51 protein-coding genes and 1 tRNA gene (2 of these 52 cut by a window edge) are annotated in these 57,245 nt (G+C 72.5%); 23 read left to right on the top strand and 29 right to left on the bottom strand.

The features are described 5' to 3' along the window. The 7 genes from KBX06_RS00525 to KBX06_RS00495 form a co-directional block, all read left to right on the top strand. Positions 1–1,240: the 3' portion of a pitrilysin family protein gene (locus KBX06_RS00525; protein WP_210832150.1), read on the top strand. 53 nt of this gene lie to the left of the window's left edge; the window shows 1,240 of its 1,293 coding nt (coding positions 54–1,293); its start codon lies beyond the left edge, outside the window; its stop codon occupies positions 1,238–1,240. Next, positions 1,240–2,583 carry a pitrilysin family protein gene (locus KBX06_RS00520; RefSeq protein ID WP_210832148.1) on the top strand — a complete coding sequence of 448 codons (1,344 nt, stop codon included), beginning with the start codon at positions 1,240–1,242 and terminating at the stop codon, positions 2,581–2,583. The genes KBX06_RS00525 and KBX06_RS00520 overlap by 1 nt, the downstream gene beginning before the upstream one ends. Positions 2,584–2,841: 258 nt before the next feature. Next, entirely contained in the window at positions 2,842–3,867 is a 1,026-nt protein-coding gene (locus tag KBX06_RS00515; protein ID WP_210832146.1) for an aspartate-semialdehyde dehydrogenase, read from the top strand. Between the two features lie 232 nt (positions 3,868–4,099). Further along, positions 4,100–4,516 (top strand): CBS domain-containing protein, encoded by a 417-nt coding sequence (locus KBX06_RS00510; RefSeq protein ID WP_210832144.1) that lies wholly within the window; start codon positions 4,100–4,102, stop codon positions 4,514–4,516. A gap of 265 nt (positions 4,517–4,781) precedes the next feature. Further along, positions 4,782–5,159 (top strand): SCP2 sterol-binding domain-containing protein, encoded by a 378-nt coding sequence (locus KBX06_RS00505; RefSeq protein ID WP_210832142.1) that lies wholly within the window; start codon positions 4,782–4,784, stop codon positions 5,157–5,159. Then, positions 5,159–7,216, top strand: a complete 2,058-nt coding sequence (locus tag KBX06_RS00500; RefSeq protein ID WP_210832140.1) for an amylo-alpha-1,6-glucosidase — start codon at positions 5,159–5,161, stop codon at positions 7,214–7,216. The genes KBX06_RS00505 and KBX06_RS00500 overlap by 1 nt, the downstream gene beginning before the upstream one ends. A gap of 75 nt (positions 7,217–7,291) precedes the next feature. Further along, positions 7,292–8,050, top strand: a complete 759-nt coding sequence (locus KBX06_RS00495) for a 1-acyl-sn-glycerol-3-phosphate acyltransferase (RefSeq protein ID WP_210832136.1) — start codon at positions 7,292–7,294, stop codon at positions 8,048–8,050. Positions 8,051–8,082: 32 nt separating this feature from the next. Here KBX06_RS00495 and KBX06_RS00490 read toward each other — a convergent pair whose 3' ends face one another. From KBX06_RS00490 to KBX06_RS28200, 18 genes are all read right to left on the bottom strand, one after another. Next, complete coding sequence (locus tag KBX06_RS00490) at positions 8,083–8,805, bottom strand: hypothetical protein (protein WP_210832906.1); 723 nt, start codon at positions 8,803–8,805, stop codon at positions 8,083–8,085. 74 nt (positions 8,806–8,879) lie between these two features. Then, a complete protein-coding gene (locus KBX06_RS00485; protein WP_210832135.1) occupies positions 8,880–9,593 on the bottom strand; it encodes a response regulator transcription factor in 714 nt (237 codons plus the stop codon). Beyond that, on the bottom strand, positions 9,566–10,741 hold the full coding sequence (locus tag KBX06_RS00480; RefSeq protein WP_210832133.1) for a hypothetical protein: 1,176 nt from the start codon (positions 10,739–10,741) through the stop codon (positions 9,566–9,568). Before KBX06_RS00480 ends, KBX06_RS00485 begins: the two co-directional genes overlap by 28 nt. Beyond that, complete coding sequence (locus tag KBX06_RS00475; protein ID WP_210832131.1) at positions 10,731–11,909, bottom strand: sensor histidine kinase; 1,179 nt, start codon at positions 11,907–11,909, stop codon at positions 10,731–10,733. The genes KBX06_RS00480 and KBX06_RS00475 overlap by 11 nt, the downstream gene beginning before the upstream one ends. Positions 11,910–12,058: 149 nt before the next feature. Then, positions 12,059–12,952, bottom strand: coding sequence for a septum formation family protein (locus KBX06_RS00470; protein WP_210832130.1), 894 nt, complete (start codon positions 12,950–12,952; stop codon positions 12,059–12,061). A gap of 256 nt (positions 12,953–13,208) precedes the next feature. Next, positions 13,209–13,520 (bottom strand): hypothetical protein, encoded by a 312-nt coding sequence (locus tag KBX06_RS00465; protein ID WP_210832128.1) that lies wholly within the window; start codon positions 13,518–13,520, stop codon positions 13,209–13,211. Positions 13,521–14,196: 676 nt separating this feature from the next. After that, the gene (locus KBX06_RS00460; RefSeq protein WP_210832126.1) at positions 14,197–14,541 is read right to left on the bottom strand and encodes a hypothetical protein; all 345 of its coding nucleotides are present in this window, start codon (positions 14,539–14,541) and stop codon (positions 14,197–14,199) included. 527 nt (positions 14,542–15,068) lie between these two features. Further along, on the bottom strand, positions 15,069–16,463 hold the full coding sequence (locus KBX06_RS00455) for a HEPN domain-containing protein (RefSeq protein ID WP_210832125.1): 1,395 nt from the start codon (positions 16,461–16,463) through the stop codon (positions 15,069–15,071). A 473-nt stretch (positions 16,464–16,936) separates the two neighbouring features. After that, entirely contained in the window at positions 16,937–18,892 is a 1,956-nt protein-coding gene (locus KBX06_RS00450; RefSeq protein WP_210832123.1) for a DUF3987 domain-containing protein, read from the bottom strand. A 36-nt stretch (positions 18,893–18,928) separates the two neighbouring features. Next, complete coding sequence (locus tag KBX06_RS00445) at positions 18,929–19,231, bottom strand: hypothetical protein (RefSeq protein ID WP_210832121.1); 303 nt, start codon at positions 19,229–19,231, stop codon at positions 18,929–18,931. Continuing rightward, positions 19,228–19,467: a hypothetical protein gene (locus KBX06_RS00440; protein ID WP_210832119.1), complete on the bottom strand. Its 240-nt coding sequence runs from the start codon at positions 19,465–19,467 to the stop codon at positions 19,228–19,230. Before KBX06_RS00440 ends, KBX06_RS00445 begins: the two co-directional genes overlap by 4 nt. 147 nt (positions 19,468–19,614) lie before the next feature. Next, positions 19,615–21,792 carry a cell division protein FtsK gene (locus KBX06_RS00435; RefSeq protein ID WP_210832118.1) on the bottom strand — a complete coding sequence of 726 codons (2,178 nt, stop codon included), beginning with the start codon at positions 21,790–21,792 and terminating at the stop codon, positions 19,615–19,617. A gap of 94 nt (positions 21,793–21,886) precedes the next feature. Continuing rightward, a complete protein-coding gene (locus tag KBX06_RS00430; protein ID WP_210832117.1) occupies positions 21,887–22,054 on the bottom strand; it encodes a hypothetical protein in 168 nt (55 codons plus the stop codon). A 26-nt stretch (positions 22,055–22,080) separates the two neighbouring features. After that, positions 22,081–22,548, bottom strand: coding sequence for a DUF3307 domain-containing protein (locus KBX06_RS00425; protein ID WP_210832116.1), 468 nt, complete (start codon positions 22,546–22,548; stop codon positions 22,081–22,083). A gap of 92 nt (positions 22,549–22,640) precedes the next feature. Beyond that, positions 22,641–23,519: an ABC transporter permease gene (locus KBX06_RS00420; protein ID WP_210832115.1), complete on the bottom strand. Its 879-nt coding sequence runs from the start codon at positions 23,517–23,519 to the stop codon at positions 22,641–22,643. Between the two features lie 16 nt (positions 23,520–23,535). Next, complete coding sequence (locus KBX06_RS00415) at positions 23,536–24,204, bottom strand: NUDIX domain-containing protein (RefSeq protein ID WP_210832114.1); 669 nt, start codon at positions 24,202–24,204, stop codon at positions 23,536–23,538. A 63-nt stretch (positions 24,205–24,267) separates the two neighbouring features. After that, a complete protein-coding gene (locus KBX06_RS00410) occupies positions 24,268–24,510 on the bottom strand; it encodes a DUF6284 family protein (RefSeq protein WP_210832113.1) in 243 nt (80 codons plus the stop codon). 349 nt (positions 24,511–24,859) lie between these two features. Further along, entirely contained in the window at positions 24,860–25,102 is a 243-nt protein-coding gene (locus KBX06_RS28200; protein ID WP_117670852.1) for a helix-turn-helix domain-containing protein, read from the bottom strand. A gap of 200 nt (positions 25,103–25,302) precedes the next feature. On the opposite strand from KBX06_RS28200, the gene KBX06_RS00400 reads away from it, so the two are divergent. After that, positions 25,303–26,517, top strand: coding sequence for a hypothetical protein (locus KBX06_RS00400; RefSeq protein ID WP_247684957.1), 1,215 nt, complete (start codon positions 25,303–25,305; stop codon positions 26,515–26,517). Here KBX06_RS00400 and KBX06_RS00395 read toward each other — a convergent pair. The 4 genes from KBX06_RS00395 to KBX06_RS00385 form a co-directional block, all read right to left on the bottom strand. Further along, positions 26,497–27,531 (bottom strand): NAD-dependent epimerase/dehydratase family protein, encoded by a 1,035-nt coding sequence (locus KBX06_RS00395; protein WP_210832112.1) that lies wholly within the window; start codon positions 27,529–27,531, stop codon positions 26,497–26,499. The genes KBX06_RS00400 and KBX06_RS00395 overlap by 21 nt on opposite strands. Before the next feature lie 363 nt (positions 27,532–27,894). Continuing rightward, positions 27,895–28,275, bottom strand: a complete 381-nt coding sequence (locus KBX06_RS28620; RefSeq protein ID WP_374225565.1) for a peptidase inhibitor family I36 protein — start codon at positions 28,273–28,275, stop codon at positions 27,895–27,897. Between the two features lie 296 nt (positions 28,276–28,571). Next, positions 28,572–30,110 carry a tyrosine-type recombinase/integrase gene (locus tag KBX06_RS00390; protein WP_210832111.1) on the bottom strand — a complete coding sequence of 513 codons (1,539 nt, stop codon included), beginning with the start codon at positions 30,108–30,110 and terminating at the stop codon, positions 28,572–28,574. A 68-nt stretch (positions 30,111–30,178) separates the two neighbouring features. Beyond that, positions 30,179–30,251, bottom strand: a tRNA-Arg gene (locus tag KBX06_RS00385). A 163-nt stretch (positions 30,252–30,414) separates the two neighbouring features. Between KBX06_RS00385 and KBX06_RS00380 the strand changes: the two genes are divergently transcribed. Further along, positions 30,415–31,113 carry a hypothetical protein gene (locus tag KBX06_RS00380; RefSeq protein ID WP_210832109.1) on the top strand — a complete coding sequence of 233 codons (699 nt, stop codon included), beginning with the start codon at positions 30,415–30,417 and terminating at the stop codon, positions 31,111–31,113. A gap of 115 nt (positions 31,114–31,228) precedes the next feature. On the opposite strand, the gene KBX06_RS00375 is transcribed toward KBX06_RS00380, so the two are convergent. Next, positions 31,229–32,266, bottom strand: coding sequence for an alpha/beta hydrolase (locus tag KBX06_RS00375; protein WP_210832107.1), 1,038 nt, complete (start codon positions 32,264–32,266; stop codon positions 31,229–31,231). Positions 32,267–32,365: 99 nt separating this feature from the next. Next, complete coding sequence (locus tag KBX06_RS00370; protein ID WP_210832105.1) at positions 32,366–32,782, bottom strand: HPF/RaiA family ribosome-associated protein; 417 nt, start codon at positions 32,780–32,782, stop codon at positions 32,366–32,368. A gap of 376 nt (positions 32,783–33,158) precedes the next feature. Here KBX06_RS00370 and ssb point away from each other — a divergent pair, with 376 nt between their 5' ends. The 3 genes from ssb (at position 33,159) to KBX06_RS00355 (ending at position 37,020) form a co-directional block, all read left to right on the top strand. Further along, the gene (ssb, locus tag KBX06_RS00365) at positions 33,159–34,028 is read left to right on the top strand and encodes a single-stranded DNA-binding protein (RefSeq protein ID WP_210832103.1); all 870 of its coding nucleotides are present in this window, start codon (positions 33,159–33,161) and stop codon (positions 34,026–34,028) included. A gap of 434 nt (positions 34,029–34,462) precedes the next feature. Further along, positions 34,463–35,482 (top strand): cobalamin biosynthesis protein, encoded by a 1,020-nt coding sequence (locus KBX06_RS00360; RefSeq protein ID WP_210832101.1) that lies wholly within the window; start codon positions 34,463–34,465, stop codon positions 35,480–35,482. After that, the gene (locus KBX06_RS00355) at positions 35,479–37,020 is read left to right on the top strand and encodes a cobyric acid synthase (RefSeq protein ID WP_210832099.1); all 1,542 of its coding nucleotides are present in this window, start codon (positions 35,479–35,481) and stop codon (positions 37,018–37,020) included. The genes KBX06_RS00360 and KBX06_RS00355 overlap by 4 nt, the downstream gene beginning before the upstream one ends. Before the next feature lie 220 nt (positions 37,021–37,240). Here KBX06_RS00355 and KBX06_RS00350 read toward each other — a convergent pair whose 3' ends face one another. Then, positions 37,241–37,642: a rhodanese-like domain-containing protein gene (locus tag KBX06_RS00350; RefSeq protein WP_210832904.1), complete on the bottom strand. Its 402-nt coding sequence runs from the start codon at positions 37,640–37,642 to the stop codon at positions 37,241–37,243. A 185-nt stretch (positions 37,643–37,827) separates the two neighbouring features. Between KBX06_RS00350 and KBX06_RS00345 the strand changes: the two genes are divergently transcribed. The 4 genes from KBX06_RS00345 (at position 37,828) to KBX06_RS00330 (ending at position 42,102) form a co-directional block, all read left to right on the top strand. Next, positions 37,828–38,451, top strand: a complete 624-nt coding sequence (locus tag KBX06_RS00345; RefSeq protein ID WP_210832097.1) for a uridine kinase — start codon at positions 37,828–37,830, stop codon at positions 38,449–38,451. Between the two features lie 310 nt (positions 38,452–38,761). Then, positions 38,762–40,114, top strand: a complete 1,353-nt coding sequence (locus tag KBX06_RS00340; RefSeq protein ID WP_210832903.1) for a dipeptidase — start codon at positions 38,762–38,764, stop codon at positions 40,112–40,114. Positions 40,115–40,191: 77 nt separating this feature from the next. Then, positions 40,192–40,398, top strand: coding sequence for a hypothetical protein (locus KBX06_RS00335; protein WP_210832095.1), 207 nt, complete (start codon positions 40,192–40,194; stop codon positions 40,396–40,398). Positions 40,399–40,518: 120 nt separating this feature from the next. Further along, complete coding sequence (locus KBX06_RS00330; RefSeq protein WP_210832902.1) at positions 40,519–42,102, top strand: ATP-dependent DNA ligase; 1,584 nt, start codon at positions 40,519–40,521, stop codon at positions 42,100–42,102. A gap of 18 nt (positions 42,103–42,120) precedes the next feature. Here KBX06_RS00330 and KBX06_RS00325 read toward each other — a convergent pair whose 3' ends face one another. Next, positions 42,121–42,948 (bottom strand): SURF1 family protein, encoded by an 828-nt coding sequence (locus KBX06_RS00325; protein ID WP_210832093.1) that lies wholly within the window; start codon positions 42,946–42,948, stop codon positions 42,121–42,123. A 243-nt stretch (positions 42,949–43,191) separates the two neighbouring features. Between KBX06_RS00325 and KBX06_RS00320 the strand changes: the two genes are divergently transcribed. Beyond that, positions 43,192–44,586 carry a cobyrinate a,c-diamide synthase gene (locus KBX06_RS00320; RefSeq protein ID WP_210832091.1) on the top strand — a complete coding sequence of 465 codons (1,395 nt, stop codon included), beginning with the start codon at positions 43,192–43,194 and terminating at the stop codon, positions 44,584–44,586. Between the two features lie 88 nt (positions 44,587–44,674). On the opposite strand, the gene KBX06_RS00315 is transcribed toward KBX06_RS00320, so the two are convergent. Next, positions 44,675–46,807, bottom strand: coding sequence for a transglycosylase domain-containing protein (locus tag KBX06_RS00315; RefSeq protein ID WP_210832089.1), 2,133 nt, complete (start codon positions 46,805–46,807; stop codon positions 44,675–44,677). Positions 46,808–46,928: 121 nt separating this feature from the next. Here KBX06_RS00315 and cobC point away from each other — a divergent pair, with 121 nt between their 5' ends. The 3 genes from cobC (at position 46,929) to cobA (ending at position 50,432) form a co-directional block, all read left to right on the top strand. Beyond that, positions 46,929–48,023 (top strand): Rv2231c family pyridoxal phosphate-dependent protein CobC, encoded by a 1,095-nt coding sequence (cobC, locus tag KBX06_RS00310; protein ID WP_210832087.1) that lies wholly within the window; start codon positions 46,929–46,931, stop codon positions 48,021–48,023. Continuing rightward, positions 48,023–49,117 (top strand): nicotinate-nucleotide--dimethylbenzimidazole phosphoribosyltransferase, encoded by a 1,095-nt coding sequence (gene cobT / locus KBX06_RS00305; protein ID WP_210832085.1) that lies wholly within the window; start codon positions 48,023–48,025, stop codon positions 49,115–49,117. Before cobC ends, cobT begins: the two co-directional genes overlap by 1 nt. 70 nt (positions 49,118–49,187) lie before the next feature. Continuing rightward, a complete protein-coding gene (gene cobA / locus KBX06_RS00300; RefSeq protein WP_210832083.1) occupies positions 49,188–50,432 on the top strand; it encodes a uroporphyrinogen-III C-methyltransferase in 1,245 nt (414 codons plus the stop codon). 81 nt (positions 50,433–50,513) lie between these two features. Here cobA and otsB read toward each other — a convergent pair whose 3' ends face one another. Both otsB and KBX06_RS00290 read right to left on the bottom strand, forming a co-directional pair. Further along, positions 50,514–53,075 (bottom strand): trehalose-phosphatase, encoded by a 2,562-nt coding sequence (gene otsB / locus KBX06_RS00295; protein WP_247685022.1) that lies wholly within the window; start codon positions 53,073–53,075, stop codon positions 50,514–50,516. A 38-nt stretch (positions 53,076–53,113) separates the two neighbouring features. Next, on the bottom strand, positions 53,114–54,514 hold the full coding sequence (locus KBX06_RS00290) for a trehalose-6-phosphate synthase (protein WP_210832079.1): 1,401 nt from the start codon (positions 54,512–54,514) through the stop codon (positions 53,114–53,116). Between the two features lie 331 nt (positions 54,515–54,845). Here KBX06_RS00290 and ettA point away from each other — a divergent pair, with 331 nt between their 5' ends. The 3 genes in view from ettA to KBX06_RS00275 are tightly spaced (at most 1 nt apart) and all read left to right on the top strand, a layout consistent with a single transcriptional unit that may run on beyond the window. After that, positions 54,846–56,522, top strand: a complete 1,677-nt coding sequence (ettA, locus tag KBX06_RS00285; protein WP_210832077.1) for an energy-dependent translational throttle protein EttA — start codon at positions 54,846–54,848, stop codon at positions 56,520–56,522. Between the two features lies 1 nt (position 56,523). Next, the gene (locus tag KBX06_RS00280) at positions 56,524–56,970 is read left to right on the top strand and encodes a thioesterase family protein (RefSeq protein WP_210832075.1); all 447 of its coding nucleotides are present in this window, start codon (positions 56,524–56,526) and stop codon (positions 56,968–56,970) included. Beyond that, a protein-coding gene (locus KBX06_RS00275; protein WP_210832073.1) for a hypothetical protein crosses the window boundary here: on the top strand, positions 56,967–57,245 show its 5' portion. It continues 441 nt past the right edge of the window; 279 of the gene's 720 nt are visible here — the first part of the coding sequence; the start codon lies at positions 56,967–56,969; the stop codon falls past the right edge of the window. Before KBX06_RS00280 ends, KBX06_RS00275 begins: the two co-directional genes overlap by 4 nt.

The following is a 57,245-nucleotide window of genomic DNA, read 5'->3' as shown; positions in this document are numbered from 1 at the left end:
CCTGCGCGTGGTGGTGAGTGAGGACCGCACCGCCCCGGCGGTCGCCGTGAACCTCTGGTACGACGTCGGCTCCCGGCACGAGCCCGAAGGGCAGACCGGCTTCGCCCACCTCTTCGAACACCTGATGTTCGAGGGCTCGGTCAACGTGGCGAAGACCGAGCACATGAAGCTGGTGCAGGGCGCCGGCGGCTCGCTCAACGCCACCACCAACCCGGACCGCACCAACTACTTCGAGACCGTTCCCGCCGAGCACCTGGAACTGGCGCTGTGGCTGGAGGCCGACCGGATGGGCGGGCTGGTTCCCGCGCTGACCCAGGAGACGCTGGACAACCAGCGGGACGTGGTCAAGAACGAGCGGCGCCAGCGCTACGACAACGTGCCCTACGGCGACGCGTGGCTGCGGCTGCTGCCGCTGCTCTACCCGCCCGGGCACCCCTACCACCACGCCACGATCGGGTCGATGGCCGACCTCAACGCCGCCGACCTGGCCACCTTCCAGGCGTTCCACCAGACGTACTATGCGCCGAACAACGCGGTGCTCACCGTGGTGGGCGACGCCTCGGCCGCGGAGGTGTTCGCCCTGGCCGACAAGTACTTCGGCGCGATCCCGCCCCGCGCGCAGATCCCACCCGCGCCGGACGGCCGGACCGTCGCGGCCAGCGGCCGACCCACCACGCAGCTGGTCGTCACCGACGTGCCGGCGGCGCGCGTCTACGTCGCGCACCGCACCCACCCCTTCGGCAGCCCGGGCTACGACGTGCTGACGGTGCTGGCCACCGTACTGGGCAGCGGCCGGGGCAGCCGCCTGTACCAGCGCCTCGCCGACGGCGAGCGGATCGCCCAGCCCGACCTGGTCGGGGCGTACGGGGTGGACCTGGCGCACGCCCCCGCGCCGCTGATCGCCACCGCCACGGCCCGACCCGGGGTGAGCGCCGAGCGGCTGGCCGCCGGGCTGGCCGAGGTGGTCGACGAGTTGGCCACCGTCCCGGTCACCGCCACCGAGCTGGACCGGGCCAAGTCCCTGCTGAGCACCTCGTGGTGGCGGCAGATGTCCACCGTGGACGGCCGCGCGGACACGCTCGGGCGCTACGCCACCCAGTTCGGCGACCCGGCGAAGTGCGCGGAGCGGCTGCCGGCCTGGCTCGCGGTGACCGCCGAGCAGATCGCCGAGGCCGCCGCCGAGGTGCTCGCCGCCGACGACCGGGTGACCCTGACCTACCTGCCCGAGGAGAAGCCCTGATGACGCTGATCGCCGACCGTCCCGGGCCGGGTGCGGCCCGCCCGTACCGGTTCCCGCAGGTGGTCCGCCGCACCGTGGCCGGTGGTCAGGTGGTCGCCGCGCACCTGCCCGGGCAGAACCTGGCCGTGGCGCTGCTGCTGCTCGACGCGGGTGCCGGCCGCGAGCCGACCGGCAAGGAAGGGCTCGGCGCGGTGCTGGCCAAGGCCCTGGAGGAGGGGACGGCGCAGCGCGACGCGACCGCGTACGCGCTGGCGATCGAAGGGCTCGGCACCGAGCTGGTGATCGGGCTGGACTGGGACTCCTTCCAGGTCAGCGTGCAGGTGCCGGTGGAGCGGTTGAGCGCCGCCGTGGAGCTGCTCGCCGAGGCGGTGCGCACCCCGAAGCTGGACCCGGACGACGTCCGGCGGGTCCGCGACGACGAGGCGACCGCGCTGCGGATGGACTGGGCCAATCCCGGCCCGCGGGCCGACGCGGCGCTGCGCGCGGACCTGTTCGGCGCCGGGAACCGCTGGGGCCGCCCCATGTACGGCGACCCGGAGTCGGTGGCGGCGCTGGACGTCGAGGACGTCACGGTCTTCCACTCCGAGTGGTTCATCCGCCCCGGCACGCTGGTCGTCGCCGGCGACCTGGACCGGCTGGACCTGGACGCGCTCGGCGCGACGGCCTTCGCCGGCACCGGCGGCGGGCCGGTCGACCGGGGCGGCCCGATCGAGGTGCCGACCCGCCCCGGCCGGCGGATAATCCTCGTCGACCGGCCCGGCTCGGTGCAGTCCACGCTGCGGCTGGGCCACCCGTCGCCGTACCGCGCCCACCCCGACCACGTGCCGATGACGCTCGCCGGCACGGTGCTCGGCGGGGCGTTCACCTCCCGGCTCAACCACCTGATCCGCGAGGTGCGCGGCTACACGTACGGCATCCGGGGCGACTTCGCCTCGTCCCGCCGGTTCGGCCGCTTCGGGGTCAGCTCCAACGTGCAGACGGCCGTCACCGCGCCGGCCGTCGTCGAGGCGGTCGGGGAGATCACCCGTACCCGCCAGACCGGGGTGACCGAGGAGGAGCTGGCGGTCGCGCGCTCCTGGCGGGCCGGGCAGCTCTCGGTCGAGTTGCAGAGCCCCCGGGCCATCGCCGCCGCGCTGACCACCCTGGTCGTGCACGACCTGCCGGACGACTACCACGCCCGGCTGCGCGAGTCGCTGCTCGCCGCCGACGTGGCCCAGGTCTCGGCGGCAGCCGCCACACACCTGCGCCCGGAGGAACTCACCCTGGTGGTGGAGGGCGACGCCGCCGTGATCCGCGACGAACTCGTCGCCACCGGCCTGGGCGAACTCGTCGAGCAGCCCTGACCGGCCGGGGCGGTGTGACATCGGTCGCGCCGCCCCCGGCCGGTGCCGTGGCGCCCGCGGGGGCGGCCGGCGTCAATGCTCCGGTGGGCCGCCCCGCCGACTGACGATCCTTTCGTCGCACCGGCCCCCACGGCGGTGCCGTTCCGTTCCGGGCCACGGCCCGGGGTGACGACGGCCACCGCCGGATGGGCCGCCACCGGCCCCGGTCGGTGGGAAAGCGTTCCCGGTCGGGTCGCCGGGCTGGGTAGCCTCGCGGGCATGAGGATCGGCATTGTGGGGGCCACCGGCCAGGTCGGTGGCGTGATGCGGCAGGTGCTGGCGGAGCGGGAGTTCCCGGCGGAGCAGGTGCGGTTGTTCGCCTCGGCGCGGTCGGCCGGGCGCACCCTGCCCTGGCGCGACGGCGAGGTGACCGTCGAGGACGCGGCCACCGCCGACTACTCCGGGCTCGACATCGTGCTCTTCTCCGCCGGCAAGGGCACCGCCAGGGAGCTCGCGCCGCGGGTCGCCGCCGCCGGCGCCGTCGTCATCGACAACTCCTCGGCGTTCCGCATGGACCCGCAGGTGCCGCTGGTCGTCGCCGAGGTCAACCCGCACGCCGCCGCCGTACGCCCCAAGGGGATCATCGCCAACCCGAACTGCACGACGATGGCCGCGATGCCCGTGCTGCGCCCGCTGCACGCCGAGGCGGAGCTGGTCAGCCTGGTCGTCTCGACGTACCAGGCGGTCTCCGGCGCCGGCCTGGCCGGCGTCGCCGAACTCGACGAGCAGGTACGCAAGGTCGCCGAGCACGCCGCCGGACTCGCCTTCGACGGCGCCGCCGTGGAGTTCCCGGCACCCCGCTCGTTCGCCCTGCCGATCGCGTTCAACGTGCTCCCGCTCGCCGGCTCGATCGTCGACGACGGCAGCTACGAGACCGACGAGGAACAGAAGCTGCGCAACGAGAGCCGCCGCATCCTGGAGATCCCCGGGCTGCGCGTCTCCGGCACCTGCGTGCGGGTGCCCGTGTTCACCGGTCACTCCCTCCAGATCAACGCCCGCTTCGCCCGGCCGATCGGCCCGCAGCGGGCCCGCGAGCTGCTCGACGGCGCCCCCGGCGTGGCGCTCGTCGACGTGCCGACCCCGTTGCAGGCCGCCGGCCAGGACCCGACCTACGTGGGGCGGATCCGCGCCGACGAGACCGTCGAGCACGGCCTCGCCCTGTTCTGCTCCAACGACAACCTGCGCAAGGGTGCCGCGCTCAACGCGGTGCAGCTCGCCGAGCTGGTCGCCGCCGAACGCCGCTGACCGACGCGCCTCCCCGGGCCCCCGGCCGACTGCGGCGGGGGCCCGTCGCGGTCCGTACGCCCGAGGGGCGCCTCGTGCCCCGGCTGCCCGTCGAGTGCCGCTACGGCCTTCCGCCGCGCGCCTGAGCGCCGCTACGGCCTTCCGCCGCGCGCCTGCCCCGGGCCGGGGTCGCACGCGTTACCCCGTGCGGACGGCGGGTAGACGGCGGTGCCGACACCGAGAGGGGAGCACCATGACAACGGTCGGAGAGTTCATGACGACCCGGTTGGTGACGATGGACGGCAACGACACGTTGATCGCAGCGGCACAGGAGATGCGCGACAGCGCCATCGGCGACGTGGTGGTGACCGACGGCGACGACGTGATCGGCATCGTGACGGACCGGGACATCACGGTCCGGGGCGTGGCCGAGAACATGGACCCGAACTCGACCCCGCTCAACCTGATCACCAGCAAGGACGTGATCACGGTGAGCCAGTACGACGACGCGGTCGCAGCCGCCGACCTGATGCGGACCTACGCCGTACGCCGGTTGCCGGTCATCGACGACGGGCGGCTGGTCGGTCTGGTCTCGATGGGTGACCTGGCCGTGGAGCGGGAACCGCAGTCGGTGCTCGCCGACATCAGCGCCGACGAACCGAACAACTGACCGTCCACCGCGACGCACGCCGGCTCCCCGCGCGGGAGCCGGCGTGCCGGCTTTTCGGAGTGGGACCCGACCCGGCACCCCGCCGTCGCGGGGCCTGGAGGAACGGGGCGGCAGCGGCGCCAGGCGCCGCCGACCTCGCCACCGGAGGCGGCCGCCGGGGTGCGACGCACCGGGCGGGCGACTCACCCGATCCGGGCGAGGTTGGTCCGGCACCGGACGGGGACCCCCTTCCGGGACATCGCCCGACGGGGGAGGAGAGGACCCGATGGTGGACGCGACGACGAGGTTCTTCGAGGATCTCGACCGGCGGGGGTACGACCCCCTGCTGGCGAAGTCTTCCGGAACCGTGCGCCTGGACCTGCACGAGGGAGCGCACACGACGCACTGGCTGCTGCGGGTCGACCACGGACGGCTCCAGGTGAGCCGGGAGGACCTGGAGGCCGACACGGTGGTCGGCACCAGCCCCGCCCTCTTCGAGGAGCTCGCCGCGGGCCGCGAGCACGGGGTGGCGGCGCTGCTGCGGGGTGACATGACCGTGAGCGGGGACCTGCGGCTGGTGTTGCAGATGGAACGGCTCTTTCCCAGCCACCCGGACGTCAGCGGCCCCCGCCGACGCTTCCACGGCCACCCGGAGGTGCAGTGATGGCACAGAACAACACGATCCGCATCCTGGACGGCAGCACCTTCGTGGTGTCGGAGGACACCGGGGACATCGAGGCGACGCCGAGCGAGCCGACCGGGTTCTTCTCGCTGGACACCCGCTTCCTGTCGACCTGGGTGCTGACGGTGAACGGGGAGCGGCTCAACCCCCTGTCGTACGACGACCTCCAGTACTACGAGGCCCGCTTCTTCCTGGTGCCGGGGATGGCGACGCACTACGTCGACGCGAAGCTGTCGATCGTCCGGGAACGGGCGGTGGGGGGCAGTTTCCGGGAGACGATCACCATCCTCAACCACGACGAGAAGCCGGTCGACCTGGAGATCAGGATGGAGGCGGCCTCCGACTTCGCCGACCTGTTCCAGGTCAAGGACGAGATCCTCAACAAGAAGGGCGAGATCTACACGGAGGTCGAGTCCGACCGGCTGCGCCTGGGCTACCGGCGGGGCAACTTCATCCGGGAGACGGCGATCTCCGCGTCCCCGGCGCCGCGGTACGACCGCAAGGGCTTCGCCTACTCGATCCACCTCCAGCCCAACGAGCGGTGGGAGTCCGAGATCGACGTCAAGACCCTGGCGCTCTCCCCGGGCGGCCGGGACCTGCGGATGGGGTTGCGGTCGCACACCGAGCGGCTCGCCCTCCAGCACGACCTGGAGGACTGGATCGCCAGCGCCCCGAAGGTCAACAGCCAGCACGACCGGATCGCCTCGACGTACCGGCGCAGCCTCATCGACCTGGCCGCGCTGCGTTTCTCGCCGCTCTCCCTCGGCGGGGCGTCGCTGCCCGCCGCCGGCCTGCCCTGGTTCATGACCATGTTCGGCCGGGACAGCATCCTGACCTGCCTGCAGACCCTGCCGTTCACGCCGGACCTGTCGAAGACCACGCTGCGGGTCCTGGCCTCCCTCCAGGGCACCCGGTTCGACGACTTCCGGGACGAGGACCCGGGCCGGATCCTGCACGAGATGCGGTACGGCGAGACCGCCGCCTTCGAGGAACAGCCCCACTCGCCGTACTACGGTTCGGTGGACTCGACCCCGCTGTTCCTGGTGCTGCTCGACGAGTACGAGAAGTGGAGCGGGGACGTCGGGCTGGTCATGGAACTGGAGCGGGAGTGCCGGGCCGCGCTGAAGTGGATCGACGACTACGCCGACCTGCTCGGCAACGGCTACATCTGGTACGAGCGGCGCAACACCGACACCGGCCTGGAGAACCAGTGCTGGAAGGACTCCTGGGACTCCATCTCCTACCGCGACGGCAAGCTGCCGCCGTTCCCCCGGGCCACCTGCGAGGTGCAGGGGTACGCGTACGACGCGAAGCTGCGGGCCGCCCGGCTGGCCCGCGAGTTCTGGGGCGACCCGGACTTCGCCGCGCGGCTGGAACAGGAGGCGGCGGCGCTGAAGGAACGGTTCAACCGGGACTTCTGGGTGGACGACGGTGAGTACTACGCCCTGGCCCTGGACCCGGACGGCCGCCAGTGCGACGTACTGAGCTCCAACATCGGCCACCTGCTCTGGAGCGGCATCGTCGACGAGGACCGCGCCGGGAGGATCGCCGAGCACCTCGTCGGGCCCCGGCTCTTCACCGGCTGGGGGGTGCGGACCCTGGCCGAGGGCGAGATCCGCTACAACCCGATCGGCTACCACAACGGCACGATCTGGCCGTTCGACAACTCGTTCATCGCCTGGGGTCTGCGCCGGTACGGCTTCGCCGAGGAGGCGGCGGTCGTCGCCAGCGGCATCCTCGACGCGGCCACCTACTTCCAGGGCCGACTGCCGGAGGCGTTCGGCGGCTACCCGCGCGAGCTGACCAAGTTCCCGGTGGAGTACCCGACGGCGTGCAGCCCGCAGGCCTGGTCGACCGGCACCCCGCTGCTGCTGCTGCGGACGATGCTCGGCCTGGAGCCACACGAGGGGCACCTCGCGGTGGAGCCCCGGCTGCCGATCGGGATGGGCCGGATCGAGGTGCTGGACATCCCGGGACGGTGGGGTCGCGTCGACGCGTTCGCCCGGGGCCGTCTCGACATGCACCGGCTGACCGACTGACGCGCGGGGGGCGGCGCGGCGCGGCGACCCGGCGGGCCGGCATGGGGTTCAGCCTGGCAGGGTAAGTTCGCGACCATGCCGGAACTCGTGTACCCGCCCGTGATCGCTGCCGCCAAGACGATGTTCCGGGTCCTCGACCTGAAGATCACCATCGAGGGCGCACACCACGTGCCGCGTACGGGCGGGGCGGTGCTGGCCAGCAACCACATCAGCTACCTCGACTTCATCTTCTGCGGGCTGGGCGCGGACCCCGCGAAGCGGCTGGTGCGGTTCATGGCCAAGAAGTCGGTCTTCACGCACAAGGTGTCCGGCCCGTTGATGCGGGGCATGCGACACATCCCGGTCGACCGGCGGGCGGGCGCCGGGTCGTACGCGACGGCGGTCAGCGCCCTGAAGCGCGGTGAGGTGGTCGGCGTCTTCCCCGAGGCCACGATCAGCCGGTCGTTCACGGTCAAGGAACTCAAGAGCGGGACCACCCGGATGGCGACCGAGGCCGGGGTGCCGGTGCTGCCGGTGGCGATCTGGGGCACCCAGCGGCTCTGGACCAAGGGCCGCCCGCGCACCCTCAACCGCCGGCACACCCCGATCACCATCCTGATCGGCGAGCCGATGGCCCCGGCCGACTACCCGGACGCCAACGCGATGACCGTCGACCTGAAGACGCGGCTGACCGCCTTGGTCGACCGGGCCCAGCGGGACTACCCCGACACGCCCGCCGGCCCCGACGACACCTGGTGGGTCCCGAAGCACCTGGGCGGCACCGCGCCCACCCTGGAGGAGGCCGCCGAGCTGGAGGTGCGCCGCCGGGCCGCCGCGGTCGACCCCGACGCCTGACGGGAGTGGAGGCCGCCGCCCGCCCGTCCGCTTCACCGACGCCCGGATGCTGCGCCGGCTGCGGGCCCGTGCCACCCACGGCCGGCGCGGCCTGGCCGGTAGTAGTCCTCGCGGGAGCGGAACTCGACCGGCAGCGAACCGGGCAGGATGATCCGGGTTTCGCCGGCGCCCGGCCCGGCCCCGGCACGTACCGCCAGCACGTCCCGCTCGGGCGGCGACAGGTCCACCAGTTCGGAGTGGGTCAGCCGGAACCCGGCCACCGCCCGCCGCACCAGCCGCGTCAGCCCGTTGATCTCCCCGGCGGGGCCGGCGAGGCCGAGGGCCGGCTGTTGGATGGTGCGCAGCGCGTCGCAGACCACCAGCAGACGGGCGGGCTCCCCGGGCACCGCGGCCAACTCCAGTCGGGACGGCCACTGCCAGCGGATCTGACCGCTGACCAGACCCGACCGCCGGACGCCCCGGCGGTGCCGTGCGCCACCGTCGGCCCCGTCGACCAGGGCGAGCCGCGGCCCACCGCCGACGTACGCGATCCGACGGTCGGTGACGGTGACCGCCACCGGCTCGGGCAGCATCCACCGCCGCCGTGCCTCGGTCGGGCCGACCAGGTGCCCCGACGCGTCCAGCCGGTGCCGGGCGAGCACCCGCTCGCCGGCCTCGACGAGCAGTTCGTGCCGCCGGTCCAGCGCCGGGGCCACGTCGTCGTCAGCGTCGAAGCGGTGCGGAGCGATGAAGAAGGGGGACGCGTCATCGTGCATCGTCATGACCTCCGGTGCCGACGGCATCTGACCCTGAGCGTCGCCGACCCCCTGGCCGGCTGTCATGACGCCCGTTAGGGGGTCGGCCGGTCGTAGGAAGCCTGTGACCGGTAGATGCCGATCTCCTCCGGCCGGACTAGGCCGTCCTCGATCGCCCGGGCGAGCAGCGCCGCCTTCGTGGCGGCCGGTCGCCCCGCTCGGGTGTATTTGATCCGCGCCCGGTCGACGTACTGCTTGACGGTGTGCTCGCTGATCTGCATCCGACGGGCCACCGACGCCTTCGACATCGACTGGAACCACAGCAGCAGCGCCTCGCGTTCCTTGTCGGACAGGACGGGCCGGTCCGGGCGGGGGTCGCCCACGATCGCCCCGGCGAGGGCCGGCGGCACGTACGGCCGGTCGCTGGCGGCGGCCAGCACCGTGGCCACGCAGTGTTCCCGTCCCTCGTGCTTGGCCAGGAACGCGACCGCCCCGGCGTCCAGGGCGGCGAGCATCGTCTGCGGGTCGGTGTGCTCCGAGTAGACCACCACCCGCCGGCCGGCAGCGCTCAGCTCGGCGAGCTTGTCCAGGGCCATCCGCCCGTGCAGCCGCAGGTCGAGCAGGAGCACGTCGGCGTCGGGCGCGGCCCGCAGCACGGCGTCGGGGTCGTCGCCGGTCGCCAGCACCCTCAGCCGGGGCTCGGCGGCCAGCCAGACGCGGACGCCCTCGATGACGACCGGGTGGTCGTCCACGATCGCCACGCCCACCGGCCGACCGCCGGTCACCCCCGCCACCGGGTCTGCGCCCATCTGATCTCCCCGTCCCGCTCGTAGAGGTACTCCACCCGCCCGTCGTCGCCCGGCGGCCCGGCGGTGTCGGGACCGGCCCGGTCGGGCGTGACCAGGCTGACCACCACCTCGTCGGGCCCGGCGACCACGGTCAGCCGGGCCCAGCCCCGGGCGTCGGCCAACAGCGCGGTGAGCGGGTCGGCCAGCCGGCGGCGCACCCGCACCGGCAGCGGCGGCGGATCGCCGATCGTCACCAGGTCGATCGGCAGCCCGTTGCGCTCCGCCAGGTCGGCGGCGGCCCGCAACTCGTGCAGCAGCGGGTCGGGCACGTCGTCGGACTCGGCGATGAGCCGGCGCAGCCGGGCGGCGGCCAGCACCGCCCGCCGCTGCACGGCCGGGTCCGCCGGGTCGGCCCGGCCGTCGGCCAGCTCCGCGAGCACCTCCTCGGCGGCGCCGCTGACCAGCGTGAGCCGGGCGTGCCGCTCCCGCCGGGCCCGTTCGGCGGCCTCCCGCTCGGCCTCCGCCGCGTGGGCGGCAGCCGCCGCGCCGGCCCGCTGCCGGGCCAGCCTCGCGATCGTCGTGCTGCCCACGAAGACCCCCACCTGAAGCGTCGAGGTGGCGTAGACGTACATCGCGTACCGGACCAGGTCGGCGGGGGCGGTAGCGCCGTGACCGAGCACCCCGGCCAGCGCGATCAGCGAGTGCGCGACCAGCACGGCGACGAGCCCGGCGGGCCGCCGCCCCCACAGCACCACCACCAGGAACCAGCCGAGGGTGCCCCACGCCCAGTTCGCGGCGGTGAAGAGCTGCCGCTCACCGGCCGCCGCGAACACCACCGCGTCGACCACCAGCAGCAACGCGGCCAGCGGCCAGGCCGGCAGGGGAACGCCGCGCAGCAGCCGGAGCCCGGCCAGCACCCCGACCGCCGCCACGAGCAGCCATCCGGCGAGGACCACCGCCGGCGCGGCCAGCTCCGCCCACGCGCCCAGCGCCGCGGGCAACGCGATCGCCGCGTGCCAGGCCAGCGCGATGCCCACCGCCACGATCCGGGCACCGCGGTCGGAGGCGGCGGCCACCGCCGCCGCCGGGTCCACCGGGGGGCGGCTCCCGTCGGGCGTACGCGCTGCCGGCACCGCCTTCGCCGGGACGGTCGTCGCCTCAGTCGACATCGGACCACTCCAGCCGGACCCGGGTGCCGGTGCCGGGCCGGGACCGGATTCCGGCGCGCCCACCGACGGAGGACATCCGGCCGCGTACCGACTCGCGCAGTCCGTACCGGTGTGCCGGGACGGCGGACGGTTCGAAGCCGGGACCGTCGTCGACGACCTCGACCACGACGGTGCCGTCGACCCGGGCCAGCCGCAGCGCGGCCGTGGCGCCCGGCGCGTGCCGGAGCACGTTGGACAGCGCGGCGTACGCGCTCTCGGCGAGCGCCTCCGCCACCGGCGCGGGGACCGCGCAGGACGCCAGGTCGGTGGTGACCGGCAGCTCGGGCAGCCGGGCACGCACCGCCCGCAGCCGCTCGTCCAGCGGCACCGGTCCCTCGGCGGGGGTCGACCGCGCGTCGGCCAGCGCGGTGAGGGTACGCAGGTCGGCGCCGCACCGCTCACGCAGCGCGGCGGACGGGCCGGACACGGCGCCCAGCCCGACCATCGTCAGCGTGGCCAGCACCGTGTCGTGCAGGTCCCGGTTCTGCCGCCGCTCCGCGTCCCGGGCGGTCCGGGCCACCAGCGCCTCCCGGGTGAGCCGCTGGTGCGCGACGAAGGCGTCGTCGGCCCGGCCGATCCGCCGCCGCATGACGGCCGTCATCAGCGCGGCACAGGCCGTCTGCACCAGCAGCGCCGTCGCGTGCGCGACGGCCTCGTCGGGTTGACCGGCGGCGTGCGCGCCGGCCGCGTAGGCGGCGGCCACCAGCAGCCCAGCCGGGACCGACCAGCGGACCACGCCGCTCAACTGCGCGTTGATCACCGTGGTGCTGGCCAGCACCGCGATCCAGCTCACCTCGCCGGGGAGCACCTCCGGAGCCACCAGCACCGGCATCGCCAGGCAGGCGGCGGTGGTCGCGGCCACGTCGCCGACCACCAGCGGGCCGCCGATGCCGTGCCGCAGCGCGCGGACCGCGTACCAGACCGACCAGGCGGTCAGTGCCACGACGGCCGGAACCAGCAGCGCCGGCTCGACGGGCGGGGTGCGCACCGACAGGGCGACCACCGCACCGACCAGGCCACAGGTCAGCCGCAGCAGCGCCGGCATCCGGGTGAAGATGAGGGCGAACGCGCCACCGGCCGGAGTGTCCAGCGTGGTCGGCGACGTGCTCGGGGCGGCAACGGCCGGCATCGGGGAGAGGCGTCCTTCTGCGACAACGACCCGATCGGGCCCGTGCGGCGAGATCGACGCCGGAGAATAGCACGAGCGCCGGCCGGCGATCACCCTCGGTGCGCGCCGTGTCGCCGGTCGGTCAACCCATCATCCCCGCCGACGCCCGTTCAGCCGACCGGCAGGGCCTTCGTCCCGCCACCTGCGATCGACCGGGTCAGCTTCCTGCCGCTGGACCAGTACCAGCAACGCACCCCCCGGTCGCCGCGCGCCCACGCCTCCTCCGACGGGAACCGGTAGGTGCTGCCCGTGCGGTAGCGCAGCATGCCGTCGACCGGCACCTTCGCGTAGCGGGCGATGACCGGCCGGCACTTCGCGTGCACGGCGTCCTCGTCCCTCGTCGCGTCGGCGTAGGAAACGTCGGGCGCGGTCCAGACGCCGACGTACTCGAAGCGGTGGACCTTCGTGCACGGGACCGCCAGCAGGTTCGACCACCCGTCCTCCTCGGCGCAGCCGTACCGCAGCGGGGTGACCGCCTTCAGCACGCCCCGCAGGCTGCCCGCCCGGTTGACGGCCGCGTCGTTGTCGCCGTTGGCCCCGCCCACCGCGTCGAGTTCGAACAGGTCGCACCGGTACCACCGGCTGCCGCCCGTCCAGCCGGCCGGCGACGTGGGCGCCACCTGCACCGACAGCCGGGCGTCGCGCCAGTCGCCGCCGACGAACTGCTTGGCCCTGGCGTCGCACTCGGCGAACGCGGACCGCATCGCCGCCGACCCGACGCGGGGCGGGATCGGGCGGGCGGCCAGGTCGCCGGTGAACGTGCCGATGTGGAAGGTCTCGACCAGGTGCGCCTTCGCGCAGTCGACCGGCTGGTGGCTGGTGAGGTAGGCGGTCGGCTCGGCGACCACGTGGCACTCGCCGGCCCGCGGCGCGAACTGGCGGGCCTCGGCCACCGGACGCCAGTCGTCGGTCAGGTCCCCGTCCGTGCCGACCGGCGTGCCGCACCCGCTCACCGCCGCCGCGACCAGCGCAGCCGAAGCCGTGACGCCCAACCAGCGTCGCATGTGGTCCTCCCCCGTGCGCCCCCGTGACAACCGGCGCAGCATATGGCACCCGGGGCCGACCCGGGTGCCCGCCGGGGTCAATCGAGTCGCAGGTGCAGGTCGCGCAGCAACGCCATCTCGGCGAGGTGGTGGATGGCGGGGTCGCCGCCCCGGCCCGCCCGCCGCCGGACCCGGGAGTCGCGGGCTGTCGTGGTGCCGGGTTGGGCTGCCGATCCGCTGCCCGGGTGGGCGAGGCGACGGCGGGTGGTCGATGGAGCTACGCGGCGGTGTCCCCAGGGCGGCGGGAGCGCTTGACGAGACCGACCACACCGACGACCAACCCGGCGAGTACCAGACCGGCACCCGCGATGCGGAAGAGCTTCGGGGAGGTCTCGTAGTCCCTGATCTCCGCGTAGCTCTCGATCGTGATCGCGCAGTCCCGGTTGTCGTCGTCGACGAAACCAGAGGTCGGCGCGCCAGCCTTGGCGCACTCCGGCTCGGGCGGACCGGGCTGCAACACGAAGGAGAGCGCGCCGAGCAGAAGGAGGGCCACGGCCGTGCCGAGCAGAATCATCTTCGCGGATTTCACCGGGGTATCCGAACACGGTGGTCGGCGGGCACGCAACGCCGGTGCCGGTGCCGGTGCCGAGCGACGCTGCGGCCACCCGAGGGGGCAGGACGTTCCTGAGTTCCTACTTCACACGATGGCAACCAGGAGGTGGTGCGCCCGGCAGGATTCGAACCTGCGGCCTTGGGATTAGAAGTGGTATTCACATCTCGATCCTTGGTTTCGCTGGTTGCTCTAGCTGCGAGAACTGCTTCCCTGGTATGCCTGACTTTCCTCGGTAGCCGGCATTTCGCACCACAAATAGCTCCACGGTTGGCCTGGTTGCCGGGTTCAGGTGTATCGAGGCGTGATGACGCTCTGCAGAGCCCGCCGTTTGGTAGGACTGGCTATTGGATGCTTGGTGTCGGCTGCGTGTCCGCGATGGCGGGCGGCTGCCGCTGCCGCTGCGGTGTGATCCGCCGGCGGGTCACGGTCCGTGGGTGGTTGCGGTGGGAGCCATCCCGCCCGCCATCGACCCGGGCAAGCCGAGCAGACCACCGCCCGACGCGCCAGCGTCCGTACGAGCCGTCAAGGCCGTCTTGACGTGGCGGGCCGGGCGGCGGCCCGCTCCCCAGCAGGGCGGGTCGATGGCAGACGGGATGGCAAGCTGGTCGCTCCAGGATGGACAAGCGTGAGGTTCTGCTCTGAGCCAACGAGTTCATCGCCGTGTCGAAGGCCGCCGCCTGCGCCCCCTCTTGATCAGGGCACCGAACACGCCGGCGCACACAACCGAACAGACGCCCATGACTACCGCCGCGAACGGATCACTTTTCGGGCCTGACAAAAGGCTCACCGATGCAATTCCGAACACGATGGCAAGAATGGGCAATATCCCGCGTATTACAGCGCGGTGATGACGCCGATTGTGCGCGGCATTAATCCGGCGTTGCTCGGCAGTGAGGTCCTTCTCCCACGGGGTGTTGAAGGGCCAGTTGGCAACCCAGATTATTGCAGCCAGGCCCACAATAACCATCAGCACTGTGACGATGGCTTTGAAGAGCATGCTCTACCTCCAGAAGCCGTCAGTCCATGACCGAACCGACGGCGTTGGTAAAGGGTCATGGGTCGGCGAGGGCCCTGAGTCAGAAGGTGCGGGGTGATAGTGACTGGTAAGCCGATGGTTTGTAAAGCAAGGCCGTCGGCTGGTGCGGTCAGGGCTCGGTCAGGGCTGGTCCGAGGATCGCTGCGCCCACCCCAGGGCGGGGCGGCTGTCGACAGCAACGGTGACAGCAACGGGCTCGGACGGAGACGACCGGGGCGCGCATGCCGTGGAAGATCAGCCGACGTCGACGACGTGAACGGACGCAGGCAGACGAGGCGCGCAGTTCCTACAAATGAGGGGTCAGAGCCCCGGAAGGGGCTCCCACACGTCGTCAATGAGGACCAAGCCCAGGTCGTCACCAGGCCATCGAAGGTGGACCAGCGGTGACCATGAACGCCCATTGTTTGTGCAGCTCACAGTCCGAGTTGGTCCCTCTGCCTGATAGGCCGATCGGCCGGCAGCAGTTCAAACGTCAAGTGTCGAGCCATTTAAACGGCGGTCGAAGATTGCTCGCCAAGGTTACGTATGGCGTGTCGAAAGCTTGCACGCCCTAGAACCCGATCCTCAATCTCCCCTTCACGCATGCCGAGTTCCATCAACACTTTTGCCCGCACGACCCAACGCAGTACCTCCCCATACCAATGCCGTTCGACAACACCGAGGGATTTAGACGCGCCTCCGTGAGATACCCCGGTGCGGGCGCTAGCAGTAATTTGCCCGAAGTCGGCGCTGGTGCCCAGAATCTCTTGGCCAATCCTTCCGGTCGAGACGACAAGGTCATGAATTTGCTTCGATAGCGGCTTGTCGTTGCGTGAACGAAGAACCCGTCCGGCCCAGCTAACTGAGTCTTCATTAAGGCCCGCGGATTGTGCGGCTAGGATGAGACGATCCACGCGAGTTCGATGTTCGGCCCTTGACTTTTCTCGACCCGAATAGCCTAAGACGTGAGCGAGGGCTTCCGCACTTTGGAATGCCGAAGAGTACCGGTGCTCGCTAAACATAGATCCGACGTAATGAGGCGAATGGAGAAGCACCAGAACCTCCGAAAATTTAGATCGGAGGTCAAACCACCGTGGAAGTAAGTCTGCAAACGGTATTGGGGTGTCACGTAATGTTAGTAAGGTTGGGGCGCTATTGCCTGCGATTGAGGCCCAGTCCGGGTCGCGGCGGCTCGGAGCGGGCTGAACAGCCTCGAAGGCGGCCTCATTCAGTTTTCCTGTGGATTCTGACCTTAGGTGGAGTTCCGTCAACCGCACCGGTTTGCCGAGGGCCAGTATCAATAGGTCTTGAAGTGGTCGAACCCAGTTGCCGAGGACGTCTGAGGTAGAGCTAGGATCAAAGGCAACGACGAAGTAAGCGAGTTGCTTGCATGTCACCTCGTCTCGCTTAATCCGTCCAGTCACGTTCGCCGTGAGCCGAACCTCTGCGCCTTCCAGTTGAGCTTCGGCAAGATCGACGTTATGGAAGCGCAGGGTGTACTCGTGGGATCGGCCGCCTGACTCAGTAACGGGTGGAGGCTGCGACCACGCGTTGAGGTAGTCGAATTGACACCAGGCTTCAACGAATCGATCGGATGTGTGAGACCCTGTTAGGGCCATGCCAACTCGGTAACTGCTCTTGGTTACATCCGGCCCCACAAAATTTGCGCCGCCAGCGTCTAATAAAGTGACGTCTTTGCCTTCGTGGGTGCGCCCAAATATTACGGGTGTAGTGCTCCACTCAGTCGGGAAAAGGGAAACGCCGCTGGATGTCGCTGTTGCAGGCTCAAGTGAACCATGAACTACCAGTTCTAGGCTGTCGGCATCGAAGCTTAGAGTGCCCGGCAACTGGTGCTCGGGACTGGCCGGCAGCCACCACATCCCATCGACCGTGAAGAACTCCATCCGCCTAGAGTGCTCTAAGCGAGCGATCTCGGCAATCGCTGCCGAGCTTCGCAGGGTGCCCAGGTCGTGTGTGAGGCGTGCCGTGATCGGCGGGCTGCTCGTCTAATGGTCACGCTGGGCAAGATCCGGAACATACGCGGAATGATCAACCCTAAGGCCGAAGAGGCGCTGGGTGTGTGTGTCCTGGTTGGAGGCGTGTTCGTCCGGCAAGCACAACTGCCTTCCTAAGCCACGTGCTGCCAGGTGAGATCACGCAGTGTCTCTCATGGTGAGACGTTGTGTCATCAGCTAAGCGGCCTGTTCTTGAGGATGATGCGCGGAGTGTGGGGAGGCATTCTGAGGGTCAAGGAGTCGAACCCGGTGAGCAGGTAGCCGCAACCAGCTGACGGCCGGGTGTTGGCCTAAATGGCCGCAATGGCAGAAATCCCTGACTGGCCAGGATTTCTGCCATTGCGGCCATTTAGAACAGCGGCCTACGCGGGTCTGCGGCCTGCCGTCGCGGGTAGGGCGTGCACGGTGCCAGCGGTCTCATGTACGTCCGGGTGGACGAGGAACGCCGGTGACGGTGGCCGCCCGGCACCGGTGCGGGCCGGTGGGTCGAGTTGGCGTAGGTACCCGTGGATTTCCAGCAGTGACAGTACGGGGTCGAGATCGGCGGCGGTGGGGATCTGACTGCGGACGGCCCGGTACAGCTCCTTCTTGGTGAACGTGGTGGAGCTGGTGCGCTCGATCCAGGCCAGCACGAGCCGGGCGTACCGGGTGCTCTTGTCGGCCCCCATGTCGTCGAACGCGGCCAGGGCGTGAGCGGCGAAGTACTCCCCGAGCAGCGCGGCCCGCTCCACAGTCTCAGCCAAGACCGGCTTGCCCCAGCCATCGCGTAGGTGTTCGGCGAGGTGGATCAGGCCGGCGAGGCGGACCACTGCGCCGGTGTACTTGCTGCCCCAGTCCACGACGTGTCCCCACGCGCCGCCGGGGGCGAGGCGTGGCTCAACGGCTCGTTCGATGTCTAATACCCGGTCGTTGGCTTCCGGGGTGAGCGGGAGCACGGCCGGGTCGGTCCATTCGGCGAGGGTGGCGACCAGGGCGCCGAGGTTGGCGGCGTAGGCGGTGGCGATGGGTTCGGGGACCGGGTCGGCTCCGATCTTCCGGCGGCCGACGGTGTTCTCGGGCAGGCTGAACAGGATCCGGGCGAGCAGGCCTTTGCCGCGGAAGCCGGGCATGTCGGCGATGTCGCGCAGCACGTCGGGCTGTACAGCGAGGCCGAGGGTGAGGGCGGGGTGCTCGACGTGTTCTGGGGCGCGGGAGCGGCGGTTGACGCGCAGCATGTCTCCCGCGTGGCCTTTGAGGAACACCTCCAGGTTGGGGGTTCCGGAGTAGCGGCCGGCGATGGTGGCGAAGATGCCGCCTTCCGGGGAGAGAACAGCGAGGCGTCCGCCCTGCTCGGCGAGCAGGGACGCGGCTTCCTCGCTGGTGACGTCGTCGGCGACCAGTTGCGGCAGGACAGGCACGGTGACGGCATCGGCGTTCATCGCGGCGGCCGTCGCTTCGGCAAGCAAAGTGTCTCGGCCGGACGCGTCGGCGTTCGCGGCGGCGATGGCAGCTTTTTCCGCCGTCTTACCGGCGACGCGGGCGGCCAGCTCGGCTTCCACGATCGCCGGCTTCGTGCGCTCGACAAGGGCTTTCTCTGCGGCGAGTAGCGGTCCGGTCATCGCGGCGAACACGGCCGACTTGCGGGACCCCGGCGGCAGCACGACGACAGTGAACAGGTTTGTCGGTTCGCGCCAGGAGCCGCGTACCTCCACTCCGGCGCGGCCCCCGGCGGCGGTGGACAGGGCTGCCAGGGCGATGCAGCCGGCCAGGTCGACGGGGGTTTGGGTGAACTCGGCGACGGCGTAGACGTGCTCGGCGACCCACTCGGGCAGCACGTAGGCCGGGAACTCGGGGAGGTGCCGGCGGTTGCCGAGCGGGATCAGTGGTGCCCATTGGGTGCCGGTGGCGGCGTGGTCGAGCATCGCGCGGCCGGTGGCGAGGATGTCGGCGACGTCGGCGCCTTGGTCGACCTTCTCGGCGAAGTAGGCGCCGAGGTCGGCGACCTGGCGGCGGCGGGCGTGGTCGGCGACGATCCGCGCGTAGTGACCCGCGTTCGCGGTGGTGGGGACGGCGGCAATCAGGGTGTGAAGGTACGGGGCGCCGCCGACCTTGGTGAGGTCGCCGGTTGCGGCGAGTCGGGCGGCCAGGGCGATCGGGTCGACGGGTTCGCCGGCGGCGTGCATCGTGCAGAGCGTTTCCCACAGCCGGGCGTGCGCAGGCCGGTGGAAGTCGGCCGGGGTGAGCGTCGCGGCGAGGTCGGCGACGACGGACGGGTTGAGCAGCGCAGCGCCGATCACGGCCTGCTCGGCGGCATGGTCGTACGCGGGCGGTCGGGTCACGATGACGTGCTCCTATCGTGAGTCGGGGAGGGAAAGTCAGGCGGCGGCGCGACCGGGGCGCGGCTGGCGAGTCGCGGCGGCGCGGGTCACCAGGTCGCGCAGGCCGGCGAGCAGGGTGCCGAGCTGGCGGCGGGCGGCCGGGTCGACGTCGGCCAGGGCGACCCGTACGCGGATCTCGGCGTGCTCGCGGCCGTCGCTTGCCCGCACGCGGACGAGGACGGCCCGGGCATGGCCGGGCAGGTCGACCAGGATCTCTGCCGAGCGGTGTTCGCCGAGGTTGCAGCGGTGGTCCCGGGCGCACCACCCGGTGTGCCGTTCGCTGCCGGGACGGCGGTTCATCGGTTGCCCGCCCGGTAGTCGGGGCGGATGTACTCGGCGATGCGCCGGCCGATGCGGACGCGGCGGCCGGTGCCCTCGCAGCGGCGGCAGTCGCGTCGGGTGCCGATGGCGGTGCGGTGGTTGCGGCGGCCCCGGCAGCGGCGGCAGCGTCCCCACGGGGCGACGATGCACAGAATCAGGTACCACGCTGCGTAACCGAGGGCGGTGAGGCTAGCGAGCAGGGCGATGGTGGTCACGAAACGCCTCCACGAGCCGGTTTGAGGGTGCGGAGGGCTGACGCCGCTAGTGGCTAGGGCGCTGGCCAGGATTGGGATTGGTTGCTAGCGGGGGTGCTAGGTCTAGCGGGGGGTGCCGCTAGGCCTAGCGACCACACGCTGTCCGGGTTAGGCGGCTTTGTCTCCGCGTCGCTTGTTACGCTCCGCGATCGCATCGGCGATGTGCTGGCGTTCGATGCCGCGCCGGTTGGCGCCCTTGCCGGTGCCCGGGTCGGTGCCCCACACCTGCCCCGTGGTGATGCCGTACGGCTTGAGCGCGGCCGTCAGCTGATCGCGGGTCAGGTCCCCGTACGCGTCGGCGTTCAGCTCGGCGAGCCGCTCCGTCAGCGTCTCCGCCCACACCTTCGGCTCCGTCGCGGGAATGACGGTGAGGATGTCGTCCAAAAGGGTGTCCCGGCGTACGGCCGGGGTCGGTGCGGCCTGTCCGATGGCGTGGCCGGTCAAGGTGCCGGCTGCCTCGCGTAGGGCGCGTGCCCGGTCGGTGATCTTCTCGGCGGTGGGGCCGTCGACGTAGAAGGTGCGCACGATCTGCGCGTCGTCGGCGGCGCCGACGAGGTAGCCGACGCCCTTGTCTTTCTTGGCGAACATGGTTGCCCGGATGCCGTTCTTGTACGCCGAGGTGCCGAGGATCATGTCGTTTTCGATTTGACCCATGACCCGCAGGCAGAACCGCGTACCCGCGTTCGCGCTGACCCCGGTGGGCAGGCTCTTCGCGTCCGGCCGCTGCGTGGCCACGACGAGGATGACGCCCAGGGCGCGACCCAGCTTGATGACCTTCTCGGCCAGCTCGCCGGCTTCCTTGCCGAACTCCGGGTGCGAGAACAGTTCCTGCACCTCGTCGAGGGCGACGACGAGCCAGTGCAGGCCGAGCTTGCGGCGGCGGGCCAGTTCCGGGGTGACCTTGTTGTCCGGGCACACCGCCTTCGGCAGGCCCTTGATGACGGCGGCGCGGCGCTGGCACTCCTTGCGCAGCTCCCGCAACGCCAACAGGCCCTCTTCGGCGGTGTCGTCGTCCTGCCCCGACGCATACCGCGTGGACACCTTCTCCAACGGGTCGAGTCCGCCGGTGCCCTTGAAGTCGAAGCACCACAGTTCCGCGTACGGGTCGAGGGCGGCGGCGAGCATCGGCACCTGCGTGGCGGCAGTCTTGCCGTAGCCGGGAATCGAGCCGATCAGCAGGTTCGTGTACGGCAGGTCGAAGGTGATGATCCGGCCGCGTGGGTCGGTGCCGAACGGCACCGGCCGCCCGAGGTCGAAGCCGCCGGACGCCTTGAGTAGCGGCCACGGCTTCGGCGGGGTGGCGGCCATGTCCTGATCGCCCACCCACAGCAGCAGTCGGCCGGGGTGCACCTCCGGTTGTCCCTCCGGCCACACACAGCCGAGGGGGCGGGTGAGGCCGGCGGCGAGCCTGTCGCGCCGCTCGATGACGTCCCCGGCGGTGACGCCGGGCGGTAGGTCGATGTCGGCCCGCCACCCCGGCCCGTCGCGGGTGATCGGGGCGGTAAAGGCGATAGCGCGGTTGCCCTGCTTGGCGATGGCCTGGGTGATGCCGGAGATGCCGAGCACGGCCAGGGCGCGCACCACCACATCGGAGGTGAGGCGGGCGACGCGGGGGATGACCACGGCGGTGTCGAGCAGCGGCTTGTCGGCCGGCTGACCGAACATCCCACACAAGGTGACCAGCAGCGCCAGCACGGCCCACCGCGACCACTCCGGGGCGAGAGCAACCGCCACGCCACCGGCCAGGGCGATGGCGAGGGTGAAAGTGGCGACGATGCCACGCCACCGCACTCGCCGGTCACGCTGACGGGACAGCTTGAGGTAGTCCTCGGCGTTCTCCCGCCGCACGGTGGCCTGCCGGACCGGTTCGCCTTCCCAGTCGAACAGCCACCGGGTCGCCCCGGACAGCATCCGCCACGCGCCGGCCGGGGCCCGCAGCGCCAGCTTGCCGGCGTACTTCGGAGTGCGGGTGGCGTGGTAGGCGGCGGTGTGCAGAAGGTGCCCGACCGCCCACCGCATCGTGTCGCGCAGCTCGGCGCGTGAGCGCAGCCAGGCCGGCAGGATCGGCCGCCGCTGACCGGCGCGTACGCCGTCGAGGCTGAACCGCGGCGTGCGCTGCGCGGCCGGGGAGTCGACCAGCAGCGGCCCGCCGTCGTCGGCATCGGTGTTGATGCGGGCGGTACGGGCGGCGTCCAGGTCGACCACGTTCGCGTCGGGGGCATCTCCGGTCAGGTCGCGCTCGGCGGCCCGCCAGTCGAATCGGTCGTCGTCTCGGGGGGACGTCATGTTGGGTGTTCCTCCATCTGGGTTGTGGCGGTGGGGAAGGGCCGGCGGCGCGGCGCAGGTTGGTAGCCAGGTGGCCGCGCCGCCGGGCAGCAGGTCAGTTCTTGACGGAGATGCGGTTGCCGCAGTCGCCGCAGGTGGCGTGCGTGCGCTGGTTGTTGGCGGTGATGTCGCGCCAGTTGGTCTCGTTGCCGCAGGCCGGGCACCACAACTGCTTGCCGCCGCTGCTGACGCGTCCGGCGCTGCCGATCGAGATGCTTGCCATCAGGGGATCTCCTTCGGTGAGGGTGGTCAGGCAGCGCAGAACAGGGCGGCGATGAACAGCCAGCCGATGTGCCACGACTGGTCCAGGGCGTAGGCCCCGGTGACCAAGCTCGGGTTGTCGTCACGGCCGGGGCGGGGTGCGCCGAGGGTGTAGAAGTCGGCCGAGCCGAGAGCGGCGGCGATCCGGCGAAGCGGGGTGCGCCGATCGGCGATGTAGTGGGTGACCGCCGAGATGGCCAGCCCGACCGCCACACCCCACGGGTCGAGCCGCAGGCCGGTGCCGGCGATCAGGAACACCAGCGCCAGACCGGCGGTGACGGTGTAGGTGGCGACGTGGGCGGCGCAGGCGATGCGGCCGGTCCAGCTGGGCTGGCCTTTGCAGTCGGCCTGGTGCTGGGTCTGCACCCAGTGGTCGGCGACCTGGTGGGCGACGTAGAGGGCGACGAATACGGCCGCGAACGCAGCGGCGTGGCGGCCGGTGGGATCTGCGAACATGGGTGGTCTCTCCTGAAGTCGGTTGGCTGAGGGGTGGAGGGCCGGCGGCGCGGCGCAGGTTGGTAGCCAGGTGGCCGCGCCGCCGGGCGGCGCTAGTCGTGCGTGCGGACGAGGTGTGCCAGGGCGGCGCCCATGCCGAGCACCCCGACCGGTAGGCAGGCCACGGCGGTGGTGATCCACCACGGGGCCGAGGTGACTCCGGCCGCAACCAAGAGGTGGTAGGCGACCTGGCCGAGCGCGCCGACGAGCAGCGACGCGATTGCCGACCACTTGGCGAAGCGGCGGGCCAGGTCCGGCACCCGGCCGGACAGCCACACGTAGAGGGCGTACGCGCCGTACGTCTCCACGCCGATCGGCAGGGTGATCGCCGAGTTGATGGAGAAGCTGTCCCAGATGCCCGGCAGTGGGTGGACCACCCCGAACCCGGTGAGTCCGCCGAGTCCGACCCACCCGGACCAGATCGCCACGAACGCGGGCAGCGCCAGCAACACGACCGGCCACACCACCGCCGACTTGGCCGGCTTGGGCGGGCTGGGCGTGTTCGGGTGACCGACCCCCGTGGCCTGCTCGACCTTCTCGGCCGGTGTGATCTCTACCAGGTCGGTCGGAGCCGGGTCGGTCGGCGGGGTGTGCTCGGGTGCGACGGGGGCGGGGGCCGGGTGCGGGCCGATCGGTTCGGCGTAGTCCAGCGGCACCGAAGCAGGCTCGGCGGGGGCGGTGTCGAGGGGCAGCAGGGCACCCCGGGCGATCAGCGCCGCACGGATCTGCTCGGTGCGGGTGCGCTGGGCGTGCTCGGCCTTGAGGCGGGCGAGCAGGTCGTCCGCCTTCGGTGCACCGATGCGGAACTCCCGCATCAGCCGGTTTCGCGACGGCAGCGGCTGACCCTCGGGCAGGTCCAGGGCGCGAGCGGCCGGCAGAAGGGCGTCTACCGGCTGCGGGTAGCGCGTGCCGTTGAGGGTGGGGGCAGTCATGACAGGTGGCCTCCGGTCAGTCGTTGAGGATGTCGGCGAGTAGGGCGCGATGGGCGGCGAACACCTCGCCGCCGTAGACCTCGGCGAGGTGCCGGGTCACGCAGTCGAAGTCGACGGCGGGCACCCACACCGCGCGGCGGGCGTCGTCGCGGCCGTCCACGTCGGGCAGGATGTAGAAGCCGCTGCCGAGGTCGATGCGGACGGGGGTGGTGACCATCCACGCCTCATCGGAGGCGCGGGGGTCGGGGACGTAGCGAGCCGGCAGGGTCACGTAGTGCTCCTGGGCGCGGTCGGCGATCAGGCCGGTTTCCTCGGCCAGTTCGCGGAACGCGGCGTCGGTGGGGTCCTCGCCGGGGTCGACGTAGCCGCCGGGCAGCGCCCATCCGTTGCCGTCGGCGCGCTCGACCAGCAGCAGCCACCGCCAGCCGTGGGCGTCGCCGGCGGTGACGATCGCGTCGGCGCAGGGCTGCTCGCCCCAGTGGCCGAGCAGGTTGCGGCCGTAGCGGATGCCGGTCGGCGCGTACGGGTTGACCGGACGTCCGTCGACCAGCGGGAACGGAATCGCGGCCGCGGCCCGGCGGGCGGTCCAGTCGATGATGGTGGGGTCCATGGTCGGATCGGCCCACGACGCTCCGGCGGCGATGCCGTCGAGAACACTCGGGTGGGTGTAGGTGCGGGGAACCATCGCGCTTCCTCGGGGTCGATGGGGGCAAGGGATCGGGTAGCGGCGGCTCACGGCCTTTCCCGCCTACGCGGCCCGGCCGGCGGCCGAACGAGCCGCGAGCAGGGCACGCGCCTCACGCAGCACCCGGCGCTGCGCCCGTCGAAGCCGCTGCCAGTCCAACTCGGTCGGACCGGTGTCACCGGTCAGCACGACGATCTGCGCGTCGAGCAGCAGAACCTCTGCCTCGATCAGCGGCAGCTCCTGCTCGATCTCGGCAAGGTCGGCGGCGCTCGGCTCGACCTCGGGGGTGTGGTTCAACTCAGTCACTTCGTGTCCCTTCTGACTGATCCGGCGCTCCTATATGCGCGCCTCGGTTGCGCAACAAGGTAGCGATATGCGGGTCTGTTGCGCAAGGGGGTAGCGGTATGTTGGTCCGATGAGTGATGCGCGAGATGAGCTGTCAGCAGCTACGAAGCGGTACCGGCGTACCGAAGCTGCTCATGAAGCCGCACGCGACGCGGTGGTTGCGGCGGTGGTTGCGGCGCTACGTGATGGCGTCGGTCCGGCTGAGGTCGAGCGGCTGTCGCCGTTCAGCGGTGCCTACGTCCGGAAGCTCGCTCGGGAGCACAGCGTCCCGCCTGCGCCGCCAGGACCAAAGCGGGCCGCCCGGTAGCGGTCACCCGGCAGGCCGCAACGCGTAGTTGCTGGCGTCCACCAGGCCATACGCCAGCGCGGACGCCTCCATGTCGTCGATGGCGCGTGCCGGGATCACGAAGCGGCCACGGACTTTGATGGCGGGGAACTGGCCGGCGTGAATCGCCCGGTAGAGGGTCACCTCCGACATGCCGAGAATCGTTGCGGTGTCCGCGACCGACCGGAACCGAGGGCGGTCGTTCTTGGCGGCGAGGGGTTCAGCCACGGGAGTCTCCTCAGTAGTCTGTGGTTGGTGTTCCGTCCGGCTTGCTGAGACCCAGTGAAGTCGAAAAGAAGCGGAGCGCCCATGCAAAACCAGTGCAACGCTCGGCAATCCGATGCAACTTGCAAGCTCGGGAGACCACGGTGGCGACGGTAGATCGGTGGACAGGGAGCCTCGCCTGTTCGCTTCAAACTGCCGCCGGAATGACGAACGAAGGATTTGCCGGGTGGCTCGGCATCGCGACAAGGACGGTCGCGTACTGGCACAGTCGGCCCGACACGATTCCCGGGAACGCCAACCAAGACGTGCTTAACGCCGCCTTGGGTCGTGTATCGGATTCGGTTCGCTCCCGGTTCTTCGAAATGCTCAGCGGAGTGCATCCCCGGGGAAATGCTGGCAGCGGCGGCAGCGTTGTTGATGCTGTGAGCGCTGCTGCTGATTCGATTGCCAACGACTCCTTGCTGATGAGCCTTGCGCTGCCGAACGACTCTATCGAGTCCTTGCAGGAAGACGTGACGCTGCTCGCTCGGTCGGGAGGAATGGCGGCCTTCGACGTGTTCAGCAGTGCCCGTCGGTTGCGGGACGAGGCAAGGGCTTTGGTCGAGCGCACGCGTCGGCCCGTCGAGCTTGCCGACCTCTACGTGGTTATCGGTCAGAGTGCCTCCCTGATGGCCTCCACCGCGTTCGATCTCGGGCACTGGAACGAGTCGGCGGCGCTGGCCAGGGCATCAACGCAGTACGCCGACTTGGCCGGACACGCGTCATTGAAGGCGTGGACGTACGGCCTGCAAATGACTCTCGCAAACTGGCGTAACGAGCCCGACTCCGCGCTGAGCTACTTCGCTCGCGCCATGCGGACTGCACCAGAGGGCGAGCCGAGACTGAGGCTCCGCTATGTCGCTGCCCGCTCTCACGCTCTGCTCGCCGACTCCGATTCGGTCGCGGCCGTCTTGGAAGCGGCCCAGCGAGACAGAGAAGCGGCGGCGGACCGACCCGACGAACTCGCCACCGTTACCGGTGGGGAATTCGCATTCGGCGACGCGCGGGCGGCGGCATGTGCGGCGGCGGCATGGCTTGACCTCCGCAACGGCGAGCAGGCCGCGAGGTACGCCCGAGAGGCGTTGCAGGTGTACGAGGCGTTGCCGTCGCTCAGGCGGCCGTACTCGCAGATCAACGGGACACAGATCGACGTAGCCGCTGCTCACCTCCACATGCGAGACAAGGACGGTGCAGCCGAAGCACTGCGTACCGTCTTGGACCTGCCGCCGCAGAAGCGCAATGTCTCGCTGACTGGCCGGCTGTCGCGGATCGAGCGCCTGCTGAGCCAGTCGCCATGGGACCGCGACGCGGACGCGCGCCACCTCGCCGAGCGCATCTCGGTCTGGCTGTCGGAAACCTCAGCGCGCCCGCTTGCCTGACTGCCGCCAGGCGGCCAACACCTGCGCCTCCCTCTCCGGGCTAATGCCGATCTCGGCGGCGCGGTCGTGGTTGCTGACTTCGCCGCTCTCCACCATCCACCGCCAGGTGTCGCGGACGGTCAGGGAGAGCGGCCGACAGCGCAGGCCGGCAGCCTGAGCCTTGGCGGTGTCGACGCGCCACACGCCGTCGAAGGTGCGCCAGAGGGGCAGCTCGGACCACTGCCGGACGCCTTGGCTGACCAACACCTCATCGGGCACCCACTCGAAGGAAGCGTCCGCCTGGGTGGCGTGAGCGCAGTCCGCCAGTAGCGCGCCGAAGGTAGCGCCGCCCACCGGGGCGCAGACGTTGAACGCACCGGAGGCGCCTTCGGCGATGGTATGTAGCGCGAACGCGGCCAGGTCGCGTACGTCGACCGGCTGGATGGTGCGGTCGGGGGAGCCGGGGGCCAGGACGTCGCCGCCGGCAGCCACGCGGCGCAGCCACCACGGCAAGCGGCCGACGTACTCGCGGGGGCCGAGCACGACACCGGGACGCAGGATCGTTGTTCGGTTCGCTCCGAACGCGGTGACTGCCGCTGCCTCGCAGCCGGACTTTTGGTAGCCGTACTGCGTCGGTCCGTCTTCGGTGTCGGTGCCGTAGTCCGGGCCGGCGTCCGGCGGGCAGTAGAGCACTTCAGACCGCTCGCTGAGCGGCTTCAGCGGCCAGTCCCGATAGACGCTGACCGTCGACATGAAGACGTAGCGACCGGCGACGGGAGCGAGCGCACGGGCCACGTCGAGGGTGTTTCTCGGCACGTATCCCGAGGTGTCGAGCACGGCATCCCAGGGGCCGGCGGCGGCGAGGGCGGCGACGTCCTCCGGACGGGTTCGATCACCCCGGATGGGCCGCACAGCCTCTAGGAAGGGGTCGGAGGTGCCCCGGTTGAAGGTAGTGACGTCCCAGCCGGCGTCGATGGCGGCCGTGACGATCGCGTGGCCTACAAACCATGTCCCGCCGAGCACCAGCAAACGCATGCGGCCATCATGCCGAGCATCGGCCTAGAGCCGACCGGCGGGTGGCCTTAACTGGTTGGTCTGTATGCAACATGGTCAATCAACCTGTCTGAGGTTGGCCAAGGCGGGCCGCGAGCGGGCCGGGCCGGGCCCTCCGGCCACGCCGACGGAGCCAGGAACATCAACTGAGGCTGGACGACTTCGCCGGGCTGCTCCTCGCCGAGTTTGAGGCGATCGACTGCCGTGGAGCAGCTGTCGTCGGGCTCTCTGGCACCGTCCGCGGTTCGGTGGCAACCAGAACGGTGGCGTGGCCTTCTTTAGCGCTTGATCTTCTACACCACCCGGCCGGCGTCAAGGGCACTGTGTGCCGGCCGGGTGGTCGGCCTACGGCCAGAAGGGAGCTACCGGTGTTGCGGTGCCGGTGCAGGTGAAGCCGCGATACCCAAACTGGCCAGCGTTGCTGCTAGAACCACCGGCGCTAATTGTTCCCTCATAGGTGTAGTGGTAGGCATCAGAAGCAGTGTAGACCCTGACTCCTACGGGCAGGTTGTTAACATAAGAGGAGATGCTCAACAATCCAAATTGCTTATAGTAATAGATGCAAGTCGACGTGTGGCCAGATGTGACCGTAAGTTGATAGAAGTGGGTTCCGTTGTATAGGCAGAGTTTCGAGGTGGGGCATGCCTCCGCCGCAGCGGCAGGTGATGCGGTGACACCTAGGCCTCCTGCCGTCAAGGCAGCCGCTGTCAAGGCCGAAGCTAGCATGCGCTTAAGTTGCAAGTCGGACCAGTTCCTTCCATGCGGGGAGCATAATTCGCCCACGAATTAATTGCGCACTGTAAAGCTGTCCATGCGCAATTGAAAGCCCGTAGTCATCTGCGATGATCGATAAGCTATCACGCGTGATGTCGGGCGTCCAGCATGAAGCGAAGTGCTGCTTGATGCTGCAAGTCGCGGCGGGTGCGGTGGTGCTATATCGCGAGGTCGCCCCTGGCTGGTGGTGTTGGAAGGTGCTGATTGAGGTTGTCGCAGGCCGGCCAGTGCAGCAAGGAGACCGTATGTCAACTGATCTCAGAACCCCTGGCCGCCATGCCGTTCTGCCGGGTGCTCATGGCGCCGCCTGCAACGGCCGCGCGGCGACCTCGAACGACGCTTACCAAACCCTCTGCCGTCAGCAGCGCCAGGGCGCGGTGAGCGGTTCCGACCGAAACCCCATGCGCCGCAGCAAGCCTGGCGACCGCCGGAAGCTCATCGCCGGGCCGTAGCCGACCGGCCCTGATCTGCTCGCGCAGCTCGGCGGCGATTTTCTGATAAGGACTACTTGCCACCGTGCGCTGCGTCGGCGCCACCGGGCGCGGTGGCATCCGTGCGGCCAGCGTCCCGGCCGCACGTTGGTCCGACTCCGATAGCCAGGCTGCGTAGACCCTGAGCGTGGTTGTTCCGCCGCCGCCATGACCAAGCCGGCCAGCGACCGTCCGTACGTCGACGCCCGCGTTGATTAGCTCAGTTGCCGAGTAGTGGCGCAGCGCGTGAATGTGGCTGTCGATGCCGAGCCGGGTGGCGAGCCGGCCGTACCGCTGGGTGATGGTGTCGGGCCGGTAGCCGCGGCTGTTGTCTGGCTCGGGGGAGAAGACGTGATCGGCAGGGTCGGCGTCCGCGTCGAGCTGCGCCAGGCGGTCGAGGTATCGGCCGTGCAGCTCGCGCAGCACTTCGATCGTCTCCGGGTCGAGCGCTACTCGCCGCTGCTGGTGCGTCTTGGTGTCCTTCTCCCGCAGCTCGCCGTCTGCGTCCAGGTAGGAGCTGCGCCGCAGCGTCAGCACACCGGCGGCCAGGTCGAGATGATGCCAGCGCAGCGCGCACAGCTCGCCGCGCCGGGCGCCCGTCGTCATGGCGAGCCAGACCAGCGCGCCCCAGTCCGGGTCGCGCCATGCTTCGTTGATGATGCGCGCGGCGTCGGCCGGGTTCGGCGGTTGCGGGTCGGGGTGCGGCGGTGCGGGAGGCTCGGCCTGGCTGGCGGGGTTGACAGCGATCCAGCGCCACCGGACAGCGCGGCTCAGAGCGCCACTGAGGATCCAGTGGATTTGCCGCACTGACGAGGCGCTGAGCGGCTTGCAGACGTGCGGCCGGCATTTCGCGGTGCAGGTGTGCTCGCTCTCCAGGCGGTGCTTCACGTACGCCTTGCCGCCGCACCAGTCGCGGCAGCGGCGCAAGCTCGCGTAGAACGACTCCAACGTCTCGGGGTCGAGCCGGCCGACCGGCAGTTTGCCCAGCACCGGCCGTACGTGCTTGTTGAGCTTGTTCACATAGCCCATGCGCGTGGTGGCCTCGATGTCGGCCACCTCAAGCCACCGGTCTAGGAGTTGGCCGAGTGTGGCGCGGGTGCGCGGGTTGCGCCGCTCGTCCACCTGGGCCAGCAACCGGGTGCGCGCCTTCTCCGCTTCCTTGGCAGCGGTGCGGCCGGCGGGGATGACCTCGGTCAGGTAGTGCCGCTTGCCACTGATCGGATCCTCGCCCGCATAGACCTTCACTCTCAGTGAGCCGCTGGGCAGGGTTTCGATCTCGCCACGTTGCCGCTTCCGACGTCCGTTCGAGGTTGCCACGCGGCAAAGCTAGCTCGTTCGCACCACGCGCCGCACCACGCGGCATGACCGGCCGAGAGAAAGTCCTGTGCGCCCGGCAGGATTCGAACCTGCGGCCTTGGGATTAGAAGTCCCCTGCTCTATCCGCTGAGCTACGGGCGCGCGCGTGTGTCGCGCGAGAAGGGTACCGCCGCCCACCGGGTGACCGGTGGAACGGGTGGTCGCGTTCCACGTCGCGGACCAGGGTCGCACGCCTCCCCGGCGCCGGTCACCCGGGTTCCGCCGTCCGCGCGGCCCGGGACGCGTCGGGTCGTACCCTCGGCTGGTGCTGCTTGACCCGGAGATCGAGAACGACGTCGCCTACGAGCTGTGCCAGCTTCTCGGACGCGCGATCCTGCCCATCCGCCAGACCGGCGTCGGGGCGGACGGCGAGCGGGGCGAGGGCACCGCGTTCCTCTTCGCCGGGCAGGGGCGGGAACACCTGCTGACCGCCGACGCGCTCACCCACGCCGGGGCGGGGGTGATCGGGCTGCGGGCGAGCGTGACCGAACCGGCCGGGGTGGCCGCCGACGCCGTGGCCCTGTCCGACCTTTCCGACCGGTGGCGGCACCACGCGGATCTCGGCGTCGCCGACATGCCCACCGTCGCGCTGCACGAGCACGCCGACACGGAGGGCTGGCGGTGGCGTACCCAGCAGGTGCCGGACGCGATTGCGGCCGATCGGGACGTGATCGCCCGGATCGGCGCGGAGCCCGGCTCCGCCGTCGTGCTCGCCCACGGCGTCGGCGCGGGCGGCGCCCGGCCGCTGGAGGTGGCGATCGAGCGGGTGGCGCGGGTGGGCGGTGCCGTCCGACTCCTGGCGGAGCTGCCGACCGGCTACCTGGGAGCGCCGGTGTTCGGCGTGCGCGCCGGCGACGACGGCGAGCCGGGGCTGCGGTGCCTGGGCCTGGTGCTGCCGGCCTGCGACGGCGGGCACCCGCTGGCCACCTTCGACCGCATCCGGGCTGCCGTCGACCGGTCGTGAGGCCAGCGGGCAGAGTCGTAGGTCGGTCGTGAGGCGAACGGCCGCAGGCCGGTTGAGGCCGGCGGGCGGCCGTCGACCGGGCGGAAGGCGGGCGGCGCGCGACCGGGGGCGGCGGTCAGCCGCCCTGCGCGGGAGCCTCCGCCGGGTCGGTCTCGTCCGCCGGCTGCCGGCTCACCGGTGGGCGTTCCCCGGCACGGACCGTCGGCCCGGCGTCGAAGAACGCGTCGGCCCAGCGTCCGACCTCGTGGAAGACCTTTTCCCGTACGGCGGTGCCGGAGAGCGTGAGGTCGTGCATCCCGCCGTCGAAGCGCGCCAGGGTGACGTGCCGGCCGAGGCGGGGAGCCCAGCGGACCATGTGTTCGACGTCCAGGACGGCGTCGGCGAGGGCGGCCGACTCGTGCCACTTCTTGCCCTTGAACGAGCGGGTCGAGCAGGCCAGCAGCACCGGCACGTGGATGTCCAGACCGGCGCGGAGCTGCCGCTGGGCGGTGCGGACGGCGTTCAGCCAGCCGGCCCGCACGGGGAACCCGGCGAGCGGCTTCCAGGTCAGGTCGTAGTTCCACTCGCCGTGGTGCTCGGCGTGGATGCTCTCGCTGTAGACCGTGCCCAACCCGAACGGCAGCACCCGGCGCGGCGCCCGGCGGCCCAGCCGGCCGACGGCGGCGGCGAGGGGGCGACGCACCAGCCACGGGGCGTTGAGGTCGAAGAAGGGGCTGTTCAGGAAGAGCCCGTCGATGATCCCGGCATCGCGGCGCGCGTGCGCCCACAGCGGCATGACCAGCCCGCCCGTGGAGTGGCCCATCGCGAGCAGCGTGTCGTGCCCGTCGTCCTCGCGGATGATCCTCGCGGCGGCGTCCAGCTCCGGGAAGTAGTCGCTGAGGTCGCGACAGAAGTTCGGCGTCTGGTGGGGCCGCAGGCTGCGCCCGCACTTGCGCAGGTCGAGGGCGTAGAAGTCCCACCCCCGCTCGGCGAAGAAGTCACCGAGGTGGCCCTGGAAGAAGTAGTCGGTGAAGCCGTGCACATAGAGCACGGCCCGCCCCGTAGGGCGGTCGGCCCGGCGACGGACCAGGGTGGCGACCACCGGTCCCTCGTCGTCGGTGCCCAGGTCGATGGTCTGCCGCTCGTACGGCGGGCCCAGCACGTCCGGTTCCACGACCGCGACGGTACGCCGGGAAGCTACCGGGCGGTAGCCCCCCGGCGTCGACCGGTCCCGCCCGCCCGCACCCGGCGGACGGGACCTCGGGCGTACGCGTCAGACGGTCTCGGCCTCGGCGCGGGCCGGATCGATGTCGGGCTCGAGCTCGGGGGCCGGCTGGTTCACGTCGCGCAGGTGCTTGTTGTTCCGCGGTTCCTGCTTGGTCTTCGCGTCGTTGAGCCGCCGCCGCAGGTCGTCCCGGACGTCGTTGAGCGCGGCGTGCAGGTCCTCCTCGGTGGAGGTGGTCACGATCTTCTGGCGGCCGGCGATCCAGCACTCCAGCGTGACCTTCTGGCCCTTGGCCTCCCGGTCCTTGACCGACACCTCCATCTCGGTGGCGTCCGCGTGGAACCCGGCCAGCCGCGAGTCGAGCGTGGCGAACTGCTCCGCGATCCAGTTCCGGTCGCCCTGGGAGAACCCCGCGCCGACCCGCAGGCACTCCGCGACGGTGGCCGGGTCGGTGACGGCGCTCATCGGCGCACCCCGCAGAAGACGATGGCGGTTGCGGTGCTGGTCATCTTCATGATCGCTGACCTCTCGTTCGTCGTGCTGTCGACGGTGCGGTTGATCGGATCCATACCCCGCCGCGCTCCGTCCGGAACGTGACGTGTCGCCCCGCCCGGTGGCCGGTGCCACGGGCGCGGCCGGTCCCACGATCATCGAGCCGAAGGTGCGGGCTCCCCAGGGCCGGCCGCCCCTAGCACACCCGGACCTTGATCAGGTTCTTGTCCACAGGCGGTCCGGTCGTCCACAGGCCGGTACGCGGCGCTGGCGGCGCCCGTGCCCCGGGGCCCAGGCTCGACATCGAGTCGACTCGCGATGGCAAGCCCGATCTCCCCCTGGAGGGACGATGTTCGACACCTACGTCACGATCGTGGGCAACGTGCTGACCGCGCCGGAGTGGCGTCGCACCACCCAGAGCAACACCCTGGTGGCCAACTTCAAGGTCGCCTCGACCGCCCGCCGGCTCGACCGCGACAGTGGGCGCTGGGTCGACGGCAACAGCCTGCGCGTCCGGGTCAACTGCTGGCGCAAGCTCGCCGAGGGGGTGGCCGCCTCGGTGATGGTCGGCGATCCGGTGGTGGTCTGTGGCCGGCTCTACACCCGCGACTGGATGGACGACGCCGGCAACCACCGCTCGCTCTACGAACTGGAGGCGGTCGCCGTCGGCCACGACCTGTCCCGGGGCCGCAGCCGCTTCCAGCGCAACCGGCCGACGATGACGACCAGCACCGTCGAGGACACCGAGGCCGAGCAGCGGGTGCGCGGCGAGGCGACCGAGCCGGTGCCGGACGAGGATGCCCCGGTCCTGCCGGACCGTCGACCGGTCGACGACGACTTCGAGCCCGAATTCGGCGCGTTCCCCGCCGGCCGCGGCCGGCCGGCCGACGCCACCGTCGACGGCTCCCTCGACCCCTTCGACGACCCGACGGACGACTCCCGGGGCGAAGAGCCCGACGGTACGGAACCGGAGCGCGACGGCTCGACCTCGGAGCCCGGTCCGGTCCCGGCCACCGGTCCGGTCGCGGCCACCGGTCCGGTCGCGGCCACCGGTCCGGTCCCGGCCACCGGTCCGGCGGAGGACGCATCGGCTGACCGGGACGGCCGGCGCGACGCGGCGGCGGGAGAGCCGGGCTCGTCGGCCGAGGAGCCGGAGACGGGCGTCTCCCCGGCCGGTCGTGGCCGACGAGGTCGGGGGCGGGTGCCGCAGCCCGCGTGACCTCCCGTGCCCCGGGGCGGCACGACGGGGGCGGGGTGGCGCCGGCGATGCCGTCGTCACCCCGCGTGTCGCAGCGGTCACCCGGGGGCGCTATCGCGCCGCGGCTGGGTGATGCGTGATCGTTTGCAGGACAGCCGGGCGTCTGCCGTGGTGCCGGCCGGGCCGACGTCAGACGATCATTTGCCTGGTGGTGCCGCGGGTGCCGGCCCTCGCCCGTCCCCCGCTCGCCCCGCGCCCGGCTGGCCGCGCGTCGAGATGGTCGGACGGGCGGGGGACAGGGCCCATCGGGGCGAGCGGCAGAGCGCCCGGAGCGGTTCGGGTGGTCGGCGACGGCGACGGCGACGGCGACGGCGACGGTCGGGGCGCGGGTGCCGGGTGTTCGGCCGGGGACGGGTGGGTGCTCGGCTAGGCTGGCCGGCCGGAGGTGGTGGCGGGTGCGACAGGCGACGCCGGTGGCGACCGCGGCGGGACTGGTCGCGGGATACGCCCTGGACGTGCTCCTCGGCGACCCCCGCCGGTACCACCCCGTGGCCGGGTTCGGCCGCGCCGCCGGGGCCCTGGAGCGGCGGATGTACCGCCCGGACCGGCTGGCCGGAGCGGCGTTCACCGCGCTCGCGGTCGGCACGCCGGTGTTGGCCGGGGTGGCCGCCTCGGTCGCCACCCGCCGTCGGCCGGTGGCCCGGGCGGCCCTGGTCGCCGCCGGCACCTGGACGGTGCTCGGCGGGCGCACGCTGCGGCGCGAGGCCACCGTGATGGGCCGTGCGCTGCGCGCCGGCGATCTCCCGGCCGCCCGGCAGCGGCTCGGCCACCTCTGCGGTCGGGACCCGTCCGCGCTCGACGAGCCCGAGTTGGCCCGCGCCACCGTCGAGTCGCTCGCCGAGAACACCTCGGACGCGGTGGTCGCCCCGTTGCTGTGGGGCGCCGTCGCGGGACTGCCCGGTCTGCTCGGGTACCGCGCGGCGAACACCCTCGACGCGATGGTGGGCCACCGCTCGCCGCGGTACGCCCGCTTCGGCACTCCTGCCGCCCGCCTCGACGACCTGCTCAACCTGGTGCCCGCGCGGCTCACGGGCCTGCTCACCGTCGTGGTCGCGCCAACCGCGTACGGCGACCGGGAACGGGCGCTGCACGTGTGGCGCCGGGACCGCGACGACCACCCCAGCCCGAACGCCGGGCAGTGCGAGGCGGCGATGGCCGGTGCCCTCGGCGTACGGCTGGGTGGGCGCAACGTCTACTTCGGGCGCTCCGAGGTGCGCCCGTTCCTCGGCGACGGCCCCCGGCCCGAGGCGCGGCACCTCAAGCGGGCCGCCCGGATCTCGGGCGCGGTCGGGCTGGCCGCGCTCGGGCTCGCCGCCGCGTACCCGCTGACCCTCGGCCGGCTGGCGGGCGCCGTCGGCCGCCGAGCCGTCGGCGGGAGCATCGCGGTGGCGACGGGGCGGGGGAGCCGCCGGTGAGCGGTGGACTCCTGGTCGCCGGCACCACCTCCGACGCCGGCAAGAGCGTGCTCACCGCCGGCATCTGCCGCTGGCTGCACCGCCGGGGCGTGAAGGTGGCGCCGTACAAGGCGCAGAACATGTCCAACAACTCCGCCGTCGTCGTCGGCCCGGACGGCCGGGGCGGCGAGATCGGGCGGGCGCAGGCGATGCAGGCCGCCGCCTGCGGCCTCGCCCCCGACCTGCGGTTCAACCCGGTGCTGCTCAAGCCCGGCAGCGACCTGGCCAGCCAGGTGGTGCTGCTCGGCGAGGCGGTCGACACGGTCACCGCCGGCAACTTCCGCGAACTGCGGCCCCGGCTCGCCGAGACGGCGTACGCGGCGCTCGCCGAGTTGCGGGCCGCGTACGACGTGGTGATCTGCGAGGGGGCCGGCAGCCCGGCGGAGATCAACCTGCGGGCCGGCGACTACGTGAACATGGGCCTGGCCCGGCACGCCAACCTGCCCACGATCGTGGTCGGCGACATCGACCGGGGCGGGGTCTTCGCGTCGATGTTCGGCACCCTCGCCCTGCTGGACCCGGCCGACCAGGCACTGATAGCCGGCTTCGTGATCAACAAGTTCCGGGGCGACCTCGGGCTCCTCCGGCCGGGGCTGGACATGCTGCGCCAGGTCACCGGTCGCCCGACGTACGGGGTGCTGCCCTGGGCGCTCGACCTCTGGCTCGACGCGGAGGACTCGCTCGCGTACGGGCGGTTGCTCGGCCGGCCGGCCGCCCCGCGCGGCACCGACTGGCTGGACGTGGCCGTGGTCCGGCTGCCCCGCATCAGCAACGCCACCGACGTCGAGGCGCTCGCCACCGAGCCGGGCGTACGGGTCCGGCTGACCGTCGAGCCCGCCGAACTGGCCGCCGCCGACCTGGTCGTACTGCCCGGCTCGAAGTCGACCGTGGCCGACCTGGCCTGGCTGCGGCAGACCGGCCTGGCCGAAGCCGTACTGGCGCACGCGGCGGCGGGCAGGCCGCTGCTCGGCATCTGCGGCGGCTTCCAGATGCTGGCCCGGGCGATCCACGACCCGGTGGAGAGCCGGCAGGGGAGCGTGCCGGGGCTGGGCCTGCTGCCGATCGAGGTCACCTTCGACCCGCGCAAGACCGTCCGCCGGTCGACCGGCACCGCCGGCGACGTCCCGGTCCGCGGCTACGAGATCCACCACGGGTACGTCTCCCACGCCGACCCGGCACTGATCCCGTTGCTGACCTGCGCGGACGGCAGCGGCGAGGGGGCGGTGCTGGGCGCCGTGCACGGCACCCACTGGCACGGCGCCTTCGAGTCCGACGGGTTCCGCCGCCGCTTCCTGACCGAGGTGGCCCGGCTCGCCGGCCGGACCGGCTTCACGGTGGCCCCCGACACGGCCTTCGCCGCCGTCCGCGAGCGCTCCCTGGACCTGCTCGGCGACCTGGTCGAGGAGCACCTCGACACCGACGCCCTCTGGCGTCTCGTCGAGTCCGGCCCGCCCGCCACCCTTCCCTTCATCCCACCCGGAGCCCCGGGAGGTCTCTGACCCACCCCACCCGCAGCCCACCCCACCCGCAGCCCACCCCACCCTGCCGTCCCCACCCGCAGCCCGCGCGCCGCAACCCGCGCCTCGCCGGAGTGATCAAGAGGTTTGCGTCCTGGGAAACCCCGGCTCAGGGCGCAAACCTCTTGATCATCGATTGCGGGGTGCGGGGTGCGGGGTGCGGGGTGTTGGGTGTTGGGTGTTGGGTGCGAGGGGAATGGGCTCAGGGGCGGATGTCGGCGGGGCGGTCGGACATGGGCAGCCCCGCCTCGCGCCACGCCTGTACGCCGCCGACCATGTCGGTCGCGCGGTGCAGCCCGAGCGCCCGCAGACTCGCCACGGCGAGGCTGGAACTGTAGCCCTGGCGGCACACCACCACGAGGCGCTGGTCGTACCCGGTGGCCTCGGGGATCCGCCAGGCGCTGGCCGGGTCGAGCCGCCATTCCAGCACCGTCCGGTCGATCACGATGGCGCCGGGGAGGTCGCCCTGCTCCCGCCGCTGCGCGTCGGTGCGGGTGTCGACCAGCAACGCGCCGGTACGGACCGCCTCGACGGTCTGGTGCGGGGTCAGCCGGCGTACCCCGGCGCGGGCTTGTTCCAGGAGGGCGTCGACGCCCGGACTCATCACGCTGTGGGACACCAGCAGATCATCCCGCCCCGTTCCGGGCTCCGCCCGACGAACGCCCCGGCCCACCCGACGACCGCTCGTTCGGGCGACCCCCGATCGCCAGCGGGCCCGCTGGCGACGCGTTCCCCGCCAACTCCGGCCCGGGCGGTGGCCGGGGATCCGGGCTGGTTACCGTCGGCCACGTGGCGGTGGCGGTCATCGAGGCGTACGACCGGCTGGCCCGGCGGGTGCTCGCCGGGCCGGCGCGGTTGGGACGGACCCGGCTGGTGGCGGTGGACGGGCCGAGCGGCGCGGGCAAGAGCGTGTTCGCGGCGCGGCTCGCGGACGCCCTCGCCGCCCTGCCCGGTGGCGGCCCGCCCCCCGTGGTGCACACCGACGACCTGCTCGACGGCTGGGAAGACCAGCTCACCTTCTGGCCCCGGCTGGAGGAGTGGGTGCTCGGACCGGTGCGGGCGGGACGGCCGGGGTCGTACCGCCGGTACAGCTGGGTGCGGCGGGCCTTCCTGCCGCGCCCGGTGCCGGTTCCGGTCGCGCCGGTGCTCCTCGTCGAGGGGGTGAGCGCGGCGCGGGCCGCCGTCGCCGCGGACCTCACCCTGGGCGTCTTCGTCACCGCCCCGGCGCCGCTGCGGCTGGCCCGGGCGCTGGAGCGCGACGGCCCGGGGATCCTGCCCGAGCTGCGCCGCTGGCACCTCGGGGAGCGGTCGCACTTCGCCGCGGACGACACCGAGGCGCGCGCGGACCTGGTGGTCGACGGCGCCCCCGGCCTGCCGCACGACGCCACCCGGTACTACGTGCGTCGCCGTTGAGGGCCGCCGGCCGGGGTGACGTGGTCGGCAGCGGCCGACCACGCGCCGCCACCGGCCGTCGCGGGCGGGGGCGGCGTCGGCCGGGCCGGGGCGGCGTCGCGGGCGGGGGCGGCCTCGGCGGTGTCGGCCGGGGCCGGGCGGGGGCGGGGGCGGCGGTGTCGGCCGGGGCGGGGCGGGGTGGCGTCGGCGGCCGGCGTCGCGTGCGCCCCGTGGCACCGGTCGGAGAGGCCCGGGACCGGCCCGTCACGCCGGGCTCGGGCGGTGCGGTCGGTAAGGCCGGCCTACGATGCCGGTCATGACCACACCGATCATGTCCGAGTCCGAGGTCCGGGCCGCCGTCGAGCGGGAGATGCCCGGCGTCCGCGCCGACCTGGAACGTCTCGTCCGCATCCCCGGCATCGCGTTCGAGGGCTTCGACCACTCACACGTGGAGCGTTCCGCCGAGGCGGTGGCCGAGCTGCTGCGCGGCTGCGGTCTCGACGTCCAGATCGTGCGTTCCGGCGGCCAGCCGGCGGTCATCGGCAGGAAGGCGGCCCCGCCCGGGGCGCCGACGGTGCTGCTCTACGCCCACCACGACGTGCAGCCGGTCGGTGACCTGACGCTGTGGGAGTCGGACCCGTTCGAGCCGGTGGAACGCGACGGCCGGCTCTACGGCCGGGGCGCCGCCGACGACAAGGCCGGCATCATGGCGCACGTGGCGGCGCTGCGCGCGTACGGTGACGCGCTGCCGGTCGGCGTGGTGCTCTTCGTCGAGGGCGAGGAGGAGTACGGCTCCGACTCCCTGGAGCGGCTGCTCGCCGAGCACCGCGACGAGATCACCTCGGACGTCATCGTGATCGCCGACTCCGCCAACTGGGACGTCGGCGTACCGGCGCTGACCACCTCCCTGCGCGGCATCGTCAACTGCTTCGTGCAGGTGCGCACCCTCGACCACGCCGTGCACAGCGGCATGTACGGCGGCGCGGTGCCGGACGCGCTGACCGCCCTGGCGCGGTTGCTGGCGACCCTGCACACCGACGCCGGCGACGTGGCCGTCGACGGGCTGGCCGCCCGGGAGGGCGCGAGCGTCGACTACCCCGAGGACCGGTTCCGCGCCGAGGCCGGGCTGGCCGACGGCGTGAGCCTGATCGGCACCGGGCGGATCACCGACCGGCTCTGGACCAAGCCGGCGCTGGCGGTGCTCGGCATCGACGCCCCGGCCACCGGGGAGGCGCCGAACGCCCTGGTGCCGACCGCCAAGGCCAAGCTGAGCGTACGGCTGGCGCCGGGCGACGACCCGAAGCGGGCGTACGCGGCCCTGCGCGCCCACCTGGAGAAGCACGCCCCCTGGGGTGCCCAGGTGACGCTCACCTTCGAACACGACGGCGACCCGTGCGTCATCGACGCGTCCGGCCCGATGTTCGACGCGGCCCGTTCGGCGTTCCGGACCGCCTGGGACGGCACCGCCCCGGTGGACCTCGGCATCGGCGGCTCGATCCCGTTCATCGCCACCTTCCAGGAGATGTTCCCGCGCGCGGCGATCCTGGTCACCGGGGTGGAGGACCCGCACGCCCGGGCGCACGGCCCGAACGAGAGCCTGCACCTCGGGGAGTTCGCCCGGGTCTGCCTGGCCGAGGCCCTGTTGCTGAGGAACGTGGCCGTGGCGGGCGTCGACGGGCGGTAGGTGTCGGAACCGTAACTTCCGGGTCGATGTGGGAGTTTGCGGTGTGTCGCCCGTGGGGTTGTTATAGCCTCTCGAACATGCGTACGAACGAGGTGATGGGCCGGCTCGAGGCCGCCGTCAGCGCACTGGGGGACGTCGACGTCTCCGCGTGGCCCGAGGACACGCTCAAGGAACAGCTCGGCGACCTGTCGGCGGCGCTGGTCGCGCTCGACACGGTGCTCTCCCGGGTCGCCGAGGAGGTCCGCGCCCGCGGCCTGCGCATCGAGGAGCCCGTCTCGGCCTGACCCGCCCGCTGCGTGCCGGGCCGGCGTTCCCGGCGGGTCGCGGGCGGTGGGGCAGGCCGGTGGGAACCCGGGCACGGCAATGCCGGGGTCGTGTCGGGGGTGGCTGGCAGGATGGAGCCCGTGCGGTTCCTCGACCTGGCAGCCACCTCCGCCGCAGTCGGCGCCACCCGGGCCCGACGGGCCAAGGTGGAGCTGCTCGCCGCCGCGTTGCGGGCGCTCGACCCGCCCGAGGTGCCGGCGGGCGCCGGTTGGCTGGCCGGCGAGCTGCGTCAGCGGCAGACCGGGGTGGGCTGGGCGAGCCTGCGTGACCTGCCGCCGCCGGCCGCCGAGCCGACCCTGACCGTGGCCGCCGTCGACGCGGCCGTCGACGAGATCGCGGCCGTGCACGGGCCGGGCTCGCAGGCCCGTCGCCGGGAACTGCTGGGCGCGCTCTTCGTCGCTGCCACCGCGGAGGAGCAGCGGCTGCTGGTCGGGCTGTTCAGCGGCGAGCTGCGCCAGGGCGCGCAGGCGGGGCTGCTCGCCGACGCGGTGGCCCGGGCCGCCGACGTGCCGGTCGCCGCCGTACGCCGGGCGCTGCTGCTCGCCGGCGACCTGCGCGCGGTCGCGGTCGCCGCGCTCGACGGGGGCGCGGCGGCGCTGGCCGCCTTCGGCCTCCAGGTCGGCCGCCCGCTCGCGCCGATGCTGGCCCAGAGCGCGCCCTCGGTCGACGAGGCGCTCGCGGCCACCGGCACCCCCGCCGTGGTCGACGTGAAGCTCGACGGCATCCGGATCCAGGTGCACCGCTCGGGCGACGAGATCGCCGTGTTCACCCGCAGCCTCGACGACATCACTTCCCGGGTGCCGGAGGTGGTCGCCGCCGTGCGGGCGCTGCCCGCCCGCGAGCTGGTGCTCGACGGGGAGGCGATCGGGCTCGACCAGACGGGCCGGCCGCTGCCCTTCCAGCAGACGTCGAGCCGGGCGGCGCGGCGCACCACGCCGGGCGGCATCGGCCGTGCCCCGGTCGCCCCGGCTGTGCGGGCCGCCGCCGCGACCACCGGCGAGACCGTGCTGACGCCGTACTTCTTCGACCTGCTGCACCTCGACGGCGACGACCTCGTCGACCGGCCCGGCCGGGAGCGCTGGGCCGCGCTCGACGCCGCCGTCGACGCTCCGCTGCTGGTCGGCCGGATGGAGGTCGAGGGCCCGGAGCCGGCCGGCGAGGCGTTCGCCGCCGCCCTCGCCGCCGGCCAGGAGGGGGTCGTGGTGAAGGCGCCCGACGCCCCCTACGACGCCGGCCGGCGCGGTGCCGCCTGGGTGAAGGTGAAGCCCCGGCACACCCTCGACCTGGTGGTGCTGGCGGTGGAGTGGGGCAGCGGGCGGCGTCAGGGCTGGCTGTCCAACCTGCATCTGGGTGCGCGCGACCCGCGCACCGGCGACTTCGTCATGCTCGGCAAGACGTTCAAGGGCCTCACCGACGAGCTGCTGCGCTGGCAGACCGAACGCTTCCTCGGCCTCGCCGTCGAGCGCGGCGACTGGGTCGTGCGGGTCCGCCCCGAGCAGGTGGTCGAGATCGCCTTCGACGGGGTGCAGACCAGCTCCCGCTACCCGGGCGGCGTGGCGCTGCGCTTCGCCCGGGTGGTGTGTTACCGCGACGACAAGACGGCGGCGGAGGCCGACACGATCGACGCCGTACGCGCCATCCACGCCGGCCGCGTCAGCGGCTGAGCGAGCGGGCGGGCCCGGTCAGGCGGCGCCCTGCGGCGTGGGCTCGGCGGCCCGGTCGACGGGCCGCGTCGGCTTCACGCCCGCCAGCCGGCGGGCCTCCCGGCGGGCCACCCAGCCGTAGCCGAACAGGGTCATCGCGGCGAAGATCCACCACTGCACGACATAGCCGAAGTTCTGCCAGTTGTTGGTGTATCCGACCGGCACGTCCTTGAAGACCGGGTCGGCGGCCGGGGCCTGCTCGTCCAGCAGCAGGTACGCCCCGTGCACCGGGTAGGGCAGCTCACGGGCCAGCCGGGGCACGCCGATCCGCCGGGTCTCCAGCTTGCCGTCCCGCCGGGTCACGGCGACCGAGCCGCTCTCGCTCAGGTGCACCCGCCCCGTCACGGTGACCTCGCCGGGCGGGAGGGCCGGCACGTCCGGCTGGACGGTCGCGTCGCCGCCCCGCTTCGGCGGGATCCAGCCCCGGTCCACCAGCACGGCGGTGCCGTCGGCCAGCACCAGCGGGGTGACCACCTCGAAGCCGACCGTGCGATCCACCGAGCGCCCGCGGACCAGGACCACGTTCGCCGGGTCGTAGCGGCCGGTCACGGTGACCTTGGTCCAGGCGTTCTCGGCGGCGGGGGCGGGGCCCGCCGTGCCGCTGCCGCCGGTCGGGGCGGGCAGCACGTCACGCAGCGGCACCGGGTCCATCCGCAGGCCGGCGTCGATCCGTTCGTTGATCTCCGTGCGGCCGTGGTAGCGGTCCAGCTGCCAGTTGCCGAGCAGCACCATCACCGCCGCGGCGATCAGGGTCAGCGCGAGAATGCCCAGCCAGCGCGGCGTCAGCAGGAACCGGTACACGCCCACGAGGCTACCCCGGTGACCGGAGGCACTCGCTTCGACAGCCCCCTGCCGGGCCCGGCAGGGGCCCTGACGCATCCGCCGGCGGCGCCCCGACACCGCCGGCGGGTCCCAGCGGCGGCGCCCCGACACCCGTCGGCATGCGCGTTCGGTGGCGGTCACCCGACGGTCGGTTGGGCTATCGTCACGCGGTCGGCCCGCGCGGTCGGCCCGCCCGCAGGTCCCCCGCCGCCCCGCAGGGAGTCGATGATGACCGTCGTGCCGCGTCTGGTGCTCAGCGCGCCGTCCTCCGGCCACGGCAAGAACGCGCTGGCGATCGGGCTGCTCGCCGCGTTCGCCGACCGGGGCGTCGACGTCGCCGGATTCAAGGTCGGCCCCGACCGCGTCGACGCCGCGTACCTCGGGCTGGCCGCCGGTCGCCCCGGTCGGATCCTCGACCCCCGGCTGGTCGGCGCCGACCGGATCGTCCCGCTCGTCGGCCATGGCGCGGCCGGCGCCGGGCTCGCCGTGGTGCAGGGCAGCATGGGCCTGTACGACAGTCTCGCCGGCCGCCCGGAGAGCGAGTCGACCGCCGCCGTGGCCGTCGCGCTGCGCAGCCCGGTCGTGCTGGTGGTCGACGTCGCCGCGACGGGGCAGTCGGTGGCCGCCCTGGTGCACGGCTTCCGGTCGTACGACGAGCAGCTCTGGCTCGGCGGGGTGATCCTGAACCGGGTGGCCTCCTCGCGCCACGAGGAGCTGCTGCGCGAGGCGCTCGACGACATCGGCGTGCCGGTCTACGGCGCGTTGCGCCGCCAGGACCTGCCGTCCGTGCTGCCCGCCCGCCGGTACGGGGCGGTGCCCGCGCTCGCCCGTACCGACGAGGCCACCCGCGCGGTCCGCCGCCTCGGCGAGGCGGTCGCCGCCACCGTCGAGCTGGACCGGCTGCTGGGTCTGGCCCGTTCCGCCCCGCCGCTGCCCGCGCCGTGCTGGACGCCGGAGGTCGGGCGGGAGGCGTCCGGGCCGGCGGCGTCCGGGCCGCGCCCCGTCGTCGCGGTCGCCGGGACGCCGGGCGGCAGCTACAGCCACCCCGAGACCGTCGAGCTGCTCAGGGCGGCCGGCGCGGAGGTGGTGACGGTCGATCCGCTGCACGACGAGGCACTGCCAGCCGGCACCGGCGCGCTGGTCGTCGGCGGCGGGCTGCCCGAGTCGTACGCCGGGCAGCTCTCCGCCAACCGTCGGCTCTGCATCGCGGTCGCCGAGCTGGCCCGCACCGGGCGGCCCGTCGTGGCCGAGGGGGCCGGCCTGCTCTGGCTGGCCCGGGAACTGGACGGGCTGCCCATGTGCGGCGTGCTCGACGCGGTGGGCACGCGCCGCGACGGCCTGGTGGTGGGCTACCGGGAGGCGACCGCGCTGACCGGCGGCCTCGTGGGGCCGGCGGGCACGGTGGTGGCCGGGCACAAGGAGCACAGCGCGGTGCTCACCCCGCGCGCCGGTGCGCGGCCGGCGTGGAGCTGGGACGGCGGGGCGCCCGAGGGCTTCGTCTGGCGGGGCGTGCACGCCTCGCAGCTCACCCTGCACTGGGCGGCACACCCGCGGCTCGCGGCCCGCCTCGTGGACGCGGCGGCCGAGCCCGTGACCACCCGGCCCGACGGGGTGCCCGCATGATCGGTCAGGTGGCGGTCCGGCGCTTCCCGGCGCTGACGGTCTCCACGCCCCGCACCGAGGTACGCGCGCTGACCGCTGCCGCCACCGCTCAGCCGACCATGCGGTCCGAGGGCGCGGTGAACTGGCGGGTGGGCTGGCCCTTGAGGCCGTCACGGAGGGTCTGCGCCACCGCCTTGATCGGGATCTGCGACTGGCCGTCGCCGACCGCGTTGAACGGGTTGTCCGGGTCGGAGATGAAGCTCGCCGCCGCCAGTTCCGGGGTGTAGCCGACGAACCAGGCCGACCGGGTGCTGTCGGTGGTGCCCGTCTTGCCCGCCACCGGGCGGCCGACGGTGCCCCGCACGCTGTCGGCGGTCGACCAACCGCCGCAGCTCCCGCGGGCCGGGGTGTCGCCGGTGGGGCAGCGGGCGGCGTCGGTGGCGGCGCGGGCGGCGTCGGCGTTCACCACCTGCCGGCAGCGCGGCTTGGCGACCTCGCGTTCGATCCCGGAGGCCGTCTTCCAGGTGGTCGGCGTGCCGTCGCGGTTGTAGATCGCCTGCACCGGGATCGCCTCGCAGTAGCGGCCGTCCGCGGCGATCGCGGCGTACGCGTTGGCCATCTCCAGGGGGGTCGCGTCGGAGACGCCGAGGGTGAACGCACCCCACTGTTTCGCCTTGGCCGGGGACGCGTGCTCCCGGTCGACGTCGGTGCGCCAGCGCAGCCCGAGCTGCTCGGCGAGGCGGACCGCCTTGTCCGCGCCGACCTGCTCCTCCAGCCACACGAAGTACGTGTTCACCGACTTGCCGAAGCCGGACCACATGGTCTGGTTGCCGCTCATCGCCCCGCTGGCGTTGGACGGCGCCCAGCCGTCGTAGACCTCGGAGCGGTACCGGTGCGGCGCGTTGAAGGAGGTGGACAGCGGCATGCCCTCGTTGAGCGCGGCCAGCATCGGGAACATCTTGAACGTGGACCCGGCCTGGTAGCCCGGCAGGTCGCCGCCGCCGAGCAGGGGCGCCACGGTGTTCGGGTAGTTCGCCTTGACGTTCGGCCCGGCCTCCGGGTTGGAGCTCTGCCCGTTTTCGCTCAGGTCCAGCGAGTACGTCCGGTTGACCGCCATCGCCTTGACCCGCCCGGTGCCGGGCTCGGAGACCACGATGCCGTTGGCGAACGGGCTGCCGGTGTTCTCCTTGGCGCCGACGTTCTTCTCGGCCGCCTCCTGGATCTTCGGCTCCATGCTGAGCACGATCCGGTAGCCGCCCCGGCGCAGCTTGTCCATCCGCTCCAGCCGGTTCTCCCCGAATGCGGGCTGCGCGCTCCACCAGTTCTTCAGGTAGTCGCAGGCGAAGCCCCAGCTGTTCCACTTCTCGGGCACGGCGGCGCAGTCGTTCGGCGGGTGGGTCAGCTTCAGCCGGATCGGCTCGTTCCTCGCCTGCGCCTTGGCGTCCGGCGAGAGGTAGCCGAGCTGGGCCATCCGGTCGAGGACGTAGTTGCGCCGGCCGGTGGCGTCCTTCTGGTCCGAGCTGGCGGGGTCGTACTCGGACGGCGACTTGACCAGACCGGCGAGGGTGGCCGACTCGACGGGGGTGAGGTCCTTGGGGGCCTTGGAGAAGAAGATCTCGCTGGCCGCGTAGATGCCGTACGCGCGGTGCCCGAAGTACGCGGAGTTGAGGTAACGCTCCAGGATCTGGTCCTTGTCCAGCTCCTTCTCCAGGTCCATCGCCATCCGCATCTCCCGGACCTTGCGCAGGCTGGTCTGCTGGGTGGCCTCCTGCACCTCCTGGGGCGTCTTCGCGCTGTCCCGCAGCGCCATCCGCACGTACTGCATGGTGAGCGTGGAGGCGCCCTGGGAGACGCCGCTGGAGCGGGCGTTCGCCACGAAGGCGCGGGCCACGCCCTTCGGGTCGACGCCCCGGTGCTGGTAGAAGCGGTTGTCCTCGGCGGCGACGATCGCCTGCTGCATGTGCGGCGAGATGTCGGCCAGCTTCGTGTACTGCCGGTACTCCTCGTAGAACATCGTCAGCACCGTCCTGCCGTCCGGGGCGTAGACGTACGACGTCTCGGCTGGCAGCGCGCTGGTGAGGATCTGGGTCTTGTGTTCCATGGCGTGCGCCGTCGCCTTGGCGCCGAGGCCGGTGGCGGCGGCCACCGGGTACGCCACGGCGGCGACCACGATGCCGGCGATCAGTCCGGCGCGGAGGAGAGGAACGAGACGACGAGCGGCAGCAAGGGGTCGGTTGCTCACCCACTCAAGTTATGACATTTCCGATTCACACTTGAGAAATATTCATGAACGCGCGTGTGGTGACGCGGCCCACGCCGGGATCCGCTGTCCCGCGCGCCACCTTCCCGGCAGGATCGCGGACATGCGTGGTCAGCCGACCGAGACCCGCCCCGAACCGGGGCCCACCGGAGACGAACCCGACCTCGCCCACCACGGCGACGCCGAGGTGGAGCCGGGGCTGGTCGACCTCGCCGTCAACGTACGGCGCGACGCGATGCCGGACTGGCTGGCCGACCCGATCACCGCCGCGCTCGGCGACCTCGCCGCGTACCCCGACCCTGGGCCGGCGCGGGCGGCCGTCGCGGCCCGGCACGGCCGTCCACCCGCCGAGGTGCTGCTGACCGCCGGCGCGGCCGAGGCCTTCGTGCTGCTCGCCCGGGCGCTGACCGGCGTGCGCCGGCCCGTGGTGGTGCACCCGCAGTTCACCGAGCCCGAGGCGGCCCTGCGCGCCGCCGGGCACCGGGTGCAGCGGGTGCTGCTCGACGCCGACGACGACTTCCGGCTCGACCCGGCCCGGGTGCCCGCCGACGCCGACCTCGTCATGATCGGCAATCCGACCAACCCGACGTCGGTGCTGCACCCCGCCGCCGACCTGGCCGCCCTGACCCGCCCCGGCCGGGTGCTGGTGGTCGACGAGGCGTTCGCCGACACCACCGTCGCTCCCGGCGTGGCCGGCGAACCGGAGTCGCTGGCCGCCCGGCGGGACCTGCCCGGCCTGCTGGTGGTCCGCAGCCTCACCAAGACCTGGGGCCTGGCCGGCCTGCGCATCGGCTACCTGCTCGGCGAGGCCGCGCTGCTGGAGCGGTTGGCCGCCGCCCAGCCCCTCTGGGCCGTCTCGACCCCCGCCCTGGCCGCCGCGTCGGCCTGCGCCACGCCCGTCGCGGTCGATGCCGAGCGCGCCATCGCCGCCCGGCTCGCCGCCGACCGCGACCACCTGGTGGCCCGCCTGTCGGCCCTGCCCGGCGTACGCGTCGCCGGCCGCCCCGCCAGCGCGTTCGTGCTGGTGCACGTCCCCGGTGCGGCAGCCGTGCGGCTCGCCCTGCGGCGGCGCGGCTGGGCGGTACGCCGGGGCGACACCTTCCCCGGGCTCGGCCCGGACTGGCTGCGCGTCGCCGTGCGCGACCCGGCCACCACCGACGCGTTCACCGAGGTACTGGCGGAGATCCTGGAGGCTTGATGTTGGAAACCACGATCGCGGCGATCCGGCCGCCGGACGAGTCGGCGATGGCCGCCGCCCGGGAGCTGCAGGGACGGCTGACGAAGCCCGCCGGCTCGCTGGGCGCCCTGGAGGAACTCTCCGTACGCCTCGCCGGCCTGGCCGGGCACTGCCCGCCGCCGCTGCCCGAGCCGGCCGCCGTCGCGATCTTCGCCGGTGACCACGGCGTGCACGCCCAGGGGGTGACGCCCTGGCCGCAGGAGGTCACCGCGCAGATGATCGGCAACTTCCTGGCCGGCGGCGCGGTGGTCAACGCGTTCGCCCGGCAGGCCGGCGCCTCGGTCACCGTGGTCGACGTCGGCGTGGCCACCCCGCTCCCGGCCGCCGCGCCGGGCGAGGAGGGCGCCGGAGCCCCGCCGACCCGCGACGTGCCCCGGCTGGTCACCGCGAACGTCCGCCCCGGCACCCGGGACCTGGCGGTGACCGCCGCACTGACCCGGGACGAGGCCCGAGCGGCCGTCGAGACCGGCATCCGGGTGGCCGACGAGCTGATCGACGCCGGCGCGGGCATCCTGCTCACCGGCGACATGGGCATCGGCAACACCACGCCCGCCGCCGCCCTGATCGCCGCGTTCGCTGGCATCGACCCGGCGGGGACGACCGGCCGGGGCACCGGGGTCGACGACCCGACGTACGCCCGCAAGGTGGCCGTCGTGCGGGCCGCGCTGCGCCGGCACGCCCCCGACCCGGCCGATCCGCTGGGCGTGCTGGCCGCCGTCGGCGGCCTGGAACACGCCGCGCTGGCCGGGCTGATCCTGGGCGCCGCCGCCCGCCGCACGCCGGTGCTGCTGGACGGGGTGATCGCGGTCTCGGCGGCCCTCGCCGCGGCGGCGCTCGCCCCGCACGCCGTGGCCGCCATGGTGGCCGGGCACCGCTCCGCCGAGCCGGGGGCCACCGTCGCGCTGCGCCGGCTGGGCCTGGAGCCGCTGATCGACCTGGGGCTGCGTCTGGGCGAGGGCACCGGCGCGCTGCTCGCCCTGCCGGTGGTCACCGGCGCGGTCCGGGTGCTGCACGAGGTCGCCACCTTCGACTCGGCGGGGGTGGCCGAGAAGTGAACGGGCGAACCGTCGTGCCCGGTGGCATGGTGAGCCGCGCCGGCGTCCGGCAGCGGTGCGGGGCGGCGGCGTGAGCGGCAACCCGTATCCGCTCGGCCTACGGCTCGCCGGCCGGCGGGTGGTCGTGGTGGGCGGGGGAACGGTGGCCACCCGGCGGGTGCCGGCCCTGCTCGACGCCGGCGCGCACGTCCTGCTCGTCGCGCCGGAGCTGACCCCGGCGCTGCGCGCGCACGCCGACGCCGGACGGCTGCACTGGGCGCCGCGCCGGTTCGCCCCCGACGACCTGGACGGCGCGTGGCTGGTCCAGGTCGCGGTCGACGACCCGCTCGCCGCCGCGTCGGTCAGCGCCGCCGCCGCCGAGCGCCGCATCTTCTGCGTACGCGCCGACGACCGGGCCGCCGCCACCGCCTGGACCCCGGCGGTGACCCGGCACGGGCCGGTGACCGTGGCGGTGCTCGGCGGCGGCGACCCGCGCCGGGCGATGGCCGTCCGCGACGCGATCCGCGCCCTGCTGGATGTAAGGAAGGGCACCTTGTTAACGCCTGTGGTAGAGGAAGGGTCCCTTCCTTGCACCGGGGGCGGGCGGGTGGCGTTGGTCGGCGCCGGCCCCGGGGACCCGGAGCTGATCACCGTCAAGGGTTGGCGGCTGCTCACCGAGGCGGACGTGGTGGTCGCCGACCGGCTCGTCCCGGGGCTGCTCCTCGACGAGCTGCGCGCCGACGTCGAACTCGTCGACGCCTCCAAGATCCCGTACGGCCCGTCCCGCGCGCAGGAGGAGATCAACCGCATCCTTGTGGACCGGGCCCTGGCCGGGAAGTTCGTGGTCCGGCTCAAGGGCGGCGACCCGTACGTCTTCGGTCGTGGCGGCGAGGAGCTGCTGGCCTGCGCGGCGGCCGGTGTGCCGGTGACCGTGGTGCCGGGCGTGACCAGCTCGATCGCGGCTCCGGCAGCGGCGGGCATCCCGGTCACCCACCGGGGGGTGGCCCACGAGTTCACCGTGGTCTCCGGGCACGTCGCGCCCGACTCGCCGGCCTCCCTGGTCCACTGGGACGCGCTGGCCGGGCTGCGCGGCACGCTGGTCGTCCTGATGGGGCTGAAGAACCTCGCGGCGATCACCGCGACGCTGATCGCGCACGGCCGGCCCGAGCAGACGCCGGCCGCCGTGGTGCAGGAGGCGACGACCGGGGCGCAGCGGGTGCTGCGGTCCACGCTCGGCGCGGTGGCCGCCGACGTGCTCGCCGCGGGCCTGCGCCCGCCGGCCGTGGTGGTCGTCGGGGACGTGGTCGACGCCCTGCGAACATCCGTCGGCGACTGACCTCCGGCCGCCACGACCGTCCCGCCACGCGACGGCGGCCGGAGCGAGGATCCGCTCCGGCCGCCGTCGTCGCCGCTCAGGTCACTGCTTGAGCATGTTGTCCAGCAGCAGGGCGCAGCGGATCAGGCCGAGGTGGCTGTACGCCTGCGGGTGGTTGCCCAGCCCGCGCTCGGCCATCGGGTCGTACTGCTCGGGCAGCAGACCCGTCGGACCGGCGGTGTCGACCATCTGCGAGAACAGCTCCTCGGCGTCGGTACGCCGCCCGGTGCGCAGGTACGCCTCGATGAGCCACGCCGTGCAGATGTGGAAGCCGCCCTCGCGCCCCGGCAGGCCGTCGTCCCAGTGGTAGCGGTAGACGACCGGCCCGCTGCGCAGATCCGCCTCGATCCGCAGGACGGTGGAGAGGAAGCGCGGGTCGTCGCCGGGGAGCAGGCCGGACAGCCCGATCCACAGCGACGAGGCGTCCATGTCCTCGTCCCCGTACGCCACGCTGTAGGCCTCGACGGTCTCGTGCCAGCCGTACTCCAGCACGTTGGCGCCGATGCGGTCGCGCAGCTCCACCCACTCCGGGCGGTCCTCGCCGCCGTGCTGGCGCATGACGTGCAGCGCCCGGTCGACGGTCATCCAGCACATCACCTTCGAGAAGATGTGGTGCCGCGGGGGGAGGCGGGCCTCCCAGATGCCGTGGTCGGGCTCGTGCCAGCGGCGGCGGACCGCCTCGACCATGTTGTCGAGCACCCGCCACTCGTCCTCGCGTACGGAGCCGCGGGCGTCGGCGACGGCCGCGATCAGGTCCGCGATGGGGCCGAACACGTCGAGCTGGAGCTGGTGGTTGGCGAGGTTGCCGACCCGCACCGGCCGGGAGCCGGCGTAGCCGGGCAGGGTGTCGATGACCGCCTCGGCGCCCAACTCGTAGCCGTCCACGGTGTAGAGCGGGTGCAGCCGCTCCGGGTGCCCGCCGGTGCGCTCGATGCACCCGTCGACCCAGCGCAGCAGCGCCTCGGCCTCCCCGATCGAGCCCAGGTCGACCAGGGCACGCGCGGTCATTGCCGCGTCCCGCAGCCAGCAGTAGCGGTAGTCCCAGTTGCGGACGCCGCCCAGCTCCTCCGGCAGCGAGGTGGTCGCGGCGGCCAGGATCGAACCGGTGGCCTCGTGGCATAGCCCGCGCAGGGTCAGCGCGCTACGGACCACCAGGTCCCGGGCGGTGCTCGGCAGCCGCAGGGTGGCCACCCAGTCCTTCCACGGCTGCTCGGCCAGGGCCTGCCGCTCGTGGACCGGCTGCCGGTGGTGTTCCAGGCTGTGCGTGCCGAAGCGCAGCTCCAGCACGACCTGCCCACCGGCGGCGGAGAGGTCGACGACCGCCTTCGCCGTCTCGTAGCCGCCGTCGTTGCTGACCTGCCACTCGACGCCGGGGGCGTAGAGCGCGACCGGCTCGTTGGAGCCGAGCACCAGCAGGCCGTCGCCGATCGGCTGCAACTGCACCGCGACCTGGCCGAACTCGGGCCGGGGTGCGAACTCCACCCGGGCCCGGCCCGACCCGGTCAGCACCCGGACCAGGGTCGAGTCGCCGCTGACGACGGCCGGGCCGTCGGGCGTGGTCTCCCTGGCCGGCTTGTCCAGCCAGTCGGTGACGGTCAGGCCCGACCACCGGGTCTCGACGGTCATCGTGCCCGAGCGGTAGCGCTGGCCGAGCGGGATGCCCCCGCGCTCCGGGGCGACGCTGAAGTGCCCGGCCGGGCTCCCGCCGACCAGGTCGGCGAAGATCGCCGCCGAGTCCGGCTTGGGGTGGCAGAGCCAGGTGACCTTGGCCTCGGGGGTGAGCAGGGCCACCGTCCGCCCGTTGGCCAGCATCGAGTGCCGCTCGATGGGCACCGCCCGCTCGCCGAAGAGCCAGTGCCGGCGGGTCTCCAGCAGCAGGCCGAGGGCGCGGGCCGCCTCGATCGGCTCGGCGACCCGGTAGCCGGCCCTGGTGTCACCGGGGCCGATCTTGATGCCGACGTCCGGCCCGTGCAGGTTGCCGAAGGCGTTCTCGTCGGTGACGTCGTCGCCGATGAAGAGCACCGCGCTGGCGGAGAGCTGGGTGCGCAACTGGTCGACGGCCGTGCCCTTGTGGGTGGCGACCACCGACAGCTCGATGACCTCCTTGCCCTGGGTGACCGTCACGTCGTCCCAGGTGGCGGGGCCGTTGCGGACCGCCTCGATGGCGGCAGCCGCGACCTCCGGGGCGACCCCGCGGGTGTGCACCGCGACGCTCGCGGGCTTGCGCTCCAGCCGGATGCCCGGGTGGGCCGAGGCGATCTCGCGCAGCGCGTCGCGCAACCGGGTGCGGACCGCGATCAGCTCGGGGGAGAGCCGCTCGACGAAGCCGATGTCGAACTCGGAGCCGTGGCTGCCGACGAGGTGGACCTCGCTGGGCAGCCGGGAGAGCGCGGCCAGGTCGCGCAGGGCCCGCCCGGAGACCACCGCCACGGTGGTCTGGGGCAGGGCGGCCAGCGCCCGTACGGCCGCCACCGACTCCGGCAGCGGCACTGCCTTGCTCGGGTCCGCCACGATCGGCGCCAGGGTGCCGTCGTAGTCGCAGGCGATCAGAAGCTGGGGCACCCGGGCGATGCGGCCGATGGCGGCACGCAGCTCCGGGTCCATCGTGCCGGCCGCCGGGGTGACGATCTCGCTGGCGGCGTTCACGCGACCTCCGCTTCTGGCACACCGAGCTCGGTGAGGAAGGACTTCGCCCAGTGCCCCACATCGTGGGTGCGTAGATGGCGTTGCATTGTCCGCATTCTGCGGCGTGCCTCCGGCTTCTCGACGTGCACGGCCCTCAGCAGGGCGTCCTTGACCGCGTCAGGGTCGTGCGGGTTACACAGGAACGCCTGACGCAGCTCGGTGGCGGCGCCGGCGAACTCGCTGAGCACGAGTGCACCGCCCTGGTCGGCGCGCGATGCGACGTACTCCTTGGCTACCAGGTTCATTCCGTCTCGCAGCGGGGTCACCATCATCACGTCGGCGGCGGCGTACATCGCGGCCAGTTCAGTGCGACTGTACGACTGATGCAGGTAATGCACCGCCGGCACGCCGACCCTGCCGAACTCGCCATTGATCCGACCGACTTCCCGCTCCACCTTCACGCGTAGTGCCTGGTAGTGCTCCACGCGCTCGCGGCTGGGGGTGGCGACCTGCACCATGACGGCGTCGGGAACTGTCAACTTTCCGTCAGCCAGCAGTTCGCGGAAGGCCTTCAGCCGCAACTCGATGCCCTTGGTGTAATCCAGCCGGTCGACGCCCAGAATGATCGTCTTCGGGTTGCCCAGCTCCTCGCGGATCTCCTTCGCCCGGGCCTGGATCCCCGGGTCGGCGGCCAGCCGCTCCATTTCCCTGGTGTCGATGGAGATGGGGAACGCGCCGGCCTTCACCTGGCGGCCGTCGACCTGGATCATCTGCCCCTCGTAGCGCAGCCCGAGCAGGTGCCGGGCCAGCCGGACGAAGTTCTGCGCGGCGAGGCGCTGCTGGAACCCGACCAGGTCGGCGCCGAGCAGGCCGCGCAGGATCTCGGTGCGGAACGGCATCTGCATGAACAGCTCGATCGGCGGGAACGGGATGTGCAGGAAGAAGCCGATCCTCAGGTCGGGCCGCAGCTCGCGGAGCATCGCCGGGACGAGCTGGAGCTGGTAGTCCTGCACCCAGACCGTCGCGCCCTCGGCCGCGACCTCCGCGGCGGCCTCCGCGAAGCGGGCGTTGACCAGGCGGTACGCCTCACGCCAGCGGCGCTTGTAGGCCGGCGTCTCCACCGCGTCGTGGTAGAGCGGCCAGATCGTCGCGTTGGACTGGCCCTCGTAGTAGCGCTCCAACTCCTCCGCGCTCAACGGCACCGGGTGCAGCCGGATGCCCTCCAGGTCGAAGGGCTCGGGAGCGGCGCCGGTGCCGCCGGCCCAGCCGACCCAGGTGCCCTGGTGTTCGGCGAGGACGGGGTGCAGGGCGGTCACCAGCCCGCCGGGGCTGCGACGCCACTGCCGTCCTTCGGGGGTGCTCACCTCGTCGACGGGTAGCCGGTTCGCCACTACGACAAAGGAGCTGCGGACGGTCACGTTCGGCCACCTCCGGGTGCTGACGGGTCAACCGCGAATGAGCGTACTGAGCGTAGCTGCGGCTTCTGGGGCCCCGTGCCGGAGTCACCTACCCTTCCCACGATGGTCCAACCCATGGGGTGATCTTGTCGACACCCCTGCTCGGAAGCAGGGGTGGTACGGCGCGTCCGGCGCTGTGGGGGCGGGGTGATGTGGGCGCGGTGCCGCGTACCTGTCAGGATTGACGACGGCGTGCGTGCGGCCGGCCACCGGCCGGCGGCGGCGGGCGGAGATCGCAGCCCGCGCCCGCGCCCGCCGGCCCAGTCGCAACCCTACGGAGGTAGCCCGCACCGTGGCCCAGTACATCTACGTCCTCGAGAAGGCGCGCAAGGCGCACGGCGACAAGGTCGTGCTCGACAACGTGACGCTGAGCTTCCTGCCGGGGGCCAAGATCGGTGTGGTCGGCCCGAACGGCGCCGGTAAGTCCAGCCTCCTCAAGATCATGGCAGGGTTGGACAGGCCGAGCAACGGGGAGGCCCGGCTGATGCCCGGCTACACCGTCGGGATGCTCGCCCAGGAGCCCCCGCTCAACGACGCCAAGACCGTGCTCGGCAACGTCGAGGAGGCGGTCGCCGGGACCAAGGCCAAGCTGGAGCGGTTCAACTCCATCGCCGAGCAGATGGCCACCGACTACTCCGACGAGCTGATGGAGGAGATGGGCCGGCTCCAGGAGGAACTGGACCACCTCGACGCCTGGGACATCGACTCCAAGCTCGAACTGGCCATGGACGCGCTGCGCTGCCCGCCGCCGGACGCCGACGTGACCCAGCTCTCCGGTGGCGAGCGCCGCCGCGTGGCGCTGTGCAAGCTGCTGCTGGAGGCGCCCGACCTGCTGCTGCTCGACGAGCCCACCAACCACCTGGACGCGGAGAGCGTCTCCTGGCTGGAGCAGCACCTGGCCAAGTACGCCGGCACCGTCATGGCGATCACCCACGACCGGTACTTCCTCGACAAGGTGGCCGGCTGGATCCTGGAGCTGGACCGCGGCCGGGCCATCGGCTACGAGGGCAACTACTCCACCTACCTGGAGAAGAAGGCGGCCCGGCTGGCCGTCGAGGGCCGCCGCGACGCCAAGATGAAGAAGCGGCTCACCGAGGAGCTGGAGTGGGTCCGCTCCAACGCCAAGGCGCGGCAGACCAAGTCCAAGGCCCGGCTCGACCGCTACGACGAGATGGCCACCGAGGCGGAGAAGACCCGCAAGCTCGACTTCGAGGAGATCCAGATCCCGCCGGGCCCGCGCCTGGGCAACACGGTGATCGAGGCGCAGGACCTGAGCAAGGGCTTCGGCGACCGGCTGTTGATCGACAACCTGTCGTTCTCGCTGCCGCGCAACGGCATCGTCGGCATCATCGGCCCCAACGGCGTCGGCAAGACCACGCTCTTCAAGACCATCGTCGGGCTGGAGCAGCCGACCGGCGGCGAGGTCCGCGTCGGTCCCACCGTCTCGCTGTCGTACGTCGACCAGAACCGGCAGGGCCTCGACGGTGACAAGAGCGTCTGGGAGGTCGTCTCCGACGGCCTGGACTACCTCATGGTGGGCAAGGTCGAGATGCCGTCGCGGGCGTACATCGCGGCGTTCGGGTTCAAGGGACCGGACCAGCAGAAGCCGACCAAGGTGCTCTCCGGCGGCGAGCGCAACCGGCTGAACCTGGCGCTGACGCTGAAGATCGGCGGCAACGTGATCCTGCTCGACGAGCCGACCAACGACCTGGACGTGGAGACGCTCTCCAGCCTGGAGAACGCGCTGCTGGAGTTCCCCGGCTGCGCCGTGGTCATCTCCCACGACCGGATGTTCCTGGACCGGGTCTCCACGCACATCCTGGCCTGGGAGGGCGACGACGAGGACCCGGCCAGGTGGTTCTGGTTCGAGGGCAACTTCGAGGCGTACGAGAAGAACAAGATCGACCGGCTCGGCGCGGAGGCGGCCCGCCCGCACCGGGTGACCTACCGCAAGCTGACCCGCGACTGACGTGGCAGACCGTTTCGTCTACCACTGCACCCTGCGGTGGTCCGACCTGGACGCGTACGGACACATCAACAACTCGCGCTTCCTGACCCTCTACGAGGAGGCGCGGGTGGCGTTGATGTTCGCCGGTGGCCGGGCGTGGGGAGTGGGCTCGTTCGCCGACGGCGTGGTGATCAGCCGGCACGAGATCGACTACCTGCGCCCGGTCGAGTACGCCCTCGGCCGGGCCACCGCCGAGGCCGCCCCCACCGTGCGCATCGAGCTGTGGGTGGAGGAGATCCGGGGCGCCTCCTTCACGGTCGCCTACGAGTTGTTCGACGGCGAGGTCCTGGCCAGCCGCGCCCGCTCGGTGCTGGTGCCCTTCGACCTGACCCGGCAGCGGCCCCGGCGGATCACCCCCGAGGAGCGGACGTTCCTGCTCACGTACGCGCCGCAGGGGCCGGCGGCGTGACGGCGACCGACGGGCCGGCCGCGCGGGCCGGTGGCGGCGGGACGGCCGCCGGCGGGCACGGGATCTCCGACACCGCCGACGCGGGGGCCTTCCTGGCCCGCCTGGTCCGGCTGGACCGCGACGCGCCGGTCCGGCTCCGGTCGACCGACGCGCGGGGCCGTACGGCCCTCTGGGGGCGCCTGCCGTGGGGCGTGCTGGTCGTCCGCACCGTGGCCGGCGACGGCCCCGGCGACGCCACGGTCCCGGCCGGCGAACTGCTGGCCGAACTGGCGGCG

Source organism: Micromonospora sp. C31 (genome assembly GCF_018070575.1).
In the GTDB taxonomy this organism is placed as follows: Bacteria; Actinomycetota; Actinomycetes; order Mycobacteriales; family Micromonosporaceae; genus Micromonospora.
The sequence above is the reverse complement of the archived record's forward strand: the minus strand, read 5'-3'. Positions and strand labels throughout refer to the sequence as shown.

Coding starts and splice junctions, on each gene's coding strand:
- KBX06_RS00520 (WP_210832148.1), top strand. CDS start 1,240: ATGACGCTGATCGCCGACCGTCCCGGGCCGGGTGCGGCCCGCCCGTAC.
- KBX06_RS00515 (WP_210832146.1), top strand. CDS start 2,842: ATGAGGATCGGCATTGTGGGGGCCACCGGCCAGGTCGGTGGCGTGATG.
- KBX06_RS00510 (WP_210832144.1), top strand. CDS start 4,100: ATGACAACGGTCGGAGAGTTCATGACGACCCGGTTGGTGACGATGGAC.
- KBX06_RS00505 (WP_210832142.1), top strand. CDS start 4,782: ATGGTGGACGCGACGACGAGGTTCTTCGAGGATCTCGACCGGCGGGGG.
- KBX06_RS00500 (WP_210832140.1), top strand. CDS start 5,159: ATGGCACAGAACAACACGATCCGCATCCTGGACGGCAGCACCTTCGTG.
- KBX06_RS00495 (WP_210832136.1), top strand. CDS start 7,292: ATGCCGGAACTCGTGTACCCGCCCGTGATCGCTGCCGCCAAGACGATG.
- KBX06_RS00490 (WP_210832906.1), bottom strand. CDS start 8,805: ATGCACGATGACGCGTCCCCCTTCTTCATCGCTCCGCACCGCTTCGAC.
- KBX06_RS00485 (WP_210832135.1), bottom strand. CDS start 9,593: ATGGGCGCAGACCCGGTGGCGGGGGTGACCGGCGGTCGGCCGGTGGGC.
- KBX06_RS00480 (WP_210832133.1), bottom strand. CDS start 10,741: ATGTCGACTGAGGCGACGACCGTCCCGGCGAAGGCGGTGCCGGCAGCG.
- KBX06_RS00475 (WP_210832131.1), bottom strand. CDS start 11,909: ATGCCGGCCGTTGCCGCCCCGAGCACGTCGCCGACCACGCTGGACACT.
- KBX06_RS00470 (WP_210832130.1), bottom strand. CDS start 12,952: ATGCGACGCTGGTTGGGCGTCACGGCTTCGGCTGCGCTGGTCGCGGCG.
- KBX06_RS00460 (WP_210832126.1), bottom strand. CDS start 14,541: ATGCTCTTCAAAGCCATCGTCACAGTGCTGATGGTTATTGTGGGCCTG.
- KBX06_RS00455 (WP_210832125.1), bottom strand. CDS start 16,463: ATGGAGTTCTTCACGGTCGATGGGATGTGGTGGCTGCCGGCCAGTCCC.
- KBX06_RS00445 (WP_210832121.1), bottom strand. CDS start 19,231: ATGAACCGCCGTCCCGGCAGCGAACGGCACACCGGGTGGTGCGCCCGG.
- KBX06_RS00435 (WP_210832118.1), bottom strand. CDS start 21,792: ATGACGTCCCCCCGAGACGACGACCGATTCGACTGGCGGGCCGCCGAG.
- KBX06_RS00430 (WP_210832117.1), bottom strand. CDS start 22,054: ATGGCAAGCATCTCGATCGGCAGCGCCGGACGCGTCAGCAGCGGCGGC.
- KBX06_RS00425 (WP_210832116.1), bottom strand. CDS start 22,548: ATGTTCGCAGATCCCACCGGCCGCCACGCCGCTGCGTTCGCGGCCGTA.
- KBX06_RS00420 (WP_210832115.1), bottom strand. CDS start 23,519: ATGACTGCCCCCACCCTCAACGGCACGCGCTACCCGCAGCCGGTAGAC.
- KBX06_RS00415 (WP_210832114.1), bottom strand. CDS start 24,204: ATGGTTCCCCGCACCTACACCCACCCGAGTGTTCTCGACGGCATCGCC.
- KBX06_RS00400 (WP_247684957.1), top strand. CDS start 25,303: ATGACGAACGAAGGATTTGCCGGGTGGCTCGGCATCGCGACAAGGACG.
- KBX06_RS00395 (WP_210832112.1), bottom strand. CDS start 27,531: ATGCGTTTGCTGGTGCTCGGCGGGACATGGTTTGTAGGCCACGCGATC.
- KBX06_RS28620 (WP_374225565.1), bottom strand. CDS start 28,275: ATGCTAGCTTCGGCCTTGACAGCGGCTGCCTTGACGGCAGGAGGCCTA.
- KBX06_RS00370 (WP_210832105.1), bottom strand. CDS start 32,782: ATGAGCGCCGTCACCGACCCGGCCACCGTCGCGGAGTGCCTGCGGGTC.
- ssb (WP_210832103.1), top strand. CDS start 33,159: ATGTTCGACACCTACGTCACGATCGTGGGCAACGTGCTGACCGCGCCG.
- KBX06_RS00350 (WP_210832904.1), bottom strand. CDS start 37,642: ATGAGTCCGGGCGTCGACGCCCTCCTGGAACAAGCCCGCGCCGGGGTA.
- KBX06_RS00340 (WP_210832903.1), top strand. CDS start 38,762: ATGTCCGAGTCCGAGGTCCGGGCCGCCGTCGAGCGGGAGATGCCCGGC.
- KBX06_RS00335 (WP_210832095.1), top strand. CDS start 40,192: ATGCGTACGAACGAGGTGATGGGCCGGCTCGAGGCCGCCGTCAGCGCA.
- KBX06_RS00320 (WP_210832091.1), top strand. CDS start 43,192: ATGACCGTCGTGCCGCGTCTGGTGCTCAGCGCGCCGTCCTCCGGCCAC.
- cobC (WP_210832087.1), top strand. CDS start 46,929: ATGCGTGGTCAGCCGACCGAGACCCGCCCCGAACCGGGGCCCACCGGA.
- cobT (WP_210832085.1), top strand. CDS start 48,023: ATGTTGGAAACCACGATCGCGGCGATCCGGCCGCCGGACGAGTCGGCG.
- otsB (WP_247685022.1), bottom strand. CDS start 53,075: ATGGACCCGGAGCTGCGTGCCGCCATCGGCCGCATCGCCCGGGTGCCC.